Genomic DNA, 55266 nt, shown 5'->3' on the forward strand with positions numbered 1-55266 from the left:
GAGAGCGGGGGAGGGTCAGGGTGGGGGCAAGGCACTCAACTCATTCCTTCGGGCTCAACAAGCACGACGTCCGGTTCCGCGTCACGATGGCCAGGCTGTTCTCCGGCTCGCCCGCCCGGCGGAAGCGCAACGCGTTCAACTGGCTGGCGACGCTGAGCGACAGGACGTTCAGATCCGTCTCGTCGATGATCTTCTCGCCGTCCTGCCAGCACTGGATGCGCACGCGGCCCTTGGGAACCCCAACGTCGAGGCCGCCGGGCTGCACGCCCGCGTCGCTGCTCTTCTTGCGGACCACCGTCGCGTCGGCGGCGCCCCCGACGAGGGGGAGCGCCGCGATCGCCACCAGGAGAAGGAGTTTCCGGACCATGGCGCGCCCTCCCTTCCCTCTCGATCACTGGATGGGCCGGAACTCGACGCGCCGGTTGCGGCTGTCGGTCGGGTCGGGGGTCAGCGGCTGGCTCTTGCCCAGGCCGGCGATGGCGATGCGCTGCGGCTCGATGTGGTGGACGCGCACCAGATACTCGCCGACCGACACGGCCCGGCGCTCGGAGAGGGCGAGGTTGTATTGCTCGCTTCCCACGGCGTCGGTGTGCCCCTCGATGACGAGGCGGAGCTGCGGGTCCTGCGACATCAGCCCACCGACCGCGTCGACGTAGGAATAGAACTCCTTCGGGACGTCGGCGGAGTTGAAGGCGAAGTTGATGCGGAAGCCGAAGCCGTTGGTCGGGCGGGTCTCCGCCGGAGTCTCCGGCGCGGAGAGGGTGGCCGGCTGCACACCGTTGGAACGGCGCGGCGCGGCCGGCGGCGGGGCGACGGGCGGGGCCGCGGCCTCCTGAACGGGCGCGCGCCTGGGCTTGGGCTGGGGCGCCGGTTCCGGCTGGGCCACGGGGGCGGTCGGCTGGCTGTAGCTCGGCTGCGGGGTCGCCTGCTGCTGAGCGGGCGCGCCGTAGTTCACGCTGTCGGTCGGACGCGGGCGGTTGGCGCTGTTCATGCCGCCGCCGATGATCTCGATGCTGCGGGTGCGGATCTTCGGCTGTTCGCTGCCGTCCGTCGGCGCCGGGCCGGGCTTCACTGCCTCGCGCAACTCGTCCACGGTCGGCGGGCGCTCGAACATCATGACCCGGTTGCCGCCGGAGCCCTCGACGGTCTGCGCCCGCGCGGGAACCGCCATGCAGGCCAGGGCGATCATCGGCACGGCCAGAACGGGAAGCGCCACGCCGTTCAGCCGTCGGGCGCTGGTCTTGGAGGTCGGTCGCGGCATCGGTGGTCTCCCATGATTCGGCGCCATGATCTGGCGTGGTGTTCGGCTGCCCCCTTCTTTACCCCGCCCCTCGCCCCCGCGCTGTGAGCCGGCCCACAATCCCTATCGTTGAGCCGACACGGCGGGCAGAACCTGCACGGCCATCTGCCGGCTGCGCACGTTGGTCCCCTGGATGCTGCCGTAGGCGCCCACCACGTCCGCCAGCGTCGCGCCGGGGATGGGTTGAAGGTCCTCGGTCTTGTAGCGGTCGGCGATGCGGGTCCCGAGTTCGTCGGGCGAGACGACGCAGGCGATCGTCTCGGAGGCACCGGGACGGTCCATGCGCAGGTTGAAGGGCTTCTGCGCCCCTGGCGGGACCTCGACCTGCTGGTTGGCCTGGACGAAGCTGTCGGGCTGGAAGCGGTTGGGGAAGATGCGGGCCACCGATCCGGCGGCGTCCTGGTAGTAGCAATAGACGAAGCCGTTGGCCGTCGGCTGCACCTTGACCACCAGGGCCTCCCCGGCGCGGTAGCGCGGCTGCGGCCCGCGGTCGGAGCTGAGGACCAGGTCGGGCGGCGCCCCGGCCGGCGCCGGCGTGGCGCGGGGCAGCCCCTCCCCGCCCGCGTTCGACACCGATTGCAGGCGCGGCGCCCCCGGCCCCCTTTGGCCGCTGGGCTGGGCGAGCATGCGCTGATAGAGGTCGAAGTCGATGCGCCCCGTGGCGATCAGGTCGTTGTCCGCCTGATAGCGGGAAATCGCGTCGCGGGTGCGTTCGTCGAGCTGGCCGCTGTCCGATCCGTCGTAATAGCCCTCGGCCAGCAGCACGCGCTGGACGTAGGCGACGCGCTGCGAGGGCGCCATGCCGTCGAACCAGTCGCGCGCCTGGCCGGCGAAGGCCGGGTTGGTCTGGTCGATGCCCAGGCATTGCCAGTAGGGGGTGCGGGTCATCTTGCCCAGCACCTCGATCGTGCTGAGTTCGATCAGCGTGCGCACCGCCTGATGCAGCCCCTCGGATTTGTTGAGCGAGACGTTGAAGGACAGGCCGGCCTTGCCGATCACCGCCCCGGCGTCCGCCCCCTTGCCCGACGAGATGATGGCGAGCGAATTGCTGGCCGACAGGCCGGGGATGATCTGGCGCGTCGCCAGTTCCCCGATGTTCAAATCCACCGAGATCACCGACATCACCTGATCGGCGGAGATGCCCAGGTCGAAGGTCGGCAGGGAGATGCCGGCGCTGGCCGCCTCGCTCACCACATTGTCGTCGAGCTGGGTGATGGCGCCGCGCACGTAGTAAGACGGCGCGCGGAAGTTCGGCTGCACCCCGATCATCCAGTAGAGCGCGTTCACGTCGTCCAGCGTCGGCTCGAAATCGACGAAGCGGAAGGCGTTCGACCGCTCCGACATGCGCGAGACGGCGGTGATCAGCATCTCCTTGGTGCCGCCGGCCACCCGGCCCGTGGCGTCAGGGATGCCGTTGGAGGTGATGAAGATGTCGCGCTTGCCATGGTTCCACATCAGCGTGTCCATGCAGCGCAGCGCTTCGCTGAAGTTGGACACGGTGCGCACGGGCGGGGTCTTCGGCTTCTGGACCACGGTCGCCTGTTCACCCGAGGTGACGCAGGCCCCCAGCAGCAGGAGCGCCGCGGCAGCCGCCACTCTCGCGAAACCGGTGCGCCGAACTAATCCCACGGCCTCAAATCCCATGGCCTCACTCCCTGGACGTTCAGCGGACTGTGGATCAGCGGGCCAGATCAACGGACCGACACGCGCGTGCTGTCGCCGCCCGGACGCACGGTGATGGTGATCTTCTTGGACAGGACCGGCGGGTCGTGCGGTATGTGCTCCGCGTCGCCCATCAGAAGCTGGAGCGTGTGCCGCCCCGGCGGCAGCTCCAGGTAGGTTTCCGTCTGGCCCTTGCCGAAATGGATGTAGTTGCGGTTGTTGGGGATCGGCTCGTCCATCGGCGGCAGGTCGGCGTCCACCAGCAGATGATGGTGTCCGGTGTTGTCCTTGCGTACGCCCGCCGGGGCGACGCCGAAGTTGCGCAGCCCGAACCACACCTTGAAGCGGCCCCTCACCACCTCGCCGTCGTTGGGCCAGCCGACGTAGATATAGGCGTCCTTCGGCGACGCCGTCCGCCCGGACTTCGCCGCATCGGGGGTGGAGGGCGTGCTCTCATGCTCGTGCCCGGGGCTGGCCGGCTGCGGCGTGTTGGTGGTGTCGGACAGCGGCTTGTCGAGCGGGTCGGCTTCCGGCGACGACTGCGCGGCGACCGGCCCGGCGGCGAGCAGGACGGCCAGAAGGACCGGGACGGCGGCGGTGCGCATCATGACTTCCTCCCTGTCGCGCTCCCGTTAGGGGACGATGCCCTGTCAAGGCACGATGATGGTAACCTTCTGCGACATGATCGGCGGGTCGTGCGGCACATGGTCCGCATCGCCCAGGATCATTTGGAGCGTGTGCCGGCCCGGCGGCAGCTCAAGCCGCACCTCCGTCTGGCCGCCGCCGAAATGCAGCGACTGCTTGGTGTTCGGGATCGGTTCGTCGTAGGTGGTGAGGTCGGTGTCCACCAGAAGATGGTGGTGCCCGGTGTCCTCCTTGCGGATGCCCGCGGGGGCGATGCCCATGTTCTGCAAGCCCATGCGGACCCACAGCTTTCCGCCGGAGATGGTGGTGCCGTTGGACGGCCACATGATGTAGGCGCGCGCCCCTTCGGGCGCCTTCTCCCGTCCATTCGTGCTTTGAGCGTTTGCGCTTTGGGCCGACGCCGCGCCCGGCAACAGGAGCAGCGCGGCCGCCACGATCATGGCAGCATGAGGCATGGACACCTCGCTCTTCTGGCTCTTCTCTTTGGGAATTTCAATCTTATGCTTGGTGTGCGGACAATGTTTGCGGTTTTTCGGACCCTATCCTTTCTCTCTCCACCCTCCGAATATTAAGGAGCGAAGGCGATCCCCGACCACCCCACTTTGCGCGAAGACCGGGGCCTCTCCGCCTATTCCTATTTTGGGCTTGACGGGTTCGCTCGCGGTGCGAAGGTCACGGGGCAGGAGGTTGCCGGTTCCGCATGCCCGATTCATCCCGCCTCGCCCCGCTTCCCGTCGGCCCCACCGGCGCGCCGCCGCGCCTCGGTTTCCGCCACCTGCTGGCACCTGCGCTGCTGACACTCGGGGCGGCGGGAGCGGCGGGGCACCGGCCCTGGCTGTCCGGCCACATCACCCCAATCGCCGGCGTCATGGTGGCGGACGCGCTGGCCTCGCTGTTCGCCGTGGTGGCGTGGCTGGCGGCGGCGTGGCTGGGGTCGCGGGTCATCGACCTCGTGGTGGCGAGCCACCCCCGCGCCACGCCAATGCCCCGCCTGCTGACCGATCTGCTGCGCGCTCTGCTCTACGGGCTGGCGGTGCTGGGCATCCTGGCCTTCGTGCTGGGCCAGCCGGTGACCGGGCTGGTCGCCACCTCCGGCGTGGTGATCGCGGTGCTGGGCTTCGCGCTGCGCAACATGATCGCCGACATCTTTTCCGGCATCGCGCTGAACGTCGAGCATCCCTACCGCATCGGTGACTGGGTGGAGCTGACCCCCGGCGTCACCGGGCGGGTGGACGAGATCAATTGGCGGGCCACCCGGCTGGTCACGCTGGACGGCACGGCCCTGGTGGTGCCGAACGGGCTGGCCGCGGGCAACCGCATCACCAACTACAGCCAGCCCGGCACCGGATTCCGCGCCGGCGTGCCGGTAACCCTCGACGCCGAGGTTCCGGTGGCCCGCGCCAAGCGGATCATCCTGTCGGCCATCGTCTGCTGCGACGCCGTCCCCACCGAGCCGCGGCCCGACGTGGTGGTGGACTCGATCACGCTCAACGGCGTCATCTATCAGGCGCGCTTCTGGGTGGCGGACTATTCCCGGCTGGCCGCGACCCGCGACGCCGTGGCGACCACCATCCTGGAGCATCTCGCCCGCGCCGGGCTGGAACCGGCCAACCCCAAGCAGGAAATGCGCCGCCGCAGCAACCGCCCGCCGCCCTGTTCGGCGCTGGGGCTGGGGCGGGACCTGCTGTCCCATGTGGACCTGTTCGCCGCCTTCCGCCCTGAGGAGATTGACGAACTGGCCTCCGGCATGCACCTGCGCCACGTCGCCGCCGGGGAGGCGGTGGTCCGCCAGGACGAGACGGGGACCTCCCTCTTTCTGGTGGCCGAGGGCGCGCTGGACGTGCGCGGGGCCTTCGGGGGGCGGACGCTTCTGCTCGACCACATGGGGCCGGGCGACGTGTTCGGGGAGATGTCGCTGCTGACCGGCCAGCCGCGCAGCGCGTCGGTGATCGCCAACACCGACGCCGTGGTCTATGAGCTGGACAAGGAGGCGCTCGACCCCGTCTTGCGCCGCCGTCCGGAGCTGGCCGCCCGGCTGGCCGACCTGATGGGCCTGCGCCAGCGCCGCAACGACGCCCACCGCCGCGCCAGCACCCCCGCCGCTGTGACCCAGGCGACGACCGAGCATGACCTGCTGGCCCGGCTGAAGACCTTCTTCAGCCTGTGACTCAGCTGTTCAGTGGAGAGAAGGGCATCCCCGCCTGCTCCAGCGCCTTTTCGATCACCTCCGCCGAGGTCTGGTCGAACAGCTGCAGCAGCAGGTCGTCGATCTCCCGATCCTGGCTGTTGCCGCAGGCATCGAACAGGGTGGCGATGGCCTCCGTCTGAAAACGCTCGCGCCCCTCGTCGCCGCCCCGGTAGTCCAGCGCCTTCGCCACCGCGATGGCGACGCGGAAAGGCTTCAGCAGGGTGAAGGACAGGCCCGCCTTGGCGAACAGCCCCTTCAGCGCGTGCGGCCCGCCGTCCCAGGCGAGCTGACGGGCGTTTTCCGGCGGCAGGTTGGCGCGCACCGCCACGCCGGCGTCGAACAGCGCGATCTCCCCGGCGCACAGCGCGCGGAAGAGCAGCGGCGCCGACAGCCGCCCACGGATCAGCAGGTGGCGGGCCAGAAGCTCCACGTCCGCCTCGCGTGGGATCAGCGGTTTCAGCAGGAGCAGGGTCACCGCCTCCCGAGCCCGCTCCACCAGGATGCCGATCAGGCGGGGGTTGAGCCGGTGGCTGCGGATCAGCCGGTTGCGGATCTCCTCCGACACGAAGAGGATCAGCTTTTCGACCACCGCCGCCGACAGATCGGGGCGCGCCGCCATCGCCTCGTTCACCGTGGCGACGCCGCCCCAGCGGTCGAGCACGCTGTGCAGGGACGGTTCCGGGATGACAGCCCCACGGTTGCGCAGAAGCTCGGTGATGACGATGACGTTGCCGTTGCGCACCAGCGCGTCGGACACCGCGGGCGAAACGGAGCGGCGCCCGGCGATGGCCAGTTCCTTCGCCGGGCGCCGTTCGCGCAGGATGTCCAGGAGCAAGCCTTCGCTCAGCTTCTCCGCGTGGCGCAGGATGGGAAAGGCCACCCGGTCCACGTCGCGGGCCAGCTTCTCCGCCAGCCCCTCCGTCAGCAGGGAGGAGTTGTGGATCTGCCACGCCACCGCCTCGCGCACGGCGGTCACCGCGTCGGCGGCGAAGCGTTGCAGGATGTCCATGGCCAGCGCCCGTTCCGCCTCGGCGAGGTCCCCCGCCTCCAGGTCGCGCACCAGATGGGTCATGGTGTCGATGCGCGCCTGGGCGTCGGGTGCGGCCAGCAGACGCTCGACATCCTTCTGGCTCAGGGACCGCTGTGACATGCGCTGGGTCTTCCGGAACGGACGCTCGGGATCAGTACTCCGGCGTATCGTAGCGGATCAGATCGCTCCACGCCCGTTCCAAACGGCGCAACGTGCGGTATGTCGTCTCCAGATCGGCGGCTTCCTCGTCGGTGCGGATCAGCGCCTCGCCCCGCACCGCCTCCAGCCCGCGCAGCGCCTCGCACAGCTTCAGCCCGCGCTCCGACAGGCGAAGCCGCGCCGTGCGCCGGTCGCGCTGCGAGGCGGAGCGGTCGACATAGCCCGCCTCCACCAGATGCTTCAGGTTGTAGGAGGCGTTGGAGCCGAGATAGTAGCCGCGCTCCAGCAGGTCGCGCACCGACAGTTCCTCGCCGCCGATGTTGATCACCATCAGTGCCTGACCGGGGCTGAGGTCGTCGATCCCGATGCGCGCCAGCTCCATCCGCAGCACGTCCAGGAAGCGCCGGGTCATGCTCTCGATGATCCGGCCAAGGTCGGTGTAGACGGCGGGCAGCGACGCGCCCGCCGGGGCGGCGCTGTCCGGCGTGGCTCTCTCCGGTACGGCTGGGGTCGGCTGCTGCTTGGCGGCGGCGCTCATCGCGATACTCCCGCTTTGGAAAAAACCATCATGGTATGGCGTCGATCCAATTCCGAACGGTGGACGGTTACCCCGTCCTTCTGTCGCAAGAATGATAAGATTTTAGTTTAATTTGTGGAAACAATGTTGAGACATGACGGCTCTGCACGCCGGAACCGCCCCATTCACCTCCTGTTGCCCCCCTGTCCCTGCAATCCGCCCCTGCAACACGGAGGAGCCCGACCATGCCGCAGTCCACACGTCATCCCGCCGCACCGCAAGCGTGCACTCGGAGGGTCCGCTGATGCGCAGCGGCTTGGCTCTCGCGGCCGGTTTGCTGGCTGGCCTGTGGCTGGACACCCGCCGCCGCACCAACCGGGCGGAACAGGAGCACCCGCCGACCGGCCATTTCATGAGCGTCGGCGGCACCCGCCTGCACTATCTCGACCACGGGCCGACGGACAGCGCGTCGCCGCCCGTGGTGTTCCTGCACGGCAACGGCACCACCGCCGACGACTGGGCGCTGAGCCTTCTGGACGAGGCGGCCCGGCATTGGCGCTGCGTCTGCTTCGACCGGCCCGGCCACGGCTACAGCGAGGCGACGCCGCGACGCGACGCCGGTCCCGCCGCCCAGGCCGCGCTGCTGCGCGCCGCCACCCGCAAGCTGGGGCTGGAACGTCCCATCGTCGTCGGCCATTCGCTGGCCGGAGCGGTCGCGCTCGCCTGGGCGCTGGATTTCCCGGAGGAGGTCGGCGGTCTGGTCATCCTGTCGGCCTTCACCCATCCGACCCCGCGGCTCGACTTCCTCCCCATGATGGGGCCGGCCATTCCCGCCGCCGGGCCGCTGCTCAGCCACACCGTCCTGCCGCCGCTGGACCGGCTGATCCTGCCGGCGATGATGCGCCGAATCTTCGAACCCAACCCCGTGCCGCCCAGCTACAACGAGTTGTCTCCCGACCTTCTGCTGCGCCCGAAGCAGCTGGAAGCCGCCGCCGCCCAGCTGGCCGCGCTGATCCCCGGCGTGGCGGCGATGGCCCCCCGCTATTCCGAGATCCGCTGCCCGATGTCGGTGGTCGCAGGGCGGGAGGACCGCATCGTCGATCCGCACGCCCACGCGGTGCGCCTGCACAACGCGGTGGCCGGATCGACGCTGCATCTGCTGGCGGAAACCGGGCACATGCCGCAGCACGCCCGCCCGGACGCGGTGATGGCCGCCATCGAGCGGGTGGAACGGGCGATGACCGCCGAGTCGGCTCACGCGGCGACATGAGTCGACTCTTCCGATTCGGCGACCGGGAATTGCGACTCGAAAAAAGCGACTCGTGGCGACTCGGGTGAGGGATGGTTAACAGTTTGGTTACGATCCGAGGGCTAACCTTTGGCCATATCGCACACTTTCAGCGCCTCAAGGATTACGCCGATGTCCATGGCCGCCGACGTTGACACCATCGAACGCACGTCCATCGTCGCCTACACCCTCCTCAACGAGTTGCACGACGTGTTGGCTCTGCCCAAGGCGCCCGATGACGTGACGCTCGGCATCCTGATGGGGCTGTCCATGTTCATGGACGACAAGGTGGGTCCGATGCGCTCCAAGCGCCTGATGTCGGAGGCGCCGACCATCGTCCTGAAGACCGACGCCCACGTCACGTCGGACCAGATGCAGCGGATCATGCCGGTCCTGCGTGCCTTCGGCGACCACCTGAAGGACATGCGCGCCAAGGCCACCCGCCCGGTCGACGACACCGTCGCCTGACCGCAGAGCGGAGCACCCGTTTCGCGACGAAAAAGGCCCAGCCGGCGACGGCTGGGCCTTTTGCCGTTCCGGTGCCCGGCTTGACCCGCCCGGCAATTCATCGGATGCTGAAACCGTTGGTTCACCGGAGGGTCGCCGCCGGTGGTCCGGACGCAACGCAGGGGCGGCTTCGGCCATGGAACTGCCGACGGGGGATTGGATCTGGGCTCTGGCCATCGCCGCCCTTCTGACGGGCGCGACGGTCAGCGTCATCGTGCTCGCCGCCGTGGGCTCGATCCGCCGCAGCGTCAACGAGGGTGGCGCCCGCCAATCGCAGCAAATCCGCAAGCTTGCGGAGACCGTCGCCACCCTGAACGCCCAGCAGCAGGCCGCCGAGGGCCGCGTCCAATCCCTGACCGAGGCGAACCGCAAGCTGGCGGAGGAGGTCGCGGCGCTGAACGAGCGGCTGCGCGACGCGGACTCCGCCCCCCGCATCACCGGCACCGCAAGGCTTCTCCACTGACCATGCCCGACTTGTCCACCTGCCCCATCGACGGCGACGCCGAGCGCGCCCGCTGGACCGCCAGCGCCGACGCCTGGGACCGCTGGGCCGACCCGATGGCCGATCTGGCCGACAAGCTGAACCAGCCCCTGTTGGACGCCGCCGGGGTGACGGCGGGCGACCGGGTGCTGGACCTCGCCTCCGGGGCCGGCGAACCGGCGCTGAGCGCCGCCCTCCGGACAGGTCCGGACGGGCTGGTGGTGGGCAGCGACCTCGTGCCCGGCATGATCGCCGGCGCCCGGCGCCGCGCGGCGGGGATCGCCGACGGGCTGCGCCCGGCCTTCACCGCCGCCGACATGACCGCCCTGCCCTTCGCCGCGGAGAGCTTCGACCGGGTGACCTGCCGCTTCGGCATCATGTTCGTCCCCGACGTGGCGGCAGCCCTGGCCGAGCTGCGGCGCGTGCTGCGCCCCGGCGGGCGGGCGGCCTTCATGGTCTGGGGGCCGCGCGCCGGCAACGCCCTGTTCAACACGGTGGGCGACGCCGTCGCCGCCCAGCTGGGCGAGGACCGCAGCCTCGACCCGCTGTTCCGCTTCGCCGCTCCCGGCCTTCTGGCGGAGGCCATGCGCGCCGCCGGCTTCGCCACGGTGACCGAGACCGACATCACCCCGGTCCGCAAGGCTCCCCAGGGCCAGCCCTTCTGGCGCGCCACGCTGGAGATGAGCTTCGGCCACCGCCTGCACGACCTCACCGCCGGGCAGCGCGCCGCCCTCGACGCCGAAGTGACCCGCCGCTTCGACGCGCAGGCGCAAGGCGGCACGATCCCCCTGCCCATCCACGTCCGCATTATCACCGGCGCCTAATTCCCTCCCCTGCGAAGCTCTCGCGCAAACCGAGGGTTTGCGCTGACGCGGCAGGCGGACCTTCGGTCCGCCGAGAGCAGGGGAGGGTCAGGGTAGGGGCAAGGCTCCGCACCCCGACCACGCGCCCAAGTGCCGCAGCCGCCCCACCGAGCCACATCCCCGGTTGACCGCGCCCACGCATTCCTTTGGATGTTGCGTGCCGACGGGCCCTACCCGTCCGGCATCCGAGAGGAGGTGATGCGCTTGAAAAGGTACCTGAAGTGGTTCCGACGCTTCTGGTTCCGGATGAAGTTCGAGTTCGAAGCGGGCTTCAACCAGGACCACGATATCTAAGAACCCACGGGGCGGGGCCGGGTAACCGGTCTCGCCTCCAGGGAACCGAAGGCGCATCACCTCCTTGCCTCACAAAATACCACAGCCCCGAAAGCCGTCAACGGGATGCAAAAGCGCTCCCGTTCTTGCTCCGTTCGATTCGCGACACTATTCTTTCCGGTCTCAGCGAATCATCCGGTCCTTCATGCCCGATCTCCCCTCCCCCCTCCTCCCCGCCAACGTCCAGGGCTGGTTCCGGTCGCGGGGCTGGGCGCCGCACCCGCACCAGCTTGCCATGGTCGAGGCGGCGGCGGCCGGGGACAGCGCCCTGCTGATCGCGCCGACCGGTGGCGGCAAGACGCTGGCCGGCTTCCTGCCCTCGCTGATCGATCTGGCGGAGCGCCCGCGCGAGGGGCTGCACACGCTCTACATCTCGCCGCTGAAGGCGCTCGCGGTGGACATCCAGCGCAATCTGGAAGAGCCCGTCGCCGAGATGCGGCTGCCCATCCGCACCGAGACCCGCACGGGCGACACGCCGGAATCCAAGCGGCGGCGGCAGCGGACCAACCCGCCGCACATCCTGATGACCACGCCGGAAAGTCTGGCGCTGATGATCGCCTACGCCGACGCGGCGACGATCTTCCGGCACCTGCGCTGCGTCATCATCGACGAGTTGCACGCCCTGGCCGGAACCAAGCGCGGCGACCTGCTGGCCCTGGGGCTGGCGCGGCTGGCGAAACTGGCGCCGCAGGCCCGGCGGGTCGGGCTGTCGGCCACGGTGGCGGAGCCGGCGCAGCTGCTCGCCTGGCTGTCCAGGACCGGGCAGGCGGATGGCGGCGACGTGCGGCTGGTCACCGGCCGGGCCGGCGCCTCCGCCGAGGTGGAGATCCTGACGACGCGCGAGCGGCTGCCCTGGTCCGGCCGCATGGCCATGCACGCGCTGAAGGAGGTGTACCAGCGCATCCGCGCCCACCGCACCACGCTGGTCTTCGTCAACACCCGCGCCCAGGCGGAGCTGGTCTTCCAGGAACTCTGGCGCCTCAACGACGACACCCTGCCCATCGCGCTCCATCACGGCTCGCTGGCGGCGGAGCAGCGGCGCAAGGTCGAGGCCGCCATGGCGGCGGGCAAGCTGCGGGCGGTGGTGGCGACCTCCTCGCTCGACCTCGGCATCGACTGGGCGGCGGTCGATCTGGTGGTGCAGATCGGCGCGCCGAAAGGGGCGAGCCGGCTGGTCCAGCGCATCGGCCGCGCCAACCACCGGCTGGACGAGCCGAGCCGCGCCCTGCTCGTCCCCGCCAACCGGTTCGAGGTGCTGGAATGCCGCGCCGCGCTGGACGCCGTGGCGGCGATGAGCCTGGACGGCGAGCGGCCCCGCCCCGGCGGGCTGGACGTGCTGGCCCAGCACATGCTCGGCATGGCCTGCGCCGAGCCCTACCGGCCCGACGACCTGTACGACGAGGTGGTCCGCGCCGCCCCCTACGCCGGGCTGTCGCGGGACGAGTTCGACGACGTTCTGGACTTCGTGGCGACCGGCGGCTACGCGCTCGGCAATTACGAACGCTTCCACCGGCTCAAGCTGCGCGAGGACGGGCGCATGGCGGTGGCCGGACCGGCGGTGGCGCGGCAGTACCGCATGAACGTCGGCACCATCACGCAGGAGGCCATGCTGCGCGTCCGCCTGAGCCGCGGCCCGGTGCTGGGCGAGGTGGAGGAGCATTTCATCCAGGGTCTCACCCCCGGCGACACCTTCGTCTTCGCCGGCCAGTTGCTGAAGTTCCTCGGCATCCGCGAGATGGAGGCCCAGGTCGCCAAGGGCGGCACCGGGGAGCCGAAGGTCCCGGCCTACGCCGGCGGGCGGTTGCCGCTGACCACGGCGCTGGCCGACCGGGTGCGCGCCATGCTGGCCGACCCGGCGCAGTGGCCCGGCCTGCCGGAGGATGTGCAGGAATGGCTGCGGCTCCAGCGCTGGCGCTCCGTCCTGCCGACGCAAGACGGGCTGCTGGTGGAGAGCTTCCCCAAGGCGGGCAAGCGCTTCCTCGTCGTCTACGCCTTCGAGGGGCGGAACGCGCACCAGACGCTGGGGATGCTGCTGACCCGGCGGATGGAGCGGATGGGCTGCGGCCCGCTCGGCTTCGTCGCCACCGATTACGTGCTGGCGGTGTGGTCGCTGCGAACGCCCAAGGACATGGACGGGCTGTTCGACCAGGACATGCTGGGCGACGATCTGGAAGCCTGGATGGACGAGTCCTCGATGCTGCGACGGACCTTCCGCAACGTGGCGCTGATCACCGGGGTCATCGACCGCCGCCATCCCGGACAGGAGAAGTCGGGCCGGCAGGTCACCTTCTCCTCCGACCTGATCTACGACGTGCTGCGCAAGCACGACCCTGGCCATGTGCTGCTGCGCGCCACCCGCGCCGACGCGGCGGGCGGGCTGACCGACGTGCGGCGCCTGTCGGATTTCCTCACACGGGTGAAGGGCCGCATCACCCACAAGGACCTCGACCGCGTCTCCCCCCTCGCCGTTCCGGTCATCCTGGAGATCGGGCGAGAACGGGTGGACGGCTCCGCCACCGACGAACTTCTGGAGCAGGCCGCCGCCGATCTGGTGGCCGAGGCGATGCCGGAGCTGGATTCGCCCCGTGATGCACAAGGCCGCTTGACGTTGTGATGACCATGGACATGACGATGACCCTGCGGGGCGCCGCGCTGGCCCCCGATCCCTCCGGCGCGCTGGTCTGGCCGGCGGAGCGGACGCTGGTGGTCGCCGACCTGCATCTCGAGAAGGGCTCCGCCTTCGCGGCGCGCGGACGGATGCTGCCGCCCTACGACACGCGGGCGACTCTCGGCCGGCTGGCGGATCTGGTGGAGCGGCTGGCTCCGGAGCGGGTGATCTGTCTCGGCGACAGCTTCCACGACCGCCGCGCGGCGAGCCGCATGGAGGCGGGGGACGTGGCACGGCTGCGCGACCTGACCGGACGGGTGGCGGACTGGCTGTGGGTCACCGGCAACCACGATCCGGAACCGCCGGAGGGGTTCGGCGGGCGCATCCTGGACGAGCTGATGCTCGGCCCGCTGACCTTCCGGCACGAGGCGGTGCCCGGCGCCGTCGGCGAATTGTCGGGGCACCTGCACCCGGTGGCCGCCGTCGTCGTGCCGGGCCGGCGGGTGCGGGAACGCTGCTTCGCCTTCGACGGGGGAAAGCTGATCCTGCCGGCCTTCGGCGCCTTCGCGGGCGGGCTGAACGTGCTGGACCCGGCGGTGTCCGGCCTGCTGGCGGCGCGGTTCGAGGTGCATCTGCTGGCCCGCGGCAAGGTCCACCGCTTCCCGCGCAGCCGCCTCTCCCCGGACAAGGCGTAAAAGAAAAAGCCCGGAGAGTCGGGGGAACTCTCCGGGCGAGTAGTCCTGCCGGAACCGGCGGTGAGACGTCCGGCAGGAGGGACCTCAATGAAAAAGCAGAACGTCAGTTCGGCATCATGACCGTGTCGATCACGTGGATGACGCCGTTGGACGCCATGATGTCGGGCTTCACGACCTTCGCGTTGTCCACCATCACGCCGCCCTTCGTCGCGTCAATGTCCACGGCGGTGCCCTGCACGGTTTTCGGCGATGCCGTCTTGCCGGCGATATCGGCCGAGGTCACCTTGCCAGACACCACATGATAGGTGAGTACGGAGCGGAGCTTCTCGCGGTTCTCCGGTTTCAGAAGATTTTCGACGGTGCCGGCGGGAAGCTTGGCGAAGGCCTCGTCGGTCGGGGCGAAGACGGTGAAGGGGCCGCTGCCCTTCAGCGTGTCAGCGAGCCCGGCGGCCTGGACGGCCTGGACCAGCGTCTTGAACTGGCCCGCCGAGACGGCGGTGTCCACGATGTCCGCCGCCTTTGCGGTGACGGCAGCGAGGGACAGCGGCAGGGCGACGGTGGCGGCGGTCAGCAGGCGTGACAGGCGGGACATGTGGTTTCCTCCGTTGGATGGCGTCTCGTTCCTCCCCCGACCGTGGAACCGGTGCCGTCGGCCGCCGTGCCTCCGGCTCCACGTCGTGGCAGCGAAGGCGGAAATAGCGGCGCGAAAATCGCGGTCAATAGGATTTCCCCAGGAAAAATTTTTGCCGTCGTGGTGATCCGGAGCAATCGGCGCCGCGTAGCAAGAGCCATTGACCGCGGTCATTGACTGCGGCGTTTTGGCATGCCCGTTTTTCTGTCCATGTCCTTAAAGTTGGCCGATGAAGACCGATCAATCCCCCATCCTCGTCTGGTTCCGCAACGATCTTCGCCTTGCCGACAACCCGGCGCTCAGCGCCGCGGCGGAGGATGGGGCGCCGGTCATCCCGGTCTACATCCGGGAGAAGGACGCCCACGATCCCTGGCTTCCCGGCGGCGCCTCCCGCTGGTGGCTGCACGGCAGCCTGGAGCGGCTGGGCAAGGCGCTGGCCACATTGGGCTCACCCCTGGTGCTGCGCAGCGGCGATCCCGCCGCCGTGCTGGCGGCGCTGGCCGAGGAGACCGGCGCCGACACGGTGCTGTGCAACCGCCGGGCCGGCCCGACCGCCATCGCCCGCGACCGCCGGGTGGGCGAGCGGCTGACCGCCCGCGGCGTGACGGTGCATCCCCACAACGCCGCCCTGCTCTACGAGCCGGGAACCGTCCGCACCAAGTCGGACACGCCCTTCCGGGTGTTCACGCCCTTTTGGAAGGCGCTGCTGTCGATGCCGGAGCCGCCGCGCCCCACCCGCGCGCCGGCCAGGCTGACGCCGCCGGACAAGCCGGTGTCGAGCGAATCGCTGAGGGATTGGGGCCTGCTGCCCAGCGCGCCCGATTGGGCCGGCGGCCTGCGCGAGCGCTGGGAGCCCGGCGAGGAGGCGGCGCGCGAGCGGCTGGCCGATTTCCTGGACGGGCCGGTCGCCGCCTACCCGGCGGAGCGCGACCGCCCGGACCATGACGGAACCTCCGTCCTGTCACCGCACCTTGCCTTCGGTGAGATCGGCCCGCGGCAGGTCTGGCACGCCACCCGCCACGCCGCCGACCAGCGGCACGAACTGGCCGCCGGCGCCGAGGTCTTCCTGCGGGAACTCGGCTGGCGGGAGTTCAACCACCATCTGCTGCGCGAGGAGCCGGGGATTCCGGACACGCCGCTGGACGCCCGCTTCGCCCGCTTTCCCTGGCGGACGGACAGGGCGGGACTGCGCGCGTGGCAGAGCGGGCACACCGGATACCCAATCGTGGATGCGGGCATGCGGCAGCTCTGGCAGACCGGCTGGATGCACAACCGCGTGCGCATGATCGCCGGCTCCTTCCTCATCAAGGACCTGCTGATCCCCTGGCAGGAGGGCGAGGCGTGGTTCTGGGACACGCTGGTCGACGCCGACATCGCCAACAACGCCGGCAACTGGCAGTGGGTGGCCGGCTGCGGCGCCGACGCTGCCCCCTTCTTCCGCGTCTTCAACCCGATCCTCCAGGGCGAGAAGTTCGACCCGGAGGGCGCCTACGTCCGGCGCTATGTGCCGGAACTGGAAACGCTGCCCAACCGCTGGATTCACAAGCCGTGGGAGGCCCCGGACGAGGCGCTGCGGCAGGCGGGGATCACGCTCGGCAAGGACTATCCGCGGCCGATCGTCGACCACGGCACCGCCCGCGACCGCGCGCTGGCCGCCTTCCAGGAGATCAAGAAAGCCGGCGATTGATCGACGCGGAGTCGTAAAATCCGACCGTGCGTTTTCATTCCGCCTTCATGGGAGCGCAAAGAAACCGTCACCGGCCGCCGGTAAGGTGCGCCCGCCCCTACCCAAAATAAATTTGCGGAAAGAGACGAGGCACGCCGATGGACACCCCGACGGACACCCAAGACCTGCCCCAGAAGGGCACCAAGTACCTGACCTTCGAGGGCCGCGAGGACATCGGCTCCAACCCGTCCGAAAACCCGACCATGGGCGACGTCATCAACGCCCGCCTCGGCCGCCGCGACATGATGCGCGGCATGCTGAGCGGCGCTGCGGTCAGCGCCCTGATCGGCCCGGCCGCCCTGCTCTCCGCGCCGCGCGAGGCCGAGGCCGCCGTCACCGGCGCCCCGCGCCCGGCCAAGGCCAGCTTCTCCTTCCAGGAAGTGGCTCACGGTGTCGACGCCGACCATCACGTCGCCGCCGGCTACAACGCCGACATCCTGATCCGTTGGGGGGACCCGGTGGTCCCCGGCGCGCCGGCCTTCGACCCGATGAACCAGTCCGCCGAGGCGCAGTCGAAGCAGTTCGGCTACAACAACGACTTCGTCGGCTACGCCCCGCTGCCGCTCGGCTCGCAGTCGCCGGACCGCGCCCTGCTCTGCGTGAACCACGAATACACCGACGAGGAGGTCATGTTCCCCGGCATCGGCGTGGAGCAGCAGAAGGGCAAGTTCGCCCGCATGACCAAGGCGCTGGTGGACATCGAGATGGCCGCCCACGGCGGCACCATCATCGAGATCCGCAAGGTCAAGGGCAAGTGGGTGACGGACCCGACTTCCAAGTACAACCGCCGCATCACCGGCGAGACGGTCTGCGCCATCACCGGCCCCGCCGCCGGCCACGCCCTGATGAAGACCAACTACGACCCGACCGGCACGATGGTCCGCGGCATGCTGAACAACTGCGCCGGCGGCATGACGCCCTGGGGCACCTGGCTGTCGGCGGAAGAGAACTTCAACGGCTATTTCTGGGGCAAGGTCGAGGACACCAACCCGAACGCCAAGGCGCTGAAGCGCTACGGCTTCCCTGGCGAATGGTACAACTGGGGCGTCCATCACGACCGCTTCGACATCGCCAAGGAGCCGAACGAATGCAACCGCTTCGGCTGGATCGTCGAGATCGACCCCTACGACCCGACCTCGACCCCGAAGAAGCGCACGGCGCTCGGCCGCTTCAAGCATGAGGCCTGCCAGATCGCGGTCGGCAAGGACGGCACCGTGGTCGCCTACTCCGGCGACGACGAGCGGTTCGACTATGTCTACAAGTTCGTCGCGGCGAAGAAATTCGACCCCAAGAACCGCGCCGCCAACATGGACATCCTGGAGACCGGGACGCTCTACGTGGCGAAGTTCAAGGCCGACGCCTCGGTCGAATGGCTGCCGCTGGTCCACGGCCAGGGCCCGCTGACCGCCGAGAAGGGCTTCCCCGATCAGGCCACCGTGCTCATCAACGCCCGCCTCGCCGCCGACGCGCTGGGCGCCACCAGGATGGACCGCCCGGAGGACATCGAGGTGAACCCGGTGACCGGCAAGGTCTACGTCATGCTCACCAACAACTCCCGCCGCAAGCCGGAGCAGGTGGACGCGACCAACCCGCGCGCCGAGAACAGCTGGGGCCACATCGTCGAGATCCTGCCGGAAGGCGGCAACCACGCCTCGACCAAGGGCGAATGGACGATCCTGGTCCGCGGCGGCAACCCGGCGGACCAGAAGGTCGGCGCGCAGTTCCACGCCGACACCTCGGCCAACGGCTGGTTCTCCTGCCCGGACAACGCGGCGGTGGACCACCGCGGCCGCCTGTGGGTCACCACCGACCAGGGCGAGAACTGGAAGAAGGCGTCGGGCACCGCCGACGGCGTCTGGGCCGTGGAAACCGAAGGCGACCTGCGCGGCCTGTCCAAGATGTTCTACCGCGTGCCGGTGGGTGCCGAGATGTGCGGTCCCTGCTTCTCTCCCGACGACCGGACCCTGTTCGTCGCCGTGCAGCACCCGGCCACGGACGGCGTGGACCAGTGGGACGGCTTCAAGGGCAAGCTCTCCTCCTTCGAGGACCCGGCGACCCGCTGGCCCGACTTCAAGCCCAACATGCCGCCGCGTCCCTCGGTGGTCGCCATCACCAAGAAGGACGGCGGCGTGATCGGTCTCTGACCGGACGCATGACCGTCCCATAACCCAGCGACGCGCCTTGAAAGGGCGGCCCCCGCATCCAGGGCCGCCCTTCTTCTTTGTCTGGTGTCGGCGTCCGGCGATGTAATAAGATAACGCCATGACCGCCGATCCCAACCCCACCGCCGGCCCGGCCTCCCGCCATGGGCACGATCACGCGCATTGCATCGCCGACGCGCTGACGCGCGCCGACGCCCTGTGCGCGGAGCGCGGCGCGCGGCTGACCGCGCTCCGCCGGCAGGTCCTGGAACTGGTCTGGAACAGCCACAAGCCGCGCGGCGCCTACGCCATCCTGGAAGACCTCAGCCAGCGCGAGGGCAAGGCCACCGCCCCGTTGACCGTCTACCGCGCGCTGGAGTTCCTGGTGGAGCATGGGCTGGTCCACCGCATCGAATCGCTGAACGCTTACATCGGCTGCGCGGCGCCGGGGGCCGTCCATTCCGGGCAGTTCCTGGTGTGCGAGACCTGCGGCAACGCCGTGGAGATCGACGACCCGCGCATCCGCGCCGCCATCGGCACCATCGCCGCCGAGCATGGTTTCCAGGTCAGCCGCCCCACCGTCGAGGTGCGCGGCACATGCACCGACTGCCAGGAGAAGACCCCGTGACCGCCGCACCCACCCCCGCCGCCCCGCCGGCGCCCCGCCTGCCCGTCTCGGTGCTGACCGGCTTCCTCGGCAGCGGCAAGACCACGCTGCTGCAACGGCTCCTGCACCATCCCGGCATGGCCCGCACCGCCGTGGTCATCAACGAGTTCGGCGAGGTCGGGCTGGACCATCTGCTGGTCGCCAAGGCGTCGGAGAACATGGTGCTGATGGACAGCGGCTGCCTGTGCTGCACCATCCGCGGCGACCTCGTCGACACGCTGCGCGACCTGTTCCTGAAGCGCGTGCGCGGCGACATCCCGGAGTTCGACCGGGTGGTGGTGGAAACCACCGGCCTTGCCGACCCGGCCCCGATCATCCACACGCTGATGAGCGACCCGCTGCTGGCCGCCCGCTTCCGCCTGGACGGCGTCATCAGCACGGTGGACGCGGTGCACGGCGCCAACCAGCTCGACCGCCAGCCGGAGAGCGTGAAGCAGGCCGCCGTCGCCGACCGCATCGTGCTGACCAAGACCGACCTCGCCACGCCCCACACGACGCTCGCCTTGTGCCAGCGCCTGTCGGCGATCAACCCGGCGGCCCCGCAGATCCCCGCCGCCTTCGGCGAGGTGGACCCGAAGCAGTTGTTCGACGCCGGCCTCTACAACCCCGACACCAAGAGCCCCGACGTGGCGCGCTGGCTCCGGGAAGAGGCGTACCGCGACGAGCAGGCCCATCATCATGATCACGGTCATGACCATGATCATGACCACCATCATCACGACCACGGGCATGGCGACTCCTGCGGCCCCGACTGCGGACACGACCATCACCACCACGATGCCAACCGGCACGACGACCACATCCGCGCCTTCTGCATGGTGGTGGACGAGCCGATCCCGTGGAACAACTTCGTCGACTTCATGGAGGCCCTGATCGCCACCGGCGGGGAGAACCTTCTGCGCATCAAGGGGTTGCTGAACGTGAAGGAAAGCCCGCTGCCGGTCGTCGTCCACGGCGTGCAGCACATGTTCCACCCGCCGGTCCAACTTCAGGAATGGCCCGGCGAGGATCACCGCTCCAAGATCGTCTTCATCACCCGCGACATCGGCGAGGCGGTGATCCAGCCGATGTTCGACCAGTTTGTCCGCGGCGCGGAAGGGGCGGCCTGAGGGCACTCCTTGCCCCCACCCCGGCCCTCCCCCGCTTTGCAGGGGAGGGTGCCTTCTGGGAAGCGGCGGCAGTCCCCTCCCCTGCAAAGCGGGGGAGGGTTAGGGTGGGGGCGACCGCCCGCCTCACTTCACCTTGTAAAGCTGGAAGTACCGCCCTTCCTGCACCAGCGTCAGATGCTCCGGCACCGGATTGGCGCGGCCCGGCTCGCTGAACAGCACATAGACGTAGCCGAAGCGCCGTGGCCAGTCGGCCCAGTAATGGTTGTCGCGCAGACCCGGCTGGCGCACCGCGTCGGCGACGTAGCCGATGCGCGGCATGTAGGTGAAATCACCATCCAGGTCGGCATAGTCCGGCTTCAGCAGCAGCACCTGCTTGCCCGGATGGGTGAAGGCGATGGGCACGAGGCTGGAGCGCTCCATCAGCGCCAGCACCGGCGCGTGGTGCAGTCCGAAGGACAGGGCGCGGTCGTCGGTGAACTGGGTGGCGCGGAAGATCGACTTGTGCAGAGTCTCGTCGGCGTAGGTGGCGAGCACCGTGCTGCCCGGCTCGATCCGCTGCAGGGACTGGCGCACCTCCTCCAGCAGCGGGTCCACCCTGGCCAGCCCCACCCCGGCGTCGGCGCTGCGCAGCAGCGACAGAGCGACCACCACCGCGAGGAATCCCGCCCGCAGGGCCGAGGTCGCCAGCTCCCAGCGCACGAAACCCAGCGCGACGAAGGCGATGCCGATGGGCAGGCGGCTGTCGGCGAACCAGGAGCCGAAGAGGACCAGCGGCATCGCCGCATAGACCACCAGCCCCAGCGCGATGGTGATGGCGCCAACCGGATGCAGCCGCAGCGCCCCGCTCCACAGCCCCCAGGCGATGCCCAGCCCGACGGCGATGCCCGTCACGTAGCCGACCGTGTCGGCGTAGCCGCCGAACAGGAAGTCGAATCCCATCAGCTTCGCCGTGCCGACCCACAGCACCGCGTCGGCGAATCCCGACGACGGGCTCATCAGCAGCAGCGGCGGCACGACCAGGAAGGGCAGCCCGAAGGCCAGCGCGTCCGGAAGCGCCCGCCGCGGCGCGCGCCAGCCGCCGCTCCGCCACAGGCGCCAGCCCTCGAAGGACAGCAGCGTCAGCCCGTAGAGCCCGAGCGCGAACAGGTGCGAGATGAACAGCAGCAGCACGACGCCCAGCGAGGCCAGGCCACGCTGCCAGGGCGCCCGCTCCCGCATCACGATCCAGCCGGCGATGCCCCACAGCGCCAGCCCCAGCCCGAACAGGTAGTTGAACAGGCCCATGTAGGTGGACAGCGTGTAGAGGAACAGCCCAGCGGCCAGCGGCCCCAGTTCCACCCGCCCCCACACCGCGCGGTAGAGCGCGATGGACCCGGTGACCAGCACCAGATAGCTGGCGGTGACGAACAGCCGGCTCGCCGTGTGCACCCCGATCAACTTGGCCAGCGGCGGCACGACGATGTCCATCACCAGATTGGGGATGATCGCCCAGCGCACCATGTAGAACTGCGCCAGCGCCGGGTCCTGGTCGAGATGGGCCAGGGCGTACATGCGGGTGACGTGGTTGACGTAGTCGCCCAGAGCCGGAATCTCGAACATCCAGACGGGGACCGAGGCCGCCACCAGGATCAGCAAGGCGGCGGGCCAGACATAGACGGATTCGGCGCGCGACGCCGCCCGCCCGTCGAGGGTGAAGTCCCTGAACATGCGGCCCCCCTCAAACGCTTTTCGGGACGGACGGGGGCGGAGCGGCGGGGGCGGCGGCCGTGGGGGACGCCTGCAGGTCCTGCGGATAGCGGTTGTGCAGGCCGGCCCGGTAATGGGTCCAGAAGTCGCTCAGCCCCTTCACGTCGGCGCGCCGGTGCAGCAGGTAGTAGAGCGTGTACTTGACCATCATGCGGGCGATCGACTTGCGCTCGTAGGTGGCGTGGATGTAGCCCATGTTGCGGAAGAAATAGGGGGCACGGTTCTCCGGCATCTCCTCGATGGTTCCGAGAAAGCCGCCGGCCAGCGGGCGCTGGGTGCGGCGGTTGCGTGGGTGGACGTGCAGGGCGTGCACCGCCGTACCGTCGCGCAGCCCGGCCCGGCGGGCGCGCAACGTGAACTCCCACTCGTCGCCCCAGATGAACATCTCGCGCTTGATGTTGCCGATCCGCTCGAACACGCGGCGGCGCAGCAGCGTCCCGTTGAACAGCGCGATGGCGCCCGGCACGATGCCGTCCTGCGCCGCCGCGGCGAAGGCGTCGGCCTTGGTGAAGCCCTGCATGGTGAAGGCCAGATCGCCGCGGTCCTCCGCCGCGACCACGGTCGGCCCGACGAGGTCGAGGTCGTGCCGCTCGCCCTGGCGCAGCAGCTCGGCCAGCGCGCCGGGCGCCGGGATGCCGTCGTCGTCGGTGCTCCAGATCCAGCGGGCGCCCAGTTCCAGCGCCGTTGCGAAGGCGGTGTGATAGGCGCCGGCGGAGCCGATGTTGGCCTGCCGGACCACCAGAAGCTCCGGCACCGCCGCCCGCTGTTCGGCCAGCCATTCCGCTGTGCCGTCGCTGGAGCCGTTGTCCACCACGACGATGCGGTCGGGCCGCGGCTCCTGCCCATGGATGGCCGCCAGACAGGTCTTCAGCAGGGCCAGACGGTTGTGGGTGACCACCACCGCGACGACCGGCGTCTCCCAGGGCGTTTCCCGAGGCCGTTCCTCGGCTCCGGTGTCCGGCGTCCGGGGCGTCTGGGCTTCTGACATGCGGTTTCCGTCCTTCGTCTGAGCTTGGGCATCAATGCTTGGGCGTCCGTGCCTCAAGGCCTCCCCAAGTTTTTTGCTTTGCAACGAGAGGGCAATGCCCCGGACGGAGAGGGGCGGCACCATTCGCATAGCCCATAAGGAGAAAAATCAGCTCAGACGCATCCAGCCGGTGCCCCACAACCACAAAACGGCGAACCCCATCGACAAAAGGGTCATCGGGATGCCGCAACGGGCGTGCTCCACAAAGCCGAGCCGGACGCCGGAGGCCGCCGCCCGCTCGACCACGATGATGTTGGCGAGGCTGCCAGGGATCAGCAGGTTGCCGGCCAGCGTGGACAGGATCGCCAGCCCGTAGAGCGCCCCCTCCGGCGGCGACGGCCAAGCGGCGAGCAGCAGGATCACCGCCGGCACATTGCCGATGCTGTTGCTGGCCGCCAGGGCGAGCGGCGTCATCACCGCCAGCCGGTCGGGCAGCCAGCCGGCGGCCTCCAGCCCCGACACGAACTCGGCGGGCAGGCCGGTCAGCTTCAGCGCGTGGTTGATGGCGAACAGGGCAGCGAAGAGGACCAGCAGATGCCAGTCCACCATGCCCAGCATCCCGCGCGAGGCCAGCCGCCGGCTGATCAGCATCGCCCCGGCGACCAGCAGCACGCCGATCTCGTGCGGCAGGTCGGTGGTGAACAGGCCGAGCAGCACCAGGGTGGCCACCACCGCCTTGCCGAGCTGCGCCCGGTCGAGCGTCACCGGCTCCGCCCCGCCCTGCCCGGCCGCGCCATCGTCCGGCTCGCCGAAGCGGCCCCGCCAGGCGAGCCACACCACGAGATACACCACCACGAGGCCGACCAGCGCCGGCACCCCGCACACCGCCAGGAAGCGCCAGAAGTCCAGATGGCCCATCTGGCCGATCAGGATGTTCTGCGGGTTGCCGATCACCGTCGCCGCCGACCCGGCGTTCGCCGCGCCGGCCAGACCGATCAGGTAGGGCCGCGGGTCCAGCCGGCGGGCCAGCAGCCCGACGCAGAGCATCGGCGTCATGGCGAAGACCACCACGTCGTTGGCGAGGATCGCCGACAGGCCGCCGCTCACCGCCACCGTCACCGCCAGCAGCCGCGCCGGGGAACGCGCCGCCTGCGCCACCCGCAGGGCGCACCAGTCGTAGAAGCCGCTGGCCGCGTACTGGGCGGACAGCACCATCAGCCCGAACAGGATGAACAAGGTCGGGAAGTCGATCGCTTCCGTCACCTGCCCCGATTCCAACGCCCCGATGGCGAGCAACAAGATCGCCGCGACCAGGGCGATACCCGTGCGGTCGATGCGCAGGCCGGGGAACCGCCCCAGCGCCATGCCGACATAGGTGACGACGAACAGCGTGACGACCGTCAGCATCATGGGCGGGACGGCCAGAAAGGAAATGGGCATGGATGGGGGGTTCGCTGCGGGGTGGAGAAAGCCCCTCTATAACGGCCCGGCCCAGGTTCAGGCCATAGGCGCAACGCCGAGGTCAGGCCAGCGTGACCGTCATCCCTTCCCGCGCGGCGAAGCAGTCCGGGAAGACCGCCTGGGCCGCCGCCTCGATGGCGGTCATGGCGGCGTCGTCATGGTCGGGGTCGTGGTGGAACAGGACCAGTTGCTTGACCCCCGCCGCCTGCGCCAATCGGACGCCCTCGGTCCAGGTGGAGTGGCCCCAGCCGATGCGATTCTGCCACTCCTCGTCGGTGTAGGTGCTGTCGTAGAGCACGAGGTCGGCGCCGTCGATCAGGTCGAGGATGTTGCGGTCGGGATGGCCGGGAACATGCTCCGTGTCGGTCACATAGGCGAAGGATTTGCCGAGATGCTCGATGCGGTAGCCGGTGGCGCCGTCCGGATGGTTCAGCAGCGCCGTGCGGACCTGCACCCCCTCGCCCAGTGCGAAACGGTCGCCCGCCGTGATCTCGTCGAAGACGATGTTGCTTCCCATGGTGCGCATCGGCACCGGAAACAGGGGACGCTCCATCTGCCGCGCCATGGTCGCTTCGATGCCCGGGTTGCCCTTCAGGTGGCCGGAGACGATGCGCAGATGGAAGCCCTTGGTATAGGCTGGAACGAAGAAGGGAAAGCCGCAGATGTGGTCGAGGTGGGTGTGGCTCATCAGCAGGGTCGCCTCGGCGGCGCCCTCCTTCAACAGGCGCTTTCCGAGCATGCGGATGCCGGTGCCGGCGTCGATGACGATGCGCTGGCCGCCCGCTTGGACCTCCACGCAACTCGTGTTGCCGCCGAAGCCCATATGGGACGGCAGCGGGCAAGGGACCGTGCCCCGAACCCCCCAGAAGGTCACCGAAAAGCCCATGCCGACCTCGAGACACCGATCTCCGGACCACCGCACCAAATCGCGGACGTGGACCGTTAAAACGGCATTTTAGCATGGTTTTCGGTTTACGCGGTGACGACCGTCACAGCCCCGCCGGTTCCAAAGAGGGAGCCCGTCCCCTTCCGGATTGGACCAAGTCGGTGACCCTGGGTCAACTGGTCCATAGGATGCCTTCGATGAAGCGTTCGCAGGACCGGCGATGGAAGCATCCGGTGCAACCCGTGTCGGGACAGTCCAGCCCGGCTTTCAGAACGGTCAGTCCATCCACCAGCCGGTCCTTCGTGGCCTGATCGATGACGTCCGCCACACGCACGTCGCGGATCGCCTCCGCGACGAGGTCGTCTTCCTGTTCCGGTACGATCACGATTTGCCCGAGAGCCTGCATGCGAAACACCTTTCCGTGGCTCAACTGCACCACAGCGGTGTTTCGCCAACATTTCAGACAGCACCCCCAAAAGATTCGAATTGCTGCAATCCGATACGCCTATTTGCAAGAGCTGGCCGAATCCTGGACGATCACTCCAAACCAGCCGAGTCCCTTGTAGGTTTCATAGCCCGGCGTCACGGCGAAACCGACCACGCGCCCCTGATCGTCGGAATAGCTGCCGTGCCCATGGCCGCCGGTGCGCAAGGGGAAACTTTCCGTCAGGACACCCCTGCGGTCGGAGGCGGCAATCACGCGGTGACGGCTGTCCACCAGAAGGCAGCGGGTCCGGGAGCGTTCCTCGTCGGTCAGGCGGACGGAGCCGACCACGCCCTGGGATTGACTCTGCCAGTCGAAGAAGACGCCCAGCACGCCGATGACGGGGCCGTCCTCCTCACCGCCGGCCCGGATGGCCGTGGCGTAGGTCGCGACCGTCGCACGGTCCAGCAGATCGTTGGCGCCGATGTCGGCCACCGCGAAATCGGTGCCGCTGCGGGTCGCCATCGCCTCGCGGAACCAGGATTCGGACGCGACCGAACCGCCCAAGGGGCGGCGGTAGCGGTCGGGCCGTCCGGTCGCCAGAACCACGCCCTTGGCATCGACGACCCAGAGGTCGAGATAGACCGTGTAGGCGCCCAGGATGACGCCCAGCCGCTGCGCCGCGTGGCGCCGGTTGGCCTCGGACGGATCGGCGGCGCAATCCACCACGGCGCTGTCGGTGGCCCACCACCGCACATCGCAGGACCGCTCGTACAAATTGCGATCCATGATGTCGATCATGTTGAGCGCCAGATCGGCGAGACGCCCGCCGCGCAATTGCGAGACCAGGCGATTGCCGAGCGTGTTCAACTCGTCGGTCTGCACCGCCATCTGGGCACGCAGCTCCCCGCCGATGCCGGTGATCCGCTCCGAGATGGCCTTCACCTCCTGGGCCACCACGGCGAATCCGCGGCCGGCCTCCCCGGCACGCATCGCCTCGATCAGGGCGTTGAGCGCCAGAATCTTGGTCGTGTTCGTAACGGCCTGGATCTCGTCCATCTTGCGCGTGGCAAGGTCGGACACGGCGCGCGACAACGCCACGATACGCTCGGGCATGAACATCACCTCCAAGGATTATCGGTGACGACCCCCAAGGATGACCGACCAGCCATTCATCGGCTCACTCAATCATCCGCAACCCACCCGAACCGCATTGAATCGACGCAATCACAAATCCGCAACACAGAATGCCGACCGGAACAGCGCCGCCCCCTGCGGCGCAATGTCATCCCCCGGTATGCAGATCCCCGGCCCCGGGTCAGACCTTGTAGGCCAGACGCAGGCCACCCCAATGGCGTCCGCGCACGGTGATCGGAGCGGACACGTCCTTCATCAGGGCGTACTGGCCACCCCCCATGTCGCGCCGGTAGGTCTGAAGCAGGAACGGCTTCGTGCTGCGCCCGGCGGCCAGACCGACACGGTCGTTGAAGATGCGGCGGTTGCGGCAGTTGGCCGCGTTCCATGTCGGGTCGGCCCCCTGCGGCTGGCTGAACCTGCGGTTGTGGGTCGGCAGGTAGCCGTTGGAATCGACCGCCACGCAAAAGACGATGCGTTCGCTTTGCCCCAGCAGCGAATCGAGCACCCTCGGCAGCATGCGGTCACAGAACTCCGTGAAACGGGTCATGTGCTGCTGCGGGTTGGAGCCGGGGATGGGCTGGTAATTGCTGTCGAACAGGTCGCCTTCGCGAACCTCGCCACGCGACATCGCATCCTCGAAATCGGCGGAGATGCGCGACGCGGCGTCGCAAACCAGCCGGATGAAGGGCGTGTCCACCGTCTCCACGTCCAGCTCGGCGGTGATGCCGATCAGCCGCTCGCTCATCCCGACCAGCGTGTTCACGCGGTCGCGCGCCTGGGCCAGATTGTCGCTGGACAGCTGCACGCCGACCGCGAGGTCGTCGATCTCGTGCTGCAGCTCCTCGCAGTTGGCACCGATTTCGGAGGAGGCCGCGTCGATCTTGTCCGTCTCGCCGTTCAGTTCCGACATGGCCCGACCGACCGTTTCGATAACGGCACCGATGGCGGTGGTGCCCTCGCTCACCGCGCGGGCCTTCCCGGCGCTGGACGCGCTTTCGGCCATCAGGCGCTGCGCCTGGTCGTTGAGGTATTTCAGCGTGGCGTCGATCTCCGTCGTCGCCTCGCTGGTCTTCTTGGACAGGGCCTTCACCTCGTTCGCCACCACGGCGAAGCCGCGCCCGGCCTCACCGGCGCGGGCCGCCTCGATGGTCGCGTTGAGCGCCAGCAGGTTGGTCTGCTTGGCGATGACGAAGATTTCCTTGGCAACCCGGCCCACACGGTCGAGCGCCTCCTGAAGGCCGGCGATCTGCCCCTCGATGCCCCCCACCGCGGCGACGAGGGCATGGATGTCGTCCATCGACCGCTGCACCCGGTCGTGGGAGGATTCGACCTCCTGCCGGGCCTGCTCGGTCACGGAACGCGCCACGGTGGCGGCGGCGGAGATGCGCTGCGTGCTCTCCGACATCTTGTTCCCGGTGCCGCGCAACTGCGCGAAAACGTTGGCCTGATGGCCGAGGCGGCCGTTGACCTCCTCCACATGGCCCGCGATGTCCGCGATCTCGATGCCGAGATTGCCCGCTTCGGTGGCAATGTCCGCGATCAGATGAGAGCGGCCGCCGAACGCACTGTCCATTTTCCCGCCATCCGTTTCACAAGAATGCGCAGAGCGCTAAAATCCAATGCAATTATTACCGAACCCTTACAATTGCGCAACGGAGGAAGGGTCATTCCAATGGGCAATATGCTCAATTATTGCGCGTTGGCAACCTGATCGCAACCGAAGGCGGAGAAAGCGTCAGTCCGCATCGTCCTCGATGACGCGTCCGTCGGCGATTCGTTGATCCAGCCGTTCGTCCTGCAATCCGGCAGGTTCCTGGTGAATCAGGACCTCGGCACCAGGGAAGGCTTCCTTCAGGCGGTTCTCCACCCGGTCGGTGATGTCGTGCGCCCTGGCGACCGTCAGCGTCGGATCGAGTTCCAGGTGAAGCTCGATGAAGGCGCCGATGCCGGAGCTGCGGGTCCTCAAATCGTGCATCCCCGCAACGTCCGGCTGCGCCATCACCAGCGCCGCGATGCGCTCCCGCTCCTCCGCCGGCAGTTCCCGGTCCATCAGGACGTTCAGGGCTTCCTTCGCGACCTTGCAGGCGCCGTAGAGCAGAAAGGCCGCGATCCCCAGACCGAACAGCGGATCGAAGGCGTTGACCCCCGTCCATCCGGTCAGCAGGATCGCCAGGATGACCGCGGTGTTCATCAGCAGGTCGCCGGAGTAGTGCAGCCGGTCCGCCCCCACCGCAACCGAGCCGGTGGCCGTCACCACATGGCGCTGGAAGGTGATCAGGCCGGCGGTCAGCAGGATGGACAGCAGCATCACGGCGATGCCCACCGCCCCCTCGCCCACCGGCTGCGGGGTGACGAGGCGGCGCACCGCCTCGATGGTCAGGAACAGGGCGGAGCCGCCGATGAAGGCGGCCTGGGCCAGCGCGGCCAGCGCCTCCGCCTTGCCATGGCCGAAGCGGTGCGCCTCGTCCGGCGGGCGCAGCGCCGTCCGCACCCCCAGCAGTGTCACCACCGAGGCCATCATGTCCGTGCTGGAATCGATCAGCGACGACAGGATGCTGACCGAGTCGGTCGCCAGATAGGCCGCCAACTTCGCCAGAATCAGCGTGAGGGAGACCGACACGCTGGCGTAGGTGGCGTACCGGCGCAGCCGGTGCGAACGCGCTTCGCTCATCAGCGTCTTCTTATGTGATGACGACACCGGTCCTTTACGGGAAAAGACGCTCCGTCGTCCAGCGCGCCGTCTCCTGCGCCGCCGGGTCGCCCTCGCGCAGGTACAGAGTCCGCTCGTGCAGGCGGAAGGGACGGTCCTGCCAGAACTCGATTCGCCGCGGCAGGATGCGGAATCCGGTCCAGTGCGGCGGGCGGGGAACGGCGCCCAGGCCGAACTTGGCGGCGAACTGGGCGACCCGCTTCTCCAACTCGAACCGTCCCTCCAGGGGACGCGACTGCTGCGACGCCCAGGCGCCGATGCGGCTTTCCCGCGGGCGGCTTTCGAAATAGGCGTCGGCTTCAGAGTCGGACACCGGCTCCACCGCGCCCTCGACGCGGACCTGGCGCTTGAGGGTCTTCCAGTGGAAGCACAGCGCGGCGTTGGCGTTGGCCAGGAGTTGTTCGCCCTTGCGGCTTTCCGTGTTGGTGTAGAAGACGAATCCGCGCGGATCGACACCCTTCAGAAGCACCATGCGCACCGACGGCGCCCCCTGCGCGTCGGCCGTGGCCAGCGCCATGGCGTTGGGATCGTTGATTTCGCTGCGGGTGGCCTCGTCCATCCAGTCCTGAAACAGGGCGTACGGGTCCCGGTCGTTGGATTCGCTCATTGTCCCCTCGTCGCGCGGCCGTAGGCCCATAGTTTCAACGTTGGGTTTCGGCGCCGGTCACGGCGTCTTCCCAGTTCACAAATATGCCCAATTCACAGATAGGATAGCCTCGCATATATGAGTGTCCACCGGTGCGCCAGAAGCAAGGCATGCCGGCTCCCAACCTTTCGAGGCAGCATCGATGTTCGTGAAGAAGCTCGTCCCGGCGGCGATGGCGGTCGCCCTGCTTGCGGGTTGCGTCAGCACCTCGCAGGAAGCCACCAAGAACGCGGAGACCGTCGGCGGCCGGATCTCGTCGACCTATGGCAACGCGTCGGGCAAGGTCGCCTCCTCGGGCACCGGCCCGCTGCTGGGTGCCTTCATCGGCGGCGCCGCGATCCAGCCGTCGGACGCCGCCGCCGCCGAAACCGCGGCCAAGCGCGCCTATGCCGCCCCGATCGGCGACAAGGTGGGCTGGACCAACCCGGCGACGGGCCATTACGGCTCGCTGACCACGACGCGCGAAGGCTACAACAACGCCGGTCAGTATTGCCGGGAGTTCCATCAAACGGTAACCACAAGGAGCCAGACCGAATTGGCCTACGGAACCGCTTGCAAACAGGCCGACGGTACGTGGAAGATCGTCGCCAATTCGTAACGCCTTATCCCCGGGCTTCGGGGTGGAATAACTCTGTCCGTGGAAAGCATGCGTGACCCTTATCAAATCCTCGGCCTCCCCCGCTCCGCGAGCGCCGACGACATCAAGAAGGCGTACCGCAAGCTCGCCAAGGAGTTCCACCCCGACCTGAAGCCCGGCAACGCCGCGAACGAGGAACGCTTCAAGGAAATCTCGGCGGCCTACACGCTGCTGTCGGATTCCGACAAGCGCGCCCGTTTCGACCGCGGCGAGATCGACGCCTCCGGCCAGGAGCGGCACCATGGCTTCGGTGGCCGCTCCCGCGCCAACGCCGGGCGCAGCCGCGCCTACAGCGGTGCCGGTGACGATTCCTTCTTCGGCGGCGAGGACTGGTTCTCGGACTTGTTCAGCGGCGGGCGCAAGCGTGGCGGGGCGGGCGGCGGCGCTGCCGGCGGCGCCTCCGGCAGCGGCTCCCGCTCGCGGGGCAGCGACATCAACTATTCGGTCTCCGTGCCCTTCGTCGAGGCGGCCCAGGGCACCAAGCGGCGCATCAGCCTGTCCAACGGCAAGAGCATCGACGTCGCCGTTCCGCCGGGGACGGAAGATCAGGCGAAGCTGCGGTTGAAGGGCCAGGGGCTTCCCGGCGCGGGCGGCTTCGGGGCGGGCGACGCCATCGTCGAGGTCCATGTCGAGGCGCACCCCTTCTTCACCCGTCAGGGCTCCGACATCCATGTCGAGGTGCCGATCACCCTGAACGAAGCGGTTCTCGGCGCCACCATCCGCGTGCCCACCGTCAGCGGTCCGGTCGCGCTGAAGATCCAGCCGGGGGCCAACACCGGCTCCACCCTGCGGCTGCGCGGCAAGGGCGTCATGAACCAGACGACCAAGCAGGCCGGCGACCAGTATGTGAAGCTGAAGGTCGTCCTCCCCGACCCGCCTGACGCGGAGCTGGTGAAGTTCATGGAGGAATGGTCCAGGACGCGCAGCTACGACGTGCGCAAGAAGGCCGGCCTGGAGTGACTCCAGGCCGTTAACCCTCTCGTCACTTTTAGGTCAAAGAAAAGTCCTGGACCGAATGCGGTTGATGTGGGGCGGTGGCGCCTTCATCAATGACGATGATGTGCCGGAAACGGTTTTCACCGCCTTCGTAGGACGCCATGCCGCCGATCCCGAAAAAGTATCTGATCGCCGCCGCCGTTGTTGCTGCGCTTCTGCTTGGCTGGTTCGCCTTCGCGGCCTGGACCGACTACGCGCGGGACGGCGCCGAGGAGGTCGCGACCTACAGCGACTTGGTGGCGGCGGCCGAACGGGGGGACATCGCCTCGGTCACCTTCCGCGGCGACGGGGCGCACGCCGTGACGCCGGACGGCCAGCGGCTGCGCGTCGTCGTTCCGGTCACCGACGACCTGCTGAAGGAACTGCGCGGGCGCAAGATCGCCATCGCCTTCGAAGAGGAGGCCGGTGGGCTGGTCTCCGGCACCGTCTCGGTTTTGGAGAAGCTGGCGCCCTTCCTGGTGATCGGCCTGCTGATCGGCGCGCTGCTGCTCAGCGGCGGGCAGTTCCTCGGCGGCAGCCGGGCCACCCGTGTCCGCCCGCGCGACACCGGCACCGTCTTCGCCGATGTGGCCGGGGTGGACGAGGCGAAGGACGAGCTTCGCGAGACCGTCGAGTTCCTGCGCGACCCGCGCCGCTTCGCCATGGCCGGCGCCCGCGTGCCCAAGGGCATCCTGCTGGTCGGCCCGCCGGGCACCGGCAAGACCATGCTGGCCAAGGCCGCGGCGGGCGAGGCCGGCGTGCCCTTCTTCACCGTCTCCGGTTCCGACTTCGTCGAAATGTTCGTCGGGCTGGGTGCCGCGCGGGTGCGTAGCGTCTTCAAGACGGCGCGGGCCGCCGCCCCCTGCCTGCTGTTCATCGACGAGGTCGACGCCTTGGCCGGCAAGCGCGGCGAATCCAACTCCCATTCGGAGCGGGAGCAGACGCTGAACCAACTCCTGGTCGAGATGGACGGCATCGTGAACGGCGGCGTGGGCGGCGGCGAGGTGGTGGTGATCGCCGCGACCAACCGCGCGGAGATGCTGGACCCCGCCGTGACCCGGCCGGGCCGCTTCGACCGCCACATCCATGTCGCGCTGCCCGACGTGGCCGGGCGCGAGGCCATCCTGGGCGTCCACACCGGCCGGCTGCACCTCGCCCCCGACGTCTGCGTCCGCACGGTGGCGCGGGGCACGCCCGGCTTCTCCGGCGCCGAGCTGGCCAACCTGACCAACGAGGCCGCCCTGTCCGCCGCGCGCAACGGCCGCGTCATCGTCGGCATGGCCGACTTCGAGGCGGCGAAGGACCGCGTCCTGATGGGCAACGAGCGGCGCAGCCTCGCCCTCTCCAGCCATGAGCGGCGCCTGACCGCCTATCATGAGGCCGGTCACGCGCTGGTGTCCATCCGCTGCCCGGAGGCCGACCCAATCCACAAGGCCACGATCATCCCGCGCGGCCGCGCGCTGGGCATGGTGGTGCGGCTGCCGGAGGGCGATCGCGTGTCGGTGTCGCGCGCCAAGCTGCTCGCCGACATCGCCGTCGCCATGGCGGGGCGCGCGGCGGAGGATCTGGTCTTCGGCCCGGACGCCGTCACCACCGGTGCGGAGGCCGATTTCCGCGCCGCCACCGACCTCGCCCGCCGCATGGTCACCGCCTGGGGCATGAGCGACGCCATCGGCTATGTCGCCCACGCCGGCAACGATCCCGCCGTCGTCCGCTCGGAACGCACCGCCTGGCGCATCGACGAGGAGGTCCGCCGCATCACCGACGAGGGGATGGAGCGCGCCCGGCGCATCCTGGCCGCCGACCGCGCCGCGCTGGAGCGGATCACCGCCTCCCTGCTGGAACGCGAGACGCTGAGCGGCGAGGAGATCGGCGCGTTGGCCGAGGAAGAACGGGAAACGGAGGCAGCCTGATGGCGAAATTTCTCGTTCGCATTCAACGACAAACATTGCTGCATACGCGCATACATTGGTAAAATGCCGTAGATTTTTCGCACAGCCGTGCGATCAGCATCGGGGCTGAAGATGGCAAACTCGGTTGCCCGCCGGACGGTACTGGCCTTGGCGCTCGCCGGAGTGACGGCGAGCGGCCTGCCGTCGTTCGGCCTTGCGGCAACCGCGGCCTCCACGGCTGCGCCGGTGACCGTCAAGGTCGGCGCGTACGAGTTCCCGCCCTATGTCACCGAAGCCGGCGGCGGTGTCACGCAGTCCCTGCTCGACCTTCTGAACACGGAGCAGAGCGACTTCCGATTCGAGCTGGTCCGCACCTCTCCCCAGCGGCGCTACGAGGACATGGAGCGGGGCCGCTTCGACATGATCGCCTTCGAAAGCCTCGCCTGGGGCTGGAAGGGGCGCCCCGTGGATGCCTCTCGAGTGTTCCTTCACGATGCGGAGGTGTTCGTCGCCAAGGCCGGTCCCGGCGTTGACCAGAGCTATTTCGACCGGCTGGACGACAAGACGATCCTGGGACGGCTCGGCTACCATTACGCCTTCGCCGGCATGACCGCCGACCCGGAGGTCCTCGAAAAGCGCTTCAACACCCGCCTGACCGTCACGCATGAGGGCAACGTGCGCAGCGTTGCCGCCGGGCGCGCCGCGCTGGCCATCGTCACACGCTCCTTTCTGGCGCAATTCCTGAAGGCCAACCCCGACATGGCGCCGCAACTCCTGGTGTCCGACCGCACCGACCAGATCTACGAGCACACCATCCTGGTCCGCCGCGACGGCCCGCTCGGCATCGACTGGGTCAACGGAACGCTCGACCGGTTGGAGCGCAGCGGCGCTCTTCCGGCGCTGTGGATGCGGCAGGGAATCGCTCCGTGACCGAACTGCGCTCCCTTGCCGTTGGACGGCGCGACCGTTCGCTGCTCACCCGCATCGGCAGCGTCATCCTGGTCACCGCCGCCGCCGTGGGGGTGATCGCGGTGGCCGTGTCGGCCAATGTGGTGGAGCGCCAGCAGTTCTCGGCGCTGACCAAGCGGGCGCAGTTGGTCGCCGCCATGCAGACGGACGCGCTGGCCAACCCGATCTGGGAAATCGACGACCGCGCCGTCCGCAACATCATCGATTCGCTGCGCGAGCGAGACCCAGCCATTCTCGCCGTCTCCGTCTTCGAGCCGGGGCACAGCGAGCCGATGGCGGTGTCCGGCAACCCAAGAACCTCCGCCGACTCCACCACCGTCGAGAAAGTCATCGATCTGCGCGGGCGCGACGGGGTGACCCGGCAGGTGGGAACGCTGCGCCTGCACTATTCGACGGAGGAGATCCACCGCAACACGCTGGACGCGCTGCTGCCGGTGGTCGGGCTGCTTCTGCTGTCCCTGGTCACCGCCATCGCCATCATCAGCGTCATGCTGAACCGCGTCGTGCTCCGCCCGTTGCGGCGGCTGACCCAGGCGACCCAGGCGGTATCCCGCGGCGATTACGGCGCCCGCCTCGCCACCGAGCGGGAGGACGAGATCGGCGTCCTGACCAAGACCTTCAACCGCATGGCCGAGACGGTCCAGGACTACACCCAGACCCTGGAATCCCGCGTTCAGGAGCGGACGGAGGCGCTGGCCGACATCAACCGCCGCATCATGGACAGCATCAACTACGCGCAGTTGATCCAGTCCTCCATCCTGCCGAAGCCGGAGGTCCTGGACAGCGGGCTGGCCCAGCACTTCGTCCTGTGGCGCCCGCGCGACGTGGTCAGCGGCGACTTCTACTACTACCGCGAGGTCGAGGACGGCTTCCTGATCGGTGTGGCCGACTGCACGGGCCACGGGGTCCCCGGCGCCTTCATGACGATGACGGCCAGCGCCGTGCTGAACAACGTGGTGGACGGCATGGGCGCCGCCGACCCCGCCGCGCTGCTCGCCACGGTGGACGACAAGGTGCGGGCGGCGCTGCACCAGGACGGCGACGCGGCAAGCTGGGAGGGCGGCTTCGACAACGGGCTGGATCTGGCGCTGTGCTACGTCCAGCCGGGGCAACGGCGGCTCGTTTATGCCGGCGCCCGCCTGCCCCTGGCCATCGCCGGACCCGACGGATTGACCGAAATCCGCGCCGACCGCCGCAGCCTGGGCTACCGGGCGTCCGGCCCCACCCCGGCCTTCACGAACCACAGCCTAGCGCTGCAGCCCGACCAGACCTTCTACATCTGCACCGACGGGTTGACCGACCAGTGCGGTGGGGAGCGCGGGCGGAGTTTCGGCAAGCGCCGGCTGCACGGCGTGGTCGAGGAGTGCAGCGCGCTGCCGCTCGACCGGCAGAGGGAGCGCATCGAGGCCAGCCTGTCCGGATTCCAGGGCGACCGGCCGCAGCGCGACGACATCACCATGATCGGTTTCCGCGTCCGGCTGGCCGGCGATCCCGCGGCCCCGACACGGAACACACTGTGGGAAATCGCGTAACTACCCTTGTGAGGATTGCGTAATGGTGCAGCAAGGGACCGTCGCGGGCGGAAGTCGCTCGACCTACCATTCGGATTCATATAGTTTCCGCGCCGGCCCTATGAACAATAAGCACCGGTAACGGGGGAGCAGAGGGGATGGCGGCCGTTACGATCGTTGTCGTCGAGGACGAGGCGTCTCTGCGACGTGACATGATCGAATACCTGCGCAGTTGCGGCTTCGATGCGGTCGGAGCGAAAAGTGGGCGCGAACTGGACGAACTGATCGCGTCACGCCCGGTGTCCTTGGTTGTTCTGGACGTCAATCTTCCGGGGGAGGACGGATTCAAGATCGCCACGCGGCTGCGCGAAAATCCCGCCATCGGAATCATCATGGTGACCGCCCGCGGCTCCACCGTCGACCGGGTGGTCGGGCTGGAACTGGGCGCCGACGCCTATCTGGTGAAGCCCGTCGAAATGCGCGAATTGGAAGCCCAGGCCAAGGCCCTGCTCCGCCGTCTGGAGACGAGCGGCGCCACCACCACCGTGCCGGCCTCGCAGGCTTCCAACCAGCCCGCGACGGACGAGGGCAACTGGATTCTGGATGCCACGGCCTGGGCGCTGACCAGCCCGGCGGGCGTGCGCGTCAGCCTGACGAGCATGGAGATGAAGCTGGTTTCCCTGCTGGCCGGTCAGGCTCGCCAGCCCGCGACTCGCGACCAGATCTCCGTGGCGCTCTACAACCGCCGCTGGAACCCGGATGACCGCTCCATTGACACGGTGGTCGGGCGCCTGCGCCACAAGGTCGAGAACGCGATCGGCGAAACCGCCCCGGTCAAGTCGGTCCACGGCGTGGGCTACGTCTTCTCCGCCCCCGTCCGGGTGATCTGAATTGCGGGTGAACTGACGCCGCTCAGACGGATGCGTCGTCGGGGGGCCTGTCCTTCGGGAAGGTCAGGACGAAGCGCGTTCCCTGCCCCGGCGCGCTGTCCACGGAAATCGACCCCTTCAGCGCGCCGACCGCCAGGTTGTGCACGATGTGCAGGCCAAGCCCGCTGCCCCCCTCGCCGCGGCGGGTGGTGAAGAACGGATCGAAGATCCGCGGCAGATGGTCCGGCGGAATGCCCCGGCCGTCGTCGGTGTAGACCAGCCGCACGGTGCCGGATTCCGGTTCATCCACGGCGATCGACAGGGAGCCGCCCTGCCGGTCCGCACCCTGCGCGTCGACGAAGGCGTGGGTGACGGAGTTCATCACGAAATTGGTCAGGATCTGCGACAAGGCGCCCGGATAGCTGTCCACCACCAGCCCGTCGGGGCAGGACACGGCGATGGTGTGCTTGCCCTGGCGGAGCTTCGGTTCCAAGCTGACCAGGGTTTCCTGGATGTAGCGGTTGAGATGCACGACCCGCCGCTCGGCGCTGGCGCGGTCCACCGCCACCTGCTTGAAGCTGGCGATCAGCTTGGCCGCCCGCTCGCAATTGGTCAGGATCAGCGCCGTCGTGTCCGTGGCGGTGGCGACGTAGCGGGTAAAATCCGCCTTGCTCAGATCCCCCGACTGGACACGCCCGCGCAGCCTTGCGGTGGCGTCGGACAGATGCGACGCGCAAGACACGGCGATGCCCACGGGCGTGTTGATCTCGTGGGCCACGCCGGCCACCAGGGCGCCCAGGGACGCCAGCTTCTCGGCGCGAACCATCGCCTCCTGCGCCTCGCGCAGGTCGGCCAGCGCGGTTTCCGCCTCCTGCCGGCGGCGCTCCAACTCCTGGTTGGCGGAGCCGAGCTGCGCCTGCAACCGGTCGCTGACCCGGACCAGCCGCCGCTGCTCGCGCGTGCTGCGCTGGAACGCCTCCACCAGCGCCTCGAACTCGGCGCGCAGTTCGGGCGCGGCAGCGCCCAGCCTCTCCCCCAGAAGGCGGGCCTGCTCGATGGCCTGCTCCTCGGCGGCGAAGAGGTTGAAGGTCATGACGCCCCGTCTGCGGGAATCTGCTTCAGGGTAAAGGCGACGTGATGCAGATCCTCGGAGAAGTCTTCGCCCAACTCCTGCATCGAATCGTCGTTCTCCTCGTAACACCAGGTGACGGAGATGCTGCGCCCTTCGCTGGCCGCCGTCTCCAGCATCTGGAAGATGTTCATCAGGGCCTTCGCGCTGGAGCTGTTGAAGTACAGAAGCTCCATGTCGAACCGGATGGGATGACCGCCCGCCTCGGCCAGGAAGGCGCGGAGCGCTGCGAAGATCGGCCCGAAGAAGGTCGCCACGTCGTCGGGATAGGACTCGCCGCTGAGACGGAGCACGCCTTGGGCGAAGTCGAAATCGACCTCGGGCGTCCGGCCTGTCGCCGGCAATTTCAGGGATTCCATGGTCGTCCGGATGTCCACAGCCGCTCTCAGATCCGAGCCTTGAGGCAGAAGAAGCTTTTGCCTTCGTCCATTTCGAGGAAATCATACTCGATGGGTTCGCTGGCGCGGCGTGCGATCTCGATCAGTCCGATGTTGGCGCCCCGCGCGCCCTCTTCTGGAGTTTCGCGCAGTTGCTCCCGGTAATAGGTCTTGATCGCGTCCTTGTCCAAGCCCTTCAGATATTCCAGCCGTTCGCGCAGACGCGGCACATCGACGTTGTACACGGTGTTGCCGCAGACGATGAAGACCTTCCCGCCTTCCATGCCGATGGTGACCATGCCGGCGCTGAGTTCCACCGGCTTCTCGCGCGCGCCGGTCACCTTTTCGGCGGAGTAGCGGATGATGTTCTGCATCTGCTCGACGAAGACGGCAAAGACCCGGCGGACCGTCGGGCCGTCGGTGTCTTCCAACGTCATCTTTTCGCGCAACGCCTCTCCCAGGGAATAGAGTATCCCCTCGGACAGATAGCCACTGAACGAGAAGATGATGCCCTTCTCGTCAAGGTCCCGTTTGATCCCGGCATATTGCTGAGCGAGCATGGTGGAGTCCACGGTTCTTCCGTTGGAGTGCGACGAGGCCGTCTGTTGCGTCTGAATGTTCCGGACCGCGTCCTGAGATCGCGCCGGCCTTGTTATGGACACGTTACATTTCCGTCGGCGGCGCTGGAAGGATTATCACGGCACACACCGGCGGGTCGGTGATGCGGAATCAGCCTTTCACGGGAAGGCGGACGCGGAAGACGCTGCCCTGCCCGACCGTGCTTTCCGCGGTGATCGATCCACCATGCAACAGGATGATCTGCCGCACCGTGTGCAGACCGATTCCCGTCCCCGGCACGCCCGCGGAACCGGCCCCCCGGTAATGCCGCTCGAACAGCAGAGGCAACTCGTTCTGCGGGATGCCGCGGCCCTGGTCGGCCACCTCCACCACCGCCACGCAGCCTTCGGTGCGCCCGCGCACGGTGACGCGGCAATCACCGTCCGAATATTTGAAGGCGTTGTTCAGCAGGTTGTTGAAGAGCATTCCCAACAGATGCCCGTCGGCCATCACCACCGGCGGCAGATGGTCAAGCTCAAGCCGGAAGTCGCAACCGGCGTAGGCGGTGCGGAAGGGTTCGGTCACCGAACGCAGCAGCGCCGGCAGATCAACCTCCGCCCGCTGCACCTTCAGCGTTCCGCCCTGCAGCCTCTCGTCGGTCAGATGCGTGTCGATCAGTCCGGTCAGGCGCTGCACGCTGCTGCGGATGACGCGCAGCCGTTCCAGCGAGTCCGGGGTCTCCCGCTCCGCCCGCAGGGTCAACATCTGGGCGGCGCTGTCGATGATGGCCAACGGGGTGCGGAACTCGTGGCTGACCATGGTGACGAACTGGCGCTGCTGCTCGCGGGCGACCAGCTCCGCTTCCAGCGCACGCTCCACCCGCTCCTTGGCGGCGACCAGAGCGGCCTGGTTGGCGGCCAGTTCGGCCGTTCGCTCGCCAACACGCCGTTCCAGCGACTGGTTCAGCGCGACCAGATCCTCATAGAGGCACACATTGTCGAACCCGATGATGACGCGGGCGCAAAACAGCTCCAGCAGCCGGTGGTCGTCCTCGCGATAGGGCTCGCTCCGCTCCAGGGCGAAGACCGTCGTCCCATGCTCCCGCGTGCGGAAGGCGAGGATGCAGCGGGCCGAGCCGTAATTGCTCTGCTGCGTCTCGAAGGCGGCGATCACCTGGGCGGTCAGGTCGGGTTCCAGCGCGTCGGAGGCGGGTCGTCCGACGAAACGCGCGAAGCGGCTGGAGCCGGCGACCACCGTGGCCCGCGTCTTGCCGTCGCCGCGGTCCACCATGCGACAGGCCAGAACGGCGCCGCCGCTGTTGTCCACGACCTTGCTGAGCTGGTCCACCAACTCTTCCACCAGCGTGCGCATGGACCGGGTTTCGAACAGCGGTGCGGAGGCGGTGAGGATGCGCTCCAGCCCCTGGCGGTGCCGCTCGATGGTCACGATGTCGCGCCACGCCCGCAGTCCGCTGACCAGCGTGGTGAACAGACGCTGGGCGGTGAGTTCGCTCTTGGCCTTGTAGTCGTTGATGTCGTAGGCGACGACCACGTCCCGCTCCGGCGCCTGCCCAGGCTGGCCGGTACGCAGGATGATGCGCATGCGGCGGTTGTTGAGATCCTCGCGGATGAAGCGGACAAGACGCAGGCCGGCGTCATCGGTTTCCATCACCACGTCGAGAAGCGCCACCGGAATGTCCGGGCGCGTCAGAAGCAGCGACCGGGCGGCCGCGGCGGACAGGGCGCTGACCACTTCGAACGGGCGGCCTTCGAACTCGAAGTCGCGCAGCAGCACCTCGGTCATGGTATGAACCTGGGGATCGTCGTCGACCACCAGCACGGGCCAGGGATCCGCTGGTCGGGCGTTGGCCGCGGAGTCGTCGGCAAACCCGTCGTCGGGGCCGAACAGCGGCTCGTCGTCCAGACCTTCGTCCCTATCCTGGCCCATGGCCTCCTCCACGCACGACCTACCCTAATGGTTCCGCATCACCGGCCAGAAAGGCACCAAAGCGGTACGAGACCTAAGCCCGGCCGTCCAGAGCCGTATCAAATTGTCACAAAACGCGATGTTTTAGAGCCATCTAGCGCGAATTGGCGCCGATTCTGCCCTTTGATGAATACCCAAGTATTACCTTAATCTTTTATACTCTCCGAAAACGAGGGAGTGGGCCCGCGTATGGACATGGATCTGGGCATGGACCTCAAGGGCGGGAACCTCAATGCTGGGGATCTGGACGGCATGGAAGTGAACGGTTCGAACACGAACGGCGCGTCTGTCGGACGGTACGCGGTGTTCCGCCGAATCCTGTCATGCTTCGAGCAGAGTTCCGGTTCGTCGCGGACCGCGGAGCGGTCAGCCAGCCAGCCCATGCGCGCCCTGCTTCTCGGCCTGCTGTCCAGCCGGCGCCGGGCGCACACACGCCGACTGTGGGCGCGCTGGCTGGAGCCGGTGATGCTGCGCGATCCGGCCCTGCTGTCCATCGCGGACCCGTTGCCCGGCTGCATTCGCGTCATCGACACCGCCGGTTGGTGGCCGGCCCTGTCGCGGCGCATGGACGCCCTGCCGGTCACCGTGGAGACCCGCCTGGAGAACCGGCTGGCCGACGGCGTCCTGGACCGGGCCCTTGCCTCGCCGGAGATGGTCGACTGGGCCGAAACCTTGCGGGAGCGGTCGCTGGCCGTCCTGGACGCGTTGCGCACCGACCCCGGCGCGCTCGCCCTGTTCCTGGAGGAGGTCAACACGCATCGCATGCGTGCCGCCAGCACCCTGGCGATTCCCGGCGGGGTCGCGGCACTCCGCCCCTTGGACGGCACGGACGTGGACACTTTGGCCTCCGCGCTGCGCCTGTCGGACGGGTGGCGAGCCCTGGGAGGGCGGGCACCGGACATGGAGATCGACGAGCTGCTGGCCTGCGTGCGCGGCGCGATGACCGACGGCAGCGTCCCGCCGGAGGCGATGGCCCTCTTCGCGGTGGCCGGACTTTACACACACCGCGACCCCCTGCTGGGTGCGGCGCTTCGGGCGCTGTTGCCCCTGCCGCTGGTCGATGCCGCCGCCGCCTGGCTGACGGCGCACACGGAGGAAACGGCCGACGGCGTCACGGACGCGTCTCCGCTCGGCAGCGGTCCGGCACGGGGATTCGACCGCGGCCTGCACCTGTTCGAGGCCGCGCGGCGTTCCGAGAATGCCCTGTCCGGGGTGATGGGCACGGCCGGCGGAATGGGCGGACGCTGATGGTTCGGAAGGTGACACGATGAACATGGACACCTTCGCCTTCGCCGTGCTGGTGCTGTGCGTCGGCGCCCTCGGCCTTGCCATCGTCTATGAGGCGTCCCGCCTGACCGCCACCAGCAGCCGCAAGGCGCTGGCGCGGCGGAAGCTGGAGGTCCTGGCCGCCGACCTCGCCACCCTCGGCCGGCAGATCGAGGATGCCCAGGCCGAAAGCGCGTCCCGGCAGGAGTCCATCGACCGGTTGACCGCCGAGCGCGGGCGCCTGACCGGCCTGATCGCGTCGGTGAAAGCGTCCAAGATTGCCCTGGTGCACGAGATCGGCGACGCGCAGAGCGGCGCCCAGCGCTATGAGAGCGAGTTGCGCACCGTCCCGGATTTCGCCCGCCTCGACCCTCGGCGCATGCTGTTCGCGCGGGTGATCTGGGAGCGCCGGAACATCGCTCGCGTCTGGGCCGACACACCGGACGCCGCGGCCGCGATGCTTCAGCGCGCTTTCAGCACGCGCAACGGCGTCCTGTCCTCGCGGCCCGAGACGATTCCGCTGATCCCGGCCGGAAACGGGGCCAACGACGGCGCGCGGCCGGTCCCCCCATGACGGCGATCATCCTCTACGCGTCGCTGCTGCTCCTGGCGGCCAGCGTGCTGGTGAACCGGATGGGAGAACGCCGCGTCCGCGCGGCGCGCAACGAACTGACCACCGCCGACAAGGAGATCCGGGCCATGGAGCAGCGCGTCCAGGAGGCCCGGAAGACGCTGGAGACGACCCGCGGAAAGCTGGGCGGTCTGGAGGAGACGCTGACCGAGTCGAAGCGGCAGGCCGAACTGCTGGAACGGCAGCTCGACGCGGTCCAGCAGGCGCCGATGGAACTCTTCCACGTCTTCGACCGGCTGGAGGCCCGCCCCGGAACCATTTGGGAGGTGGCGGTGCGCCGCGCTCCGGATGCGCTCTTCACCAGCGGCGCCATGGCCGCCTCCTGGCGTGACGGACGGGCCTATCTGGTCGTCGCCGCCAACCAGAAGGAGGCGCTGGACCGCGTCGCCCAGCGCTTTCCGCGCGTCAACGGCTACGAGATCGGGCCGGTCCTGACCTGCCGCCTGTTTCTGCCCAAGGACGCGGCGGAGCGCAAACGGGCCTGAACCCGCCCTGTGAGCCCCGCCACAGCGTGGGGAGAACACCATGGTTAGAGTGGAGCGAACGACCCTCCCACCCTGGTGACCGCCATGACCCGCCGCACCGCACCGAACACTCAGCCCCCTTCCCCGTCGCAGCCGGCCCCCCGCGAGCGCCTCGCGCCCGCCTTCACGGTCCTGCCACTGGACGACCGCCGCTGCCCCCGCCGCGAGGTCGCCATGCTGTGCGAGACCGACAGCGGCCACCGCTGGGACGGGGCTTGACCGGGCCACCCGCATCCCTATATCCCGGTCGCCCTCCCGTGAGGACGACCTCACCACGGCACACCCGACCATGGCACACCCGACCATGGCACCACCGAGTCGGGCGTGGGGAGTTCGGCGGGGACGACCCTGCCTCCAATCCATCGGAGGTGTTCCGTGTCCTGGGTCATCCTGTTCTTCGCCGGCCTCTTCGAAATCGGCTGGGCCGTCGGCCTGAAGCAGACGGAGGGCTTCACCCGTCCCATTCCCACCGCCCTGACCGTCGCCTCGATGGTCATCAGCCTCGCCCTGCTGGGGATGGCGCTGAAGTCGCTGCCGCTCGGCACCGCCTACGCCGTGTGGACCGGCATCGGGACGGTCGGCACCGTCATCCTGGGCATCTGGCTCTACGGGGAATCCGCCGACATCCTGCGGCTCGGCTGCATCGCGCTGATCGTGGCGGGCATCCTCGGGCTGAAGCTGATCACACCGTGATGTGCCGTCCGTGACCCGCCGTCAGGCGCGCTCCTTCCGCAGCGCCGCCCGTGCGGCGTAGCCGATCCCTCCAACCACCGCAAGACCGGCAAGGAAGGCGAAGCCGCGCGCCGCGGTTCCCGTGGTGCTCAGCGCCAAGCGCTCCTCCTGCCCGGTGAAGCGCCCGTGCGTGCGGTGCAGGCCGGGCACCGGCTCGAACAGATTGTCGGGCCGGCCGGGCGCTTCCGCCTCCTCCGTCTCCTGCCCCTCGAAGGCGGTGAAGGCCACCCGGTAGTCGGCATAGGCGGGAAGCGCCTGCGTTCCGAGGATCGCCTCGGCGGTGGTGAAGCCCAGCCAGTGTTCCCGCTTCGGGTCCGCCGCGGCCTGCACGATGGCGTGGCCGATGTCGTCCGGGTCGAAGATGGCGCCGACCGGCTTCGCCCGGTGCGGCATGTGGCTGCGCGCCCAGTCGAACTGCGGGGTGTTGACGGCGGGCAGATGGACCATGGTCACCCGAACGCGGCTGCCGTCGTGGATCAGTTCCGAGCGCAGGCTGTCGATGAAGCCGCGGATGGCGCTTTTGGCCCCGCAATAGGCGGCCTGGAGCGGGATGGAGCGGTAGGCCAGCGCCGACCCGACCTGAAGGACCAGGCCGCGGTCGCGCGGCAGCATGCGGCGCAGCGCCGCCATGGTGCCGTGGACGGAGCCGAGATAGGTGACCTCGGTCACCCGCCGGACTTCCTCGGGTGTCAGGTCGCGGATGCGCCCGAACACCGTCACCATGGCGTTGTTGACCCAGACGTCGATGGGACCGAGCGCCCGCTCGGCCTGCTCCGCGGCGGCCTCCACCGCGCCGGCATCGGCCACGTCGGCGGGCAGCACCAGCGCCGTGCCGCCGAGCCGCTCGATCTCCGCCGCCACCTCCTTCAGCGCGTCACGGGAGCGGGCGATCAGCCCGACCGCCGCACCCCATTCCCGCGCGAAGGCGAGCGCCGTCGCCCGCCCGACCCCGGCGGACGCTCCGGTGACGACGACGACGGGCCGGTTCCGGCCGGCAGCGGGATTGGTGGGCATGGCGGCGGGGCTCCATGGGCTGGGACGGGCATCGACGCTGTCCCAACCCGCCCGGAGCCCGCCGGTTCCGCCGTCGTAGTTCCGCCGCCGTTGCGCTTACGGCGCCTCGACGATCTCGAAATCGTGGGTGATCGCGGCGGTGGCGCCCAGCATGATGGAGGCGGAGCAGTATTTCTCCGCCGACAGGGCGATGGCGCGCTCCACCTTCGCGGGGTCCAGGCCGCGCCCGGTGACCACGAAATGGACGTGGATCCTGGTGAAGACCTTGGGGTCGGTCTCGGCGCGCTCGGCCTCGATCTCGGCCACGCAGTCGGTGATGGCCTGACGGCCCTTCTCCAGGATCATCACCACGTCGAAGCCGGTGCAGCCGCCCATGCCGATCAGCAGCATCTCCATGGGCCGGATGCCCAGGTTGCGCCCGCCCGCCTCCGGCGCGCCGTCCATGATCACGGCATGGCCGCTGCCGGACTCGCCGACGAACATCCGCCCGTCAACCCACTTCACCCGCGCCTTCATGGCGGTCTCCCGATTATTGTTCGTCTTCCAATGGATGGCAGGGCTTGCAGCCGGTCGGCCAGGGCTCGCCCAGATCCTCCACGAAGCAGGTCCAGGACGGGCTTTCCAGCCGGATGCAGGCGCCGCCAGCGAAATTCAGGACCAGGGCGCCCTCCACCGCCTCGACGGAGAGCAGTTCCAGGATCTGCGCGCGGTTCCTCACGTCGAGGCCGCGGAGCTTGACCGCCGTCACCCCTTCGATCCGCACGCCGCAATTGACGCGCTCGAAGGGATTCAGCTGGTCGTCGTCGGCGGTGGGGCCGGGGCGGCGGCGGTCCGCCGTCTCCCACTTGAAGCGGTTGGCCACCAGCACGAAGCGCGCCTCTTCGGGCAGGAAGCACATGTCGCCGATCGGCAGGATGGCGTCCTGCAGACAGGCGGAGACGACTTTCAGATCCTCGGCATCCTGGGCGCGCAGGCGGATCGGCGTGGCGGTCATGGGCTTCCCTTCGCTGTGGGCACGGGCGCAGGACGCCGTCAGTCGTCCTCCGCCCGGATGCGTTCGATGTCCGCGCCGCAGGCCGCCAGCTTGTCCTCCAGCCGCTCGTAGCCGCGGTCGAGGTGATAGACGCGGTTGACCGTCGTCTCCCCTTCCGCCGCAAGACCGGCCAGGACCAGCGACACCGACGCGCGGAGATCCGTCGCCATAACGGGCGCGCCGGTCAAACGCTCCACACCCCGGACGAGGGCGGAGGAACCGTGCACCGTGATGCGGGCTCCCATGCGGGTCAGCTCGGGCGCGTGCATGAACCGATTCTCAAATATGGTCTCGGTGATCATGCCTGCACCCCTCGCCGTGCACATCAGGGCCATCATCTGGGCCTGAAGGTCGGTGGGGAAGCCGGGATAGGGCTCGGTCATCACGTCCACGCCGACCAGCTCGCCGTTGGCGCGGGACACGCGGATGCCCGTCTGGCCGTTGGTCTCGATCTCGGTGAACTCCACGCCCGCCGGGACCAGCGCCGTCACCGCCGCCTTGATCAGGTCCAGACGGCTGTTCAGGATGTCCAGCGTGCCGCCGGTCATCGCCGCCGCCATGGCGTAGGTGCCGGTCTCGATGCGGTCCGGCACCACCATGTGGCGGGCGCCGTTCAGCCGGTCCACGCCGACGATGGTCAGCCGGTCGGTGCCGATGCCGGTGATCCTGGCGCCCATCTTGACGAGGCATTCGGCGAGGTCGCTGACCTCCGGCTCGCGGGCGGCGTTGACCAGCACCGTGGTGCCGCGGGCCAGGGTGGCGGCCATCAGCAGGTTCTCGGTGGCGCCCACCGACACCTTGGGGAAGACATACTCGGCACCGCGCAGGCCGCCCGGCGGCGCCTTGGCGACGATGTAGCCGCCCTCGATGCGGATGTCCGCCCCCATGGCCTCCAGGCCCTTGATGTGCAGGTCCACCGGGCGCGCGCCGATGGCGCAGCCGCCGGGCAGCGACACCTTGGCCTCGCCGCAGCGGGCGAGCAGCGGGCCGAGCACCAGGACGCTCGCCCGCATCTTGCGGACGAGGTCGTAGGGGGCCGTGGTGTTGGTGATGTCGCGGGCGGTGAACTCCACCACGCGGCCGGCGCAATCCCCGCCCGCCCCGGCCATGTGGATCGCGACGCCGTGCTGGAGCAGCAGGTTGCACAGCGTGTTGATGTCCGCGAGGATCGGCAGGTTGGTGAGCGTCAGCGTCCCGTCGGTGAGGAGCGCCGCGGTCATCAGCGGAAGCGCCGCGTTCTTGGCGCCCCCGACCGTGATCGACCCGTGAAGGGGCTTGCCGCCGCGGATGCGGATCTTGTCCATGAAGCTGTCTTGTCCGGTCAGATGCTGTCGAAAAGGCCGAAGCCCGGCGGATTAGGCCATCTTGCGGGTCCGAGGGTCCACGACACGCCCATCGTCGGCGGACGTCTCGGGTCTTACGGGGATTGAATCTGTCAGGCGTTGTAGCGGAGCATGCGGGCACGCTCAAGGGAAGGAATTGAGGCTTTTTCTCATGGAAGCCCTTCTCCCGCCGCAATTGAAAGGACGGACCGCGTGACACAGGACAGCGCCCGGGACAGCATGGTGGCCGGGCTGACCCTCTCCCTTTCCGGGCGGCTCGACCCGGACGAGGTGAAGCAGATCCACGGCGAACTGCGCGCCTTCAACGAGCGCTTCACCGCCCCCTACGACCTGCGGGAGATCATGATCACCGTCCGCGACGCCGACGGGGCGTTGATGGCCGGGCTGACCGGCTACACCAACTGGGAGTGGCTGTATGTGGACTATCTGTGGGTCCATGACAGCCGGCGCGGCGGCGGGCTCGGCGCCCGGCTGCTCGCCGCCGCGGAAGAGGAGGCGGTGAAACGCGGCTGCCGCTGGTCGCGCCTCTACACCTACGATTTCCAGGCGCCGGGCTTCTACCGCAAGCAGGGCTACGCGGTGTGGGCGGAGATGGAAGGCTACCCGCCCGGGCACACGCAGATCTGGCTCAGGAAGGCTCTGCGGCGGGACGGGGAATAGCCTGCACGGCGGATTCGTTGCGCTTCAGGAAGACGATCACCGCGCAGACCACGGCCATTCCGGCCAGTTGGGGCGGCTCGAAGGTTTCGCCCAGCAGAAGGAAGGCCGTCACCCCGGCGAAGACGGGATCGAGCATGCCGATCACCGTCGCCGGGAACGGCTCGATGGTCTTCAGCCCCTCCAGATAGAGCCAGTAGGGCGCCACCGTGCCGAAGACGCCGATGAACAGCACGAACCCCATCGTCTCCCAGGTCACCTCGACCGCCGCGTAATCAATAGCCGGAGTGGCGAGCAGCCAGAACAGCGCCGACAGGAAGAAGGGCCAGAAGGTCATCGACCAGCTGTCCAGCCCCCGCCGGTGGCCGTGGGCGCAGCGGACGTTGTAGGCGGCGAAGGACACGGCGCAGAGCATGCCCACCGCCGCCCCCAGCGCGTTGCCCGACCACAGGGCCGGGTCGTAGGCGCCGACCAGCAGGAAGCAGCCGGCGGCGTTGCCCGCCAGGATCAGCGCCACCGCCCGGTTCATCCGGTGGGTGCCGAGCAGCAGCCCGGCGGCCACGATCAGCATGGGCGCGGTGTATTCCAGCATCAGCGCCAGCGCCACGTTGGTCAGGGCGATGGCGTAGAAAAAGGTCAGGTTGACCAGCGTCAGCCAGACCGCCAGCTCCCCCAGGAACGGCAGGTCCGCCCGCCGCACCCGGATCGGCCGGCCGAGCGCCAGCATGATCACGGCCAGCACGGCGGCAGAGACCATGGCCCGCACCGCGATCATGACCAGCGGCGGCATGGAAGCGACGAACATCATCTTTGCCGCCGTCCCGGCGATGCCGAACAACAGGGCGGAGGCGACGATGCAGCCATAACCCCACAGGCGCGCCCGCGCCGACTCAACCGCCATGGCCCTGCCCTGCCCCGTTCCGGATCGGCGGCAACGATACCGTGCGAGTGGAACCGGACCGATGCGGCAAATGCGTCATCGGTTAATGACAGTCAGCCCGGCTGGCCGTCCTTCTCCCGCCCGCGCGCCTGCTCCTTGCGCTTGCGCAGGTTCTCGCGCAGACGGGCGGCGAGCCGGTCCTGCTTGTCGTCCTTTTTCGGCGGGGCGGCGGGAGTCGCAGCGGGAATCTTGGTCGTCTCGTCGGTCGTCATGCGGCGCTCGCGGCAAGCGGAGCCGGGGCGGCGGCGCTGCCCCAGCGGCGGTTCCAGTCCTGGAACATCAGCACGTTCCAGAGCCGGTGCTGGTTGTTGCGGGTCCCGGCCAGATGCTCCGCCCAGCAGGCGCGGATCGGCGCGGGGTCGAGGAAGCCTTCCCGACGCAGCCGCCCCTCGTCCAGCAGATCCTCCGCCCAGTCGCGCAGCGGGCCGCGCAGCCAGCCGTCCAGCGGGATGGCGAAGCCGGCCTTGGGCCGCTCCACCAGGGCCGGCGGGACATGGCGGTAGAGCACTTGGCGCAGCAGCCACTTGCCCTTGCCGTCGCGCAGCTTCTGCGCTTGCGGCACGCGCCACGCGAACTCCACCACCCGATGATCGAGCAGCGGCACGCGCGCCTCCAGCGACACGCCCATGCTGGCGCGGTCCACCTTCGCCAGGATGTCGTCCGGCAGGTAGGTGATGCTGTCGAGATGCTGCATGCGCTCGACGAAATCCGGGATGCCCGCGGCCAGCCCGTCGTCCCAGGCCGGGCCATGGGGTTCCCGCCCGCCGCGGACCAGCGCGTCGGGGTCCTGCCATTGGCTGACCAGACGGCGGTAGATGGCGTCCGGCCCGGCGGCGTCCAGCACGCCGGCCAGCTTGTGCAGCTTGTCGCCGGTCTGGCGCGGGCGCCGCGCCTCGGGAATCAGCGCGGCCAGCGCGTCCCAGCCGGCGGGTCGGACGGCGCGGATCAGCCCGGCGGCGCCGCGCCGCAGCCCGGTGGGCAGCGAGGCCATGCGCCGCCACAAGGCGGGTGCCGTGAGATAGCGGTTGTAGCCGGCGAACAGCTCGTCCCCGCCGTCGCCGGACAGGGCCACGGTGACGGAGCGCCGGGTCATCTCCGACACCAGCAGCGTCGGGATCTGGGAGCTGTCGGCGAAGGGCTCGTCGTACCAGTCGGCCAGCTTCGGAATGATCTCCAGCGCGTGGCTGGCCTCCACCCGAAGCTCGGTGTGCTCGGTGCCGAGATGGGCGGCGACGGCGCGGGCGTGCACCGCCTCGTCATAGCCGTCTTCGCCAAAGCCGATGGTGAAGGTGCGCACCGGCCGCGCGCTCTGCGCCTGCATCAGCGCGACGACGGTGGAGCTGTCGATCCCGCCGGACAGGAAGGCGCCCAGCGGCACATCGGCCATCATCTGTCGCCCGACCGCGTCCTTGAGCAGCGCTTCCAGCGCGTCCGTCGCGTCGGCGTCGGACAGCGACAGCCGGTCGGCGATGCCGGCCCGTGCCGCCGCACCGGCGTCCCAATAGACGGTGCGCTCGGGTTCGCGCCCCGGACGGACGGTCAGGATGCTGCCCGGCTCCAGCTTGTGGACGCCCCGGTGGATGCTGTGCGGCGCCGGGACGTAACTGAAGCGGAGATAGGCAGACAGCGCGTCGCGGTCGATCTCCGCCGCGAAGGCCGGATGGGCGCGCAGCGCCTTGGGCTGGGAGCCGAACAGCAGAGCCCCGCCCATCCGCGCCCAGTAGAGTGGCTTCACCCCCAGATGGTCGCGGACGAGGTGGAGCGTGCGCTCGCGGCGGTCCCACAGGGCGAAGGCGAAGATCCCGACCAGACGGCGCACGGTGCGCTCGACGCCCCAGACGGCGCAGCCCTCCAGCAGCACTTCGGTGTCCGAATGGCCGCGGAACCGGTGGCCGGCGGATTCGAGTTCCGCCCGCAGATCCTGGAAATTGTAGATCTCGCCGTTGTAGGCGATCACCCAACGCCCATCCGCCGATTCCATCGGCTGGCGGCCCAGCGGCGACAGCTCGACGATGGCGAGCCGCCGATGACCGAACGCGATCCCGGCCTCCCCATCGGCCCACACGCCGTCCCCATCGGGACCGCGGTGGGCGATGGTGTCGGCCATGCGCCGCGCCGTGGCCTCAAGGCCGGACTCGGAGCCCGGGCCGGCCAGGAAGCCGCAGATGCCGCACACGGTGCGCGCCCTCGCCCTTAGTGGTCGGACCGGTGCAGGATGCTGTCGCGCAGACCCGTCTCGTAGGCCATGCCCTCGGCGGTCACGACCCCGTAACCGGGATCGCGGCGCAGCATGCCCTTGCGTTCGAGGATGGTCCAGACGGCCTCGTTGGTCAGGCCGGTGGCGTCGCGGGAGGCGACGACCGCGCTGCCCAGATGGAAGTGGTTGCCATGGGCGTGCGGCAGGTTGGTGACCTGGAAGGCCCCCTCCTCGCCTTCGACCGGCTTCTGCTCCAGACGGGCGAGTTCCTGAAGGAGGGTCAGCGTCTTGAGCTGCAGCGGGTTGAGGTTCGCGGGATTCTTCTTCGGCGGCATGGATGTCCGGCTCGGCAACGTGATTAAGGTTGCGGCAGTAGATCGGGTGCGCCCGGCGCCTGTCAAGCGGCGGGCGATTTTTGCGGACTGGCGTCCGGGCATCGGCTCGGGCATAAGACGGGCTGTTGACGCGCGCGCGCGTGACTTTTTTAAAGGCAAGCGTCTGGCCGGCGCAGGCCCGTCAAGGATGGTGGATATGACGATCGTGGTCACCGGCGCGGCCGGTTTCATCGGCTCGCACGTCGCGGCGGCCCTGCTGGATCGCGGCGAGACGGTGTTGGGGATCGACAACCTCAACGACTACTATTCCGTGGCGTTGAAGGAGGCGCGGCTGGCCCGCCTTGCCGCCCGCCCCGGCTTCCGCTTCGTCAAGGCCGACGTGTCCGACCGCGCCGCCATCGAGGCGCTGGCCCCCGACTTCGCGGAAGGGACCGGCGTCGTGCATTTGGCCGCCCAGGCCGGGGTGCGCTATTCGCTGGAGAACCCCTACGCCTATGTGGACGCCAACGTCACCGGGCAGGTGGCGATGCTCGAAGCGGCGCGGCGCATGCCGAAGCTGCAGCATTTCGTCTACGCCTCCACCTCCTCCGTCTACGGCGCCAACAAGAAGATGCCTTTCTCGGTGGAGGACCGCGTCGACTCCCCCATGTCCATCTACGCCGCCACCAAGAAGGCGGCGGAGATGATGACCTACGCTTACTGCCACCTCTACAAGTTTCCGGCGACGGGCCTGCGCTTCTTCACCGTCTACGGCCCCTGGGGACGTCCGGACATGGCCGCCTATCTGTTCGCCGACGCGATCATGGCGGGCCGTCCGATCCGCGTCTTCAACGAGGGGCGGATGAAGCGCGACTTCACCTTTGTCGAAGACATCGCGGCGGGCGTCCTGGCTACGCTGGACCGTCCGGCCAAGCCCGACGCCAACGGCGCGCCGCACACCGTCTACAACCTCGGCAACAACCGCACCGAGGACCTGATGCGCTTCATCGGCATCATCGAGGAATCGCTGGGCCGCGAGGCGGTGAAGGTCATGGAGCCCTTGCAGATGGGCGACGTGCCGGAAACCACCGCCGACATCGAGGCGAGCCGCCGCGACCTGGGCTATGAGCCGAAGACGCCGATCGACGTCGGCCTGCCCCGCTTCATCGCTTGGTACAAGGACTATCACGGCATTGCCTGAGGCCCGTCCCGTGAGCACCCGACCCACACACGCCGGCCGCAAGCTGATCTATCTGGTGACGGAGGACTGGTATTTCTGGTCCCACCGCCTGCCCATGGCCCGCGCCGCCCGCGAGGCCGGGTTCGAGGTCGCCGTCGCCACCCGTGTCGACAAGCACGGCCCCCGCATCGAGGCGGAGGGTTTCCGCGTGCTTCCCCTGTCCTGGCAGCGGCGCAGCATCAACCCGGCGGGCGCCCTGTCCGCCGTGGCGGAGATCGCCGCGCTGTACCGGCGGGAAGCGCCGGATCTGGTCCACCACGTCGCCATGAAGCCGGTTCTGCTGGGCGGGCTGGCCGCCGGGCTGGCCGGGGTGCCGGCCGTGGTGAACGCGCTGACCGGGCTGGGCTCCGCCTTTCTCGGCACCGGCGGGCTGAAGTCCCGCATCGCCGGGGCCGCGGCCCGCCCGCTGCTGCGCAGCGTGCTGAAGCGCCCGAACAGCGTGACCATCCTGCAGAACGAGGACGACCGGAAGACGCTGGTGGCCGCCAGGCTGCTGCCCGACGAGCGCGCCTGGATCATCCGCGGCTCCGGCGTCGACACCGCCCATTATCAAGTGCTGCCCGAGCCGCCGGAACCACCGGTGACGGTGGGCTGCGTCGCCCGCCTGCTGGCCGACAAGGGGGTCGGTCCGCTGGTCGAGGCGCAGCAGACCCTGCGGGCCAAGGGGCTGGACGTCCGGCTGCTGCTGGCCGGCACGCCCGATCCGGAAAACCCGACCTCCGTGACGCAGGGCGAGTTGGACCGCTGGGCCGCCCTGCCCGGCGTCGAACTGCCCGGCCACAGCGCCGACGTGCGGCAGATCTGGGCGCGCTGCCACATCGCCGTGCTGGCCTCCCGCCGCGAAGGGCTGCCGAAGAGCCTGCTGGAGGCCGCGGCCTGCGGGCGGGCCATCGTCGCCACCGACGTGCCGGGCTGCCGCGAGGTGGCGCACGCCGGCGAGAACGCCCTGCTGGTCCCGCCCGATAACGCCGCAGCCCTGGCCGACGCACTGGAAGCCCTGGTGCGCGACGCCGCCCTGCGCCAGCGCTTCGGCGCCGCCAGCCGGCGTCTGGTCGAATCCGACATGGCGTCCGACCGGGTGGGCGCGAAGACGGTCGAGCTGTACCATCGGCTGCTGGCGTCCACCCAGCCCGGCACGGCCCCGGTCGCGGAGGCTTCATGAGCGGCTCCCTGGCCTTGTGCCTCGCCCTGTTCCTCGCCCTGGCCGGCAGCTTCGCGCTGTCCTGGCTGTTCACCGGGCGCGTGCTCGCCTATCTGCGGCGCAAGGCGATCCTCGACCACCCGAACGACCGCTCCAGCCATTCCATTCCGACGCCGCGCGGCGGCGGCTGGGGCGTCATGCTGACGCTGCTGCCCGTCTGGACGCTCATCGCGATGACGGCGGACCATCCGCTGCGGGCGCTGCCCATCCTGGCCGGAACGGTAGCGCTGATGGCGGTGTCCTGGATGGACGACCGGCGCGGGCTGGGTCCGGCGCCGCGATTCCTCGCCCAGATTGCCGCGGTGGTCGCAGGGCTGAGCGCGCTTCCCGGCGATGGCTTGGTGTTCCAGGGACTTTTGCCTTTCTGGGTGGATCGGCTGGTGGCCGCGGTCGGCTGGCTGTGGTTCGTGAATCTGTTCAACTTCATGGACGGCATCGACGGTCTGGCCGGCAGCGAGGCGGCGTCCATCGGCGCCGGGCTGGCGCTGGTTGCGGCGCTCGGCGCGCTCGACCCGGCGCTGGCGCTCTATGGGCTGGCCGCGGCGGGGGCGGCGCTGGGCTTCCTGGTGTGGAACTGGCACCCCGCCAAGCTCTTCATGGGCGACGTCGGCAGCGTGCCGCTGGGCTTCACGCTGGGCTGGCTGCTGCTGGCCCTGGCGGCATCGGGGCCGTGGGTGGCGGCGTTGCTCATCCCCGCCTATTTCCTGGCCGACGCCACCGTCACCTTGCTGCGCCGTCTGGCCG

Annotated in this window: 55 protein-coding genes (1 of these 55 cut by a window edge); 26 read left to right on the forward strand and 29 right to left on the reverse strand. The window is 69.0% G+C overall.

All coding sequences use genetic code 11. From position 1 onward, the window contains the following. Positions 1-40 precede the first annotated feature (40 nt). The 5 genes from AC1DVI_RS19795 to AC1DVI_RS19815 form a co-directional block, all read right to left on the reverse strand. Entirely contained in the window at positions 41-367 is a 327-nt protein-coding gene (locus tag AC1DVI_RS19795; RefSeq protein WP_476959436.1) for a hypothetical protein, read from the reverse strand. 24 nt (positions 368-391) lie between these two features. Beyond that, positions 392-1261 (reverse strand): OmpA family protein, encoded by an 870-nt coding sequence (locus AC1DVI_RS19800; protein WP_476959437.1) that lies wholly within the window; start codon positions 1259-1261, stop codon positions 392-394. Positions 1262-1363: 102 nt separating this feature from the next. After that, positions 1364-2896 carry a DUF4384 domain-containing protein gene (locus AC1DVI_RS19805; protein ID WP_476959438.1) on the reverse strand — a complete coding sequence of 511 codons (1533 nt, stop codon included), beginning with the start codon at positions 2894-2896 and terminating at the stop codon, positions 1364-1366. Between the two features lie 95 nt (positions 2897-2991). Further along, positions 2992-3570, reverse strand: coding sequence for a DUF4399 domain-containing protein (locus tag AC1DVI_RS19810; protein ID WP_476959439.1), 579 nt, complete (start codon positions 3568-3570; stop codon positions 2992-2994). Between the two features lie 42 nt (positions 3571-3612). Beyond that, the gene (locus AC1DVI_RS19815) at positions 3613-4062 is read right to left on the reverse strand and encodes a DUF4399 domain-containing protein (protein WP_476959440.1); all 450 of its coding nucleotides are present in this window, start codon (positions 4060-4062) and stop codon (positions 3613-3615) included. A gap of 245 nt (positions 4063-4307) precedes the next feature. Here AC1DVI_RS19815 and AC1DVI_RS19820 point away from each other — a divergent pair, with 245 nt between their 5' ends. Then, on the forward strand, positions 4308-5774 hold the full coding sequence (locus AC1DVI_RS19820; protein WP_476959441.1) for a cyclic nucleotide-binding domain-containing protein: 1467 nt from the start codon (positions 4308-4310) through the stop codon (positions 5772-5774). A gap of 1 nt (position 5775) precedes the next feature. Here the strand turns inward: AC1DVI_RS19820 and AC1DVI_RS19825 are convergent, their stop codons facing one another. Both AC1DVI_RS19825 and AC1DVI_RS19830 read right to left on the reverse strand, forming a co-directional pair. Continuing rightward, positions 5776-6945, reverse strand: a complete 1170-nt coding sequence (locus tag AC1DVI_RS19825) for a DUF2336 domain-containing protein (protein ID WP_476959442.1) — start codon at positions 6943-6945, stop codon at positions 5776-5778. Positions 6946-6976: 31 nt separating this feature from the next. Then, positions 6977-7522 (reverse strand): MarR family winged helix-turn-helix transcriptional regulator, encoded by a 546-nt coding sequence (locus tag AC1DVI_RS19830; RefSeq protein ID WP_476959443.1) that lies wholly within the window; start codon positions 7520-7522, stop codon positions 6977-6979. 283 nt (positions 7523-7805) lie between these two features. Between AC1DVI_RS19830 and AC1DVI_RS19835 the strand changes: the two genes are divergently transcribed. The 6 genes from AC1DVI_RS19835 to pdeM all read left to right on the forward strand — a co-directional run bounded on the left by AC1DVI_RS19835 (position 7806) and on the right by pdeM (position 14276). Continuing rightward, complete coding sequence (locus AC1DVI_RS19835) at positions 7806-8771, forward strand: alpha/beta fold hydrolase (RefSeq protein ID WP_476959444.1); 966 nt, start codon at positions 7806-7808, stop codon at positions 8769-8771. A gap of 156 nt (positions 8772-8927) precedes the next feature. Further along, positions 8928-9257 (forward strand): hypothetical protein, encoded by a 330-nt coding sequence (locus AC1DVI_RS19840; protein ID WP_236778094.1) that lies wholly within the window; start codon positions 8928-8930, stop codon positions 9255-9257. Between the two features lie 175 nt (positions 9258-9432). Beyond that, complete coding sequence (locus AC1DVI_RS19845) at positions 9433-9759, forward strand: hypothetical protein (protein WP_476959445.1); 327 nt, start codon at positions 9433-9435, stop codon at positions 9757-9759. A gap of 2 nt (positions 9760-9761) precedes the next feature. Then, entirely contained in the window at positions 9762-10601 is an 840-nt protein-coding gene (locus AC1DVI_RS19850; protein ID WP_476959446.1) for a class I SAM-dependent methyltransferase, read from the forward strand. A gap of 517 nt (positions 10602-11118) precedes the next feature. After that, positions 11119-13587 carry a ligase-associated DNA damage response DEXH box helicase gene (locus AC1DVI_RS19855; protein ID WP_476959447.1) on the forward strand — a complete coding sequence of 823 codons (2469 nt, stop codon included), beginning with the start codon at positions 11119-11121 and terminating at the stop codon, positions 13585-13587. Beyond that, a complete protein-coding gene (pdeM, locus tag AC1DVI_RS19860) occupies positions 13587-14276 on the forward strand; it encodes a ligase-associated DNA damage response endonuclease PdeM (protein ID WP_476959448.1) in 690 nt (229 codons plus the stop codon). Before AC1DVI_RS19855 ends, pdeM begins: the two co-directional genes overlap by 1 nt. A gap of 103 nt (positions 14277-14379) precedes the next feature. Here the strand turns inward: pdeM and AC1DVI_RS19865 are convergent, their stop codons facing one another. Next, the gene (locus tag AC1DVI_RS19865) at positions 14380-14868 is read right to left on the reverse strand and encodes a fasciclin domain-containing protein (RefSeq protein WP_476959449.1); all 489 of its coding nucleotides are present in this window, start codon (positions 14866-14868) and stop codon (positions 14380-14382) included. 268 nt (positions 14869-15136) lie between these two features. Here AC1DVI_RS19865 and AC1DVI_RS19870 point away from each other — a divergent pair, with 268 nt between their 5' ends. The 4 genes from AC1DVI_RS19870 to AC1DVI_RS19885 all read left to right on the forward strand — a co-directional run bounded on the left by AC1DVI_RS19870 (position 15137) and on the right by AC1DVI_RS19885 (position 20550). Beyond that, entirely contained in the window at positions 15137-16594 is a 1458-nt protein-coding gene (locus tag AC1DVI_RS19870; RefSeq protein WP_476959450.1) for a cryptochrome/photolyase family protein, read from the forward strand. 137 nt (positions 16595-16731) lie between these two features. Continuing rightward, the gene (locus AC1DVI_RS19875; protein ID WP_476959451.1) at positions 16732-18777 is read left to right on the forward strand and encodes a PhoX family protein; all 2046 of its coding nucleotides are present in this window, start codon (positions 16732-16734) and stop codon (positions 18775-18777) included. Between the two features lie 118 nt (positions 18778-18895). Then, positions 18896-19402, forward strand: a complete 507-nt coding sequence (locus AC1DVI_RS19880; RefSeq protein ID WP_476959452.1) for a Fur family transcriptional regulator — start codon at positions 18896-18898, stop codon at positions 19400-19402. After that, on the forward strand, positions 19399-20550 hold the full coding sequence (locus tag AC1DVI_RS19885; protein ID WP_476959453.1) for a CobW family GTP-binding protein: 1152 nt from the start codon (positions 19399-19401) through the stop codon (positions 20548-20550). Before AC1DVI_RS19880 ends, AC1DVI_RS19885 begins: the two co-directional genes overlap by 4 nt. A gap of 123 nt (positions 20551-20673) precedes the next feature. Here AC1DVI_RS19885 and AC1DVI_RS19890 read toward each other — a convergent pair whose 3' ends face one another. The 9 genes from AC1DVI_RS19890 to pdxH form a co-directional block, all read right to left on the reverse strand. Further along, positions 20674-22257 (reverse strand): hypothetical protein, encoded by a 1584-nt coding sequence (locus AC1DVI_RS19890; protein WP_476959454.1) that lies wholly within the window; start codon positions 22255-22257, stop codon positions 20674-20676. 10 nt (positions 22258-22267) lie between these two features. After that, a complete protein-coding gene (locus AC1DVI_RS19895) occupies positions 22268-23284 on the reverse strand; it encodes a glycosyltransferase (RefSeq protein ID WP_476959455.1) in 1017 nt (338 codons plus the stop codon). 147 nt (positions 23285-23431) lie between these two features. Next, the gene (locus tag AC1DVI_RS19900) at positions 23432-24703 is read right to left on the reverse strand and encodes an SLC13 family permease (RefSeq protein ID WP_476959456.1); all 1272 of its coding nucleotides are present in this window, start codon (positions 24701-24703) and stop codon (positions 23432-23434) included. Between the two features lie 82 nt (positions 24704-24785). Next, on the reverse strand, positions 24786-25610 hold the full coding sequence (locus AC1DVI_RS19905; protein ID WP_149163395.1) for an MBL fold metallo-hydrolase: 825 nt from the start codon (positions 25608-25610) through the stop codon (positions 24786-24788). A gap of 172 nt (positions 25611-25782) precedes the next feature. Next, positions 25783-26016, reverse strand: a complete 234-nt coding sequence (locus tag AC1DVI_RS19910; protein ID WP_149163394.1) for a hypothetical protein — start codon at positions 26014-26016, stop codon at positions 25783-25785. A 99-nt stretch (positions 26017-26115) separates the two neighbouring features. Continuing rightward, positions 26116-27150, reverse strand: coding sequence for a methyl-accepting chemotaxis protein (locus tag AC1DVI_RS19915; protein WP_476959457.1), 1035 nt, complete (start codon positions 27148-27150; stop codon positions 26116-26118). 202 nt (positions 27151-27352) lie between these two features. Further along, on the reverse strand, positions 27353-28744 hold the full coding sequence (locus AC1DVI_RS19920) for a methyl-accepting chemotaxis protein (protein ID WP_149163392.1): 1392 nt from the start codon (positions 28742-28744) through the stop codon (positions 27353-27355). A 162-nt stretch (positions 28745-28906) separates the two neighbouring features. Then, complete coding sequence (locus tag AC1DVI_RS19925; RefSeq protein ID WP_476959458.1) at positions 28907-29842, reverse strand: cation diffusion facilitator family transporter; 936 nt, start codon at positions 29840-29842, stop codon at positions 28907-28909. A 34-nt stretch (positions 29843-29876) separates the two neighbouring features. Beyond that, complete coding sequence (gene pdxH, locus AC1DVI_RS19930) at positions 29877-30488, reverse strand: pyridoxamine 5'-phosphate oxidase (protein ID WP_476959459.1); 612 nt, start codon at positions 30486-30488, stop codon at positions 29877-29879. Between the two features lie 181 nt (positions 30489-30669). Here pdxH and AC1DVI_RS19935 point away from each other — a divergent pair, with 181 nt between their 5' ends. The 6 genes from AC1DVI_RS19935 to AC1DVI_RS19960 all read left to right on the forward strand — a co-directional run bounded on the left by AC1DVI_RS19935 (position 30670) and on the right by AC1DVI_RS19960 (position 37401). Then, positions 30670-31125, forward strand: a complete 456-nt coding sequence (locus AC1DVI_RS19935) for an RT0821/Lpp0805 family surface protein (protein WP_476959460.1) — start codon at positions 30670-30672, stop codon at positions 31123-31125. Positions 31126-31173: 48 nt separating this feature from the next. After that, the gene (locus AC1DVI_RS19940) at positions 31174-32124 is read left to right on the forward strand and encodes a DnaJ C-terminal domain-containing protein (RefSeq protein ID WP_476959461.1); all 951 of its coding nucleotides are present in this window, start codon (positions 31174-31176) and stop codon (positions 32122-32124) included. A gap of 137 nt (positions 32125-32261) precedes the next feature. Continuing rightward, a complete protein-coding gene (gene ftsH / locus AC1DVI_RS19945; RefSeq protein WP_476959462.1) occupies positions 32262-34052 on the forward strand; it encodes an ATP-dependent zinc metalloprotease FtsH in 1791 nt (596 codons plus the stop codon). A 111-nt stretch (positions 34053-34163) separates the two neighbouring features. Then, the gene (locus tag AC1DVI_RS19950; protein WP_476959463.1) at positions 34164-34961 is read left to right on the forward strand and encodes a substrate-binding periplasmic protein; all 798 of its coding nucleotides are present in this window, start codon (positions 34164-34166) and stop codon (positions 34959-34961) included. Further along, positions 34958-36532 carry a SpoIIE family protein phosphatase gene (locus AC1DVI_RS19955; RefSeq protein ID WP_476959464.1) on the forward strand — a complete coding sequence of 525 codons (1575 nt, stop codon included), beginning with the start codon at positions 34958-34960 and terminating at the stop codon, positions 36530-36532. Before AC1DVI_RS19950 ends, AC1DVI_RS19955 begins: the two co-directional genes overlap by 4 nt. Before the next feature lie 137 nt (positions 36533-36669). Then, positions 36670-37401 carry a response regulator transcription factor gene (locus AC1DVI_RS19960; RefSeq protein ID WP_149163384.1) on the forward strand — a complete coding sequence of 244 codons (732 nt, stop codon included), beginning with the start codon at positions 36670-36672 and terminating at the stop codon, positions 37399-37401. A gap of 22 nt (positions 37402-37423) precedes the next feature. Here the strand turns inward: AC1DVI_RS19960 and AC1DVI_RS19965 are convergent, their stop codons facing one another. From AC1DVI_RS19965 to AC1DVI_RS19980, 4 genes are all read right to left on the reverse strand, one after another. After that, entirely contained in the window at positions 37424-38473 is a 1050-nt protein-coding gene (locus AC1DVI_RS19965) for a sensor histidine kinase (RefSeq protein WP_476959465.1), read from the reverse strand. Next, complete coding sequence (locus tag AC1DVI_RS19970) at positions 38470-38868, reverse strand: DUF1987 domain-containing protein (protein ID WP_174440297.1); 399 nt, start codon at positions 38866-38868, stop codon at positions 38470-38472. Before AC1DVI_RS19970 ends, AC1DVI_RS19965 begins: the two co-directional genes overlap by 4 nt. Positions 38869-38894: 26 nt before the next feature. Further along, positions 38895-39458, reverse strand: a complete 564-nt coding sequence (locus AC1DVI_RS19975; RefSeq protein ID WP_464877762.1) for a SiaB family protein kinase — start codon at positions 39456-39458, stop codon at positions 38895-38897. Positions 39459-39615: 157 nt separating this feature from the next. Then, positions 39616-41391, reverse strand: coding sequence for an ATP-binding response regulator (locus AC1DVI_RS19980; protein ID WP_476959466.1), 1776 nt, complete (start codon positions 41389-41391; stop codon positions 39616-39618). Positions 41392-41619: 228 nt separating this feature from the next. Between AC1DVI_RS19980 and AC1DVI_RS19985 the strand changes: the two genes are divergently transcribed. The 5 genes from AC1DVI_RS19985 (at position 41620) to sugE (ending at position 44544) form a co-directional block, all read left to right on the forward strand. Continuing rightward, entirely contained in the window at positions 41620-42678 is a 1059-nt protein-coding gene (locus AC1DVI_RS19985) for a hypothetical protein (RefSeq protein WP_476959467.1), read from the forward strand. A gap of 19 nt (positions 42679-42697) precedes the next feature. After that, positions 42698-43270: a hypothetical protein gene (locus AC1DVI_RS19990; RefSeq protein ID WP_476959468.1), complete on the forward strand. Its 573-nt coding sequence runs from the start codon at positions 42698-42700 to the stop codon at positions 43268-43270. Beyond that, positions 43267-43812: a hypothetical protein gene (locus tag AC1DVI_RS19995; RefSeq protein ID WP_476959469.1), complete on the forward strand. Its 546-nt coding sequence runs from the start codon at positions 43267-43269 to the stop codon at positions 43810-43812. Before AC1DVI_RS19990 ends, AC1DVI_RS19995 begins: the two co-directional genes overlap by 4 nt. An 84-nt stretch (positions 43813-43896) precedes the next feature. Further along, positions 43897-44070: a hypothetical protein gene (locus tag AC1DVI_RS20000; RefSeq protein WP_476959470.1), complete on the forward strand. Its 174-nt coding sequence runs from the start codon at positions 43897-43899 to the stop codon at positions 44068-44070. Positions 44071-44226: 156 nt separating this feature from the next. Then, entirely contained in the window at positions 44227-44544 is a 318-nt protein-coding gene (gene sugE, locus AC1DVI_RS20005) for a quaternary ammonium compound efflux SMR transporter SugE (RefSeq protein WP_109069639.1), read from the forward strand. A 21-nt stretch (positions 44545-44565) separates the two neighbouring features. Here the strand turns inward: sugE and AC1DVI_RS20010 are convergent, their stop codons facing one another. The 4 genes from AC1DVI_RS20010 to murA all read right to left on the reverse strand — a co-directional run bounded on the left by AC1DVI_RS20010 (position 44566) and on the right by murA (position 47934). Further along, positions 44566-45597 (reverse strand): SDR family oxidoreductase, encoded by a 1032-nt coding sequence (locus AC1DVI_RS20010; RefSeq protein WP_476959471.1) that lies wholly within the window; start codon positions 45595-45597, stop codon positions 44566-44568. A gap of 96 nt (positions 45598-45693) precedes the next feature. Continuing rightward, positions 45694-46113, reverse strand: coding sequence for an OsmC family protein (locus AC1DVI_RS20015; RefSeq protein WP_149163376.1), 420 nt, complete (start codon positions 46111-46113; stop codon positions 45694-45696). Positions 46114-46126: 13 nt separating this feature from the next. Further along, positions 46127-46591, reverse strand: a complete 465-nt coding sequence (locus tag AC1DVI_RS20020) for a DUF2948 family protein (RefSeq protein WP_476959472.1) — start codon at positions 46589-46591, stop codon at positions 46127-46129. Positions 46592-46629: 38 nt separating this feature from the next. Further along, positions 46630-47934 (reverse strand): UDP-N-acetylglucosamine 1-carboxyvinyltransferase, encoded by a 1305-nt coding sequence (gene murA / locus AC1DVI_RS20025; protein WP_476959473.1) that lies wholly within the window; start codon positions 47932-47934, stop codon positions 46630-46632. Positions 47935-48165: 231 nt separating this feature from the next. On the opposite strand from murA, the gene AC1DVI_RS20030 reads away from it, so the two are divergent. Further along, a complete protein-coding gene (locus AC1DVI_RS20030) occupies positions 48166-48633 on the forward strand; it encodes a GNAT family N-acetyltransferase (protein ID WP_476959474.1) in 468 nt (155 codons plus the stop codon). On the opposite strand, the gene AC1DVI_RS20035 is transcribed toward AC1DVI_RS20030, so the two are convergent. From AC1DVI_RS20035 to AC1DVI_RS20050, 4 genes are all read right to left on the reverse strand, one after another. Further along, the gene (locus AC1DVI_RS20035) at positions 48602-49531 is read right to left on the reverse strand and encodes a DMT family transporter (RefSeq protein ID WP_476959475.1); all 930 of its coding nucleotides are present in this window, start codon (positions 49529-49531) and stop codon (positions 48602-48604) included. The two genes, AC1DVI_RS20030 and AC1DVI_RS20035, sit on opposite strands and share 32 nt — an antisense overlap. Positions 49532-49623: 92 nt before the next feature. Further along, on the reverse strand, positions 49624-49782 hold the full coding sequence (locus AC1DVI_RS20040) for a hypothetical protein (protein WP_170295713.1): 159 nt from the start codon (positions 49780-49782) through the stop codon (positions 49624-49626). Further along, a complete protein-coding gene (gene asnB / locus AC1DVI_RS20045) occupies positions 49779-51746 on the reverse strand; it encodes an asparagine synthase (glutamine-hydrolyzing) (RefSeq protein WP_476959476.1) in 1968 nt (655 codons plus the stop codon). The genes AC1DVI_RS20040 and asnB overlap by 4 nt, the downstream gene beginning before the upstream one ends. A 17-nt stretch (positions 51747-51763) precedes the next feature. Continuing rightward, positions 51764-52102 carry a hypothetical protein gene (locus AC1DVI_RS20050; RefSeq protein ID WP_149163371.1) on the reverse strand — a complete coding sequence of 113 codons (339 nt, stop codon included), beginning with the start codon at positions 52100-52102 and terminating at the stop codon, positions 51764-51766. A 196-nt stretch (positions 52103-52298) separates the two neighbouring features. On the opposite strand from AC1DVI_RS20050, the gene AC1DVI_RS20055 reads away from it, so the two are divergent. The 3 genes in view from AC1DVI_RS20055 to AC1DVI_RS20065 are tightly spaced (at most 10 nt apart) and all read left to right on the forward strand, a layout consistent with a single transcriptional unit that may run on beyond the window. Continuing rightward, a complete protein-coding gene (locus AC1DVI_RS20055; RefSeq protein ID WP_476959477.1) occupies positions 52299-53282 on the forward strand; it encodes an SDR family NAD(P)-dependent oxidoreductase in 984 nt (327 codons plus the stop codon). 10 nt (positions 53283-53292) lie between these two features. After that, positions 53293-54483, forward strand: coding sequence for a glycosyltransferase family 4 protein (locus tag AC1DVI_RS20060; RefSeq protein WP_476959478.1), 1191 nt, complete (start codon positions 53293-53295; stop codon positions 54481-54483). Further along, positions 54480-55266, forward strand: partial view of an MraY family glycosyltransferase gene (locus AC1DVI_RS20065; RefSeq protein ID WP_476959479.1) — the 5' portion only. Its footprint extends 227 nt past the window's final position; only the first 787 of its 1014 coding nucleotides appear in the window; the start codon lies at positions 54480-54482; its stop codon lies beyond the right edge, outside the window. Before AC1DVI_RS20060 ends, AC1DVI_RS20065 begins: the two co-directional genes overlap by 4 nt.

It is taken from the genome of Azospirillum sp. P4_B5 (assembly GCF_056402275.1).

Excerpts from the sequence above, each read along its gene's own strand:
- AC1DVI_RS19795 (WP_476959436.1), bottom strand. The coding sequence starts at position 367 with ATGGTCCGGAAACTCCTTCTCCTGGTGGCGATCGCGGCGCTCCCCCTC.
- AC1DVI_RS19800 (WP_476959437.1), bottom strand. The coding sequence starts at position 1,261 with ATGCCGCGACCGACCTCCAAGACCAGCGCCCGACGGCTGAACGGCGTG.
- AC1DVI_RS19810 (WP_476959439.1), bottom strand. The coding sequence starts at position 3,570 with ATGATGCGCACCGCCGCCGTCCCGGTCCTTCTGGCCGTCCTGCTCGCC.
- AC1DVI_RS19815 (WP_476959440.1), bottom strand. The coding sequence starts at position 4,062 with ATGCCTCATGCTGCCATGATCGTGGCGGCCGCGCTGCTCCTGTTGCCG.
- AC1DVI_RS19820 (WP_476959441.1), top strand. The coding sequence starts at position 4,308 with ATGCCCGATTCATCCCGCCTCGCCCCGCTTCCCGTCGGCCCCACCGGC.
- AC1DVI_RS19825 (WP_476959442.1), bottom strand. The coding sequence starts at position 6,945 with ATGTCACAGCGGTCCCTGAGCCAGAAGGATGTCGAGCGTCTGCTGGCC.
- AC1DVI_RS19830 (WP_476959443.1), bottom strand. The coding sequence starts at position 7,522 with ATGAGCGCCGCCGCCAAGCAGCAGCCGACCCCAGCCGTACCGGAGAGA.
- AC1DVI_RS19835 (WP_476959444.1), top strand. The coding sequence starts at position 7,806 with ATGCGCAGCGGCTTGGCTCTCGCGGCCGGTTTGCTGGCTGGCCTGTGG.
- AC1DVI_RS19840 (WP_236778094.1), top strand. The coding sequence starts at position 8,928 with ATGGCCGCCGACGTTGACACCATCGAACGCACGTCCATCGTCGCCTAC.
- AC1DVI_RS19845 (WP_476959445.1), top strand. The coding sequence starts at position 9,433 with ATGGAACTGCCGACGGGGGATTGGATCTGGGCTCTGGCCATCGCCGCC.
- AC1DVI_RS19850 (WP_476959446.1), top strand. The coding sequence starts at position 9,762 with ATGCCCGACTTGTCCACCTGCCCCATCGACGGCGACGCCGAGCGCGCC.
- AC1DVI_RS19855 (WP_476959447.1), top strand. The coding sequence starts at position 11,119 with ATGCCCGATCTCCCCTCCCCCCTCCTCCCCGCCAACGTCCAGGGCTGG.
- pdeM (WP_476959448.1), top strand. The coding sequence starts at position 13,587 with ATGACCATGGACATGACGATGACCCTGCGGGGCGCCGCGCTGGCCCCC.
- AC1DVI_RS19865 (WP_476959449.1), bottom strand. The coding sequence starts at position 14,868 with ATGTCCCGCCTGTCACGCCTGCTGACCGCCGCCACCGTCGCCCTGCCG.
- AC1DVI_RS19870 (WP_476959450.1), top strand. The coding sequence starts at position 15,137 with ATGAAGACCGATCAATCCCCCATCCTCGTCTGGTTCCGCAACGATCTT.
- AC1DVI_RS19875 (WP_476959451.1), top strand. The coding sequence starts at position 16,732 with ATGGACACCCCGACGGACACCCAAGACCTGCCCCAGAAGGGCACCAAG.
- AC1DVI_RS19880 (WP_476959452.1), top strand. The coding sequence starts at position 18,896 with ATGACCGCCGATCCCAACCCCACCGCCGGCCCGGCCTCCCGCCATGGG.
- AC1DVI_RS19890 (WP_476959454.1), bottom strand. The coding sequence starts at position 22,257 with ATGTTCAGGGACTTCACCCTCGACGGGCGGGCGGCGTCGCGCGCCGAA.
- AC1DVI_RS19895 (WP_476959455.1), bottom strand. The coding sequence starts at position 23,284 with ATGTCAGAAGCCCAGACGCCCCGGACGCCGGACACCGGAGCCGAGGAA.
- AC1DVI_RS19900 (WP_476959456.1), bottom strand. The coding sequence starts at position 24,703 with ATGCCCATTTCCTTTCTGGCCGTCCCGCCCATGATGCTGACGGTCGTC.
- AC1DVI_RS19905 (WP_149163395.1), bottom strand. The coding sequence starts at position 25,610 with ATGGGCTTTTCGGTGACCTTCTGGGGGGTTCGGGGCACGGTCCCTTGC.
- AC1DVI_RS19910 (WP_149163394.1), bottom strand. The coding sequence starts at position 26,016 with ATGCAGGCTCTCGGGCAAATCGTGATCGTACCGGAACAGGAAGACGAC.
- AC1DVI_RS19915 (WP_476959457.1), bottom strand. The coding sequence starts at position 27,150 with ATGCCCGAGCGTATCGTGGCGTTGTCGCGCGCCGTGTCCGACCTTGCC.
- AC1DVI_RS19920 (WP_149163392.1), bottom strand. The coding sequence starts at position 28,744 with ATGGACAGTGCGTTCGGCGGCCGCTCTCATCTGATCGCGGACATTGCC.
- AC1DVI_RS19925 (WP_476959458.1), bottom strand. The coding sequence starts at position 29,842 with ATGAGCGAAGCGCGTTCGCACCGGCTGCGCCGGTACGCCACCTACGCC.
- pdxH (WP_476959459.1), bottom strand. The coding sequence starts at position 30,488 with ATGAGCGAATCCAACGACCGGGACCCGTACGCCCTGTTTCAGGACTGG.
- AC1DVI_RS19935 (WP_476959460.1), top strand. The coding sequence starts at position 30,670 with ATGTTCGTGAAGAAGCTCGTCCCGGCGGCGATGGCGGTCGCCCTGCTT.
- AC1DVI_RS19940 (WP_476959461.1), top strand. The coding sequence starts at position 31,174 with ATGCGTGACCCTTATCAAATCCTCGGCCTCCCCCGCTCCGCGAGCGCC.
- ftsH (WP_476959462.1), top strand. The coding sequence starts at position 32,262 with ATGCCGCCGATCCCGAAAAAGTATCTGATCGCCGCCGCCGTTGTTGCT.
- AC1DVI_RS19950 (WP_476959463.1), top strand. The coding sequence starts at position 34,164 with ATGGCAAACTCGGTTGCCCGCCGGACGGTACTGGCCTTGGCGCTCGCC.
- AC1DVI_RS19960 (WP_149163384.1), top strand. The coding sequence starts at position 36,670 with ATGGCGGCCGTTACGATCGTTGTCGTCGAGGACGAGGCGTCTCTGCGA.
- AC1DVI_RS19965 (WP_476959465.1), bottom strand. The coding sequence starts at position 38,473 with ATGACCTTCAACCTCTTCGCCGCCGAGGAGCAGGCCATCGAGCAGGCC.
- AC1DVI_RS19970 (WP_174440297.1), bottom strand. The coding sequence starts at position 38,868 with ATGGAATCCCTGAAATTGCCGGCGACAGGCCGGACGCCCGAGGTCGAT.
- AC1DVI_RS19980 (WP_476959466.1), bottom strand. The coding sequence starts at position 41,391 with ATGGGCCAGGATAGGGACGAAGGTCTGGACGACGAGCCGCTGTTCGGC.
- AC1DVI_RS19985 (WP_476959467.1), top strand. The coding sequence starts at position 41,620 with ATGGACATGGATCTGGGCATGGACCTCAAGGGCGGGAACCTCAATGCT.
- AC1DVI_RS19990 (WP_476959468.1), top strand. The coding sequence starts at position 42,698 with ATGAACATGGACACCTTCGCCTTCGCCGTGCTGGTGCTGTGCGTCGGC.
- AC1DVI_RS19995 (WP_476959469.1), top strand. The coding sequence starts at position 43,267 with ATGACGGCGATCATCCTCTACGCGTCGCTGCTGCTCCTGGCGGCCAGC.
- AC1DVI_RS20000 (WP_476959470.1), top strand. The coding sequence starts at position 43,897 with ATGACCCGCCGCACCGCACCGAACACTCAGCCCCCTTCCCCGTCGCAG.
- AC1DVI_RS20010 (WP_476959471.1), bottom strand. The coding sequence starts at position 45,597 with ATGCCCACCAATCCCGCTGCCGGCCGGAACCGGCCCGTCGTCGTCGTC.
- AC1DVI_RS20015 (WP_149163376.1), bottom strand. The coding sequence starts at position 46,113 with ATGAAGGCGCGGGTGAAGTGGGTTGACGGGCGGATGTTCGTCGGCGAG.
- AC1DVI_RS20020 (WP_476959472.1), bottom strand. The coding sequence starts at position 46,591 with ATGACCGCCACGCCGATCCGCCTGCGCGCCCAGGATGCCGAGGATCTG.
- murA (WP_476959473.1), bottom strand. The coding sequence starts at position 47,934 with ATGGACAAGATCCGCATCCGCGGCGGCAAGCCCCTTCACGGGTCGATC.
- AC1DVI_RS20035 (WP_476959475.1), bottom strand. The coding sequence starts at position 49,531 with ATGGCGGTTGAGTCGGCGCGGGCGCGCCTGTGGGGTTATGGCTGCATC.
- AC1DVI_RS20040 (WP_170295713.1), bottom strand. The coding sequence starts at position 49,782 with ATGACGACCGACGAGACGACCAAGATTCCCGCTGCGACTCCCGCCGCC.
- AC1DVI_RS20050 (WP_149163371.1), bottom strand. The coding sequence starts at position 52,102 with ATGCCGCCGAAGAAGAATCCCGCGAACCTCAACCCGCTGCAGCTCAAG.
- AC1DVI_RS20055 (WP_476959477.1), top strand. The coding sequence starts at position 52,299 with ATGACGATCGTGGTCACCGGCGCGGCCGGTTTCATCGGCTCGCACGTC.